The following is a 56,564-nucleotide window of genomic DNA, read 5'->3' on the forward strand; positions in this document are numbered from 1 at the left end:
CGCGAGGCCGGGCGCAGCGCGAGGCCGGGCGCAGCGCGAGGCCGGGCGGCCCTCAATCCCGCCGCGCCCCCGGCCCCCCGAACAGTTCGACCGCCCTCCGTACCTGCCTGAGCGCCGGTGACAGGGCGCTCATCGAGCCGATCGCGCCCGCGACCAGCAGCAGCGAACGACGCAGCCTCGGTACTTCGGGGCAGCCGGCGACCGCCATCGCGTCGAGCGCCGCCAGTTCGTCCTCGGCGATCCCCCGGTCCGGGAACTCGGCCGGGTGGGCGGCCAGTTCCCGGCGCAACCGGGACACGGCCGTACGCAGCTCCGCCACCCGCGGATCCTCGCCGCCGCCGGTCACCGGAGCCCGCATCTGGCTCTGTCTCTGCCCCTCGCTCCGCAACACAGGTCCCCCTTGCACATCATTGTGCGCCTGTCGTACGCCTCCGGTGCAGACCCGCGCCGGGCGCTGATTGTGCGCTCAACTCAGGTTAATGGGCGCCTAGTTAACGCCACCATCCCCCTTTCACGCCAGTATGTTGCGTCAGGCAACTTCATGCACGCGGGCGCCGTCCGGACCGGCGCGGCATCCGGTGCGGTATGCAGGGGTCATGACGACCAGAGATACGGGCGATGTGGCCGGGCTGCTCCTCGCGGCGGGTGGCGGGCGGCGGCTCGGCGGGCGCCCGAAGGCCCTGCTGACACACCGGGGACGGCCCCTCGTGGAACACGCGGTACGGATGTTGCGCGAGGGGGGATGCGGACCGCTGCACGTGGTACTCGGAGCGGCGGCGGACGACGTACGGGCGAGGGCCGGTCTCAGGGAGTGCGTGATCGTGGAGAACCCCGCGTGGGAGGAGGGCATGGGCTCCTCGCTGCGGGCGGGCCTGGACTCCCTCTCCGGCACCGGCGCGTCCGCGGCGCTCGTCCTGCTGGTGGACCAGCCGGGGATCGGCGCCGCCGCGGTGGCCCGGGTCAGAGCGGCGTACCGCTCACCCGCGTCCCTGGTGGCGGCCGCGTACGACGGGGAGCGCGGGCATCCGGTGCTCTTCGGCCGCGACCACTGGGCGGGGATCGCGGCGAGCGCGGCCGGGGACCGCGGCGCCCGGGACTACCTCAAGGCACACGCGGGCTCCGTGGAGCTGGTCGAGTGCGGCGAGGTGGCCGAGGCGTACGACATCGACACGGCGGCGGACCTCCGCCACCTTGAGTGAGAGCCGTGGCACCGAGCGCCACGTTCTGTCGACTCAGAGAATCTCGACATCAACAAACGATTGAACTTCCACGATAAGGAAACTAATATCCACTGACGAGAAGGGCCGGACCCCGGAAACCGGGGCCAGCAGCCGTACCCAGGCGCCCCGGCACTCCGTGCCGCCGCGCGCCGCCGCTCGCTGAAGGAAGTGACAGCCTCATGTCCGCACCAGCGCCGTCCCCGCTGGCCATCGTCGACGCCTCTCCCCTGCCGCGGCAGGACGAGGTGCTCACCGATGCGGCCCTCGCCTTCGTGGCCGAGCTGCACCGGCTGTTCACGCCCCGGCGTGACGAGCTCCTCGCCCGCCGCGCCGAGCGCCGCGCCGAGATCGCCCGCACCTCCACGCTCGACTTCCGCCCGGAGACCGCCGCGATCCGCGCGGACGACTCCTGGAAGGTCGCCCCCGCTCCCGCCGCGCTGAACGACCGCCGCGTCGAGATCACCGGCCCCACCGACCGCAAGATGACGATCAACGCGCTGAACTCGGGCGCGAAGGTCTGGCTCGCCGACTTCGAGGACGCCTCGGCGCCGACCTGGGAGAACGTCATCGGCGGTCAGCTCAACCTGACCTCCGCCTACAACCGCTCCCTCGACTTCACCGACGAGCGCACCGGCAAGTCGTACGCCCTCAAGGACGCCGACGAGCTCGCCACCGTCGTGATGCGCCCGCGCGGCTGGCACCTGAACGAGCGCCACCTGGTCGACGAGAACGGCACGCCCGTCCCCGGCGCCCTCGTCGACTTCGGCCTCTACTTCTTCCACAACGCCCAGCGCCTCATCGAGCTCGGCAAGGGCCCGTACTTCTACCTGCCGAAGACGGAGTCGTACCTGGAGGCCCGCCTCTGGAACGACATCTTCGTCTTCGCCCAGGACCACATCGGCATCCCGCAGGGCACCGTCCGCGCCACCGTCCTCATCGAGACGATCACGGCCGCGTACGAGATGGAGGAGATCCTCTACGAACTGCGCGACCACGCCAGCGGTCTCAACGCCGGGCGCTGGGACTACCTCTTCTCCATCGTCAAGAACTTCCGTGACGGCGGCCAGAAGTTCGTCCTGCCGGACCGCAACCTCGTCACGATGACCGCCCCGTTCATGCGGGCGTACACCGAACTCCTCGTCCGCACCTGCCACAAGCGCGGCGCCCACGCGATCGGCGGCATGGCCGCCTTCATCCCGTCGCGCAAGGACGCCGAGGTCAACAAGGTGGCCTTCGAGAAGGTGAAGAACGACAAGGACCGTGAGGCCGGCGACGGTTTCGACGGCTCCTGGGTCGCGCACCCCGACCTCGTGCCGATCGCGATGGCCTCCTTCGACGCGGTCCTCGGAGACAAGCCGAACCAGAAGGAACGGCTGCGCGAGGACGTGTCCGTCGCCGCCGGTGACCTGATCGCCATCGACTCGCTCGACGCGAAGCCCACGTACGACGGTCTCGTCAACGCCGTCCAGGTCGGCATCCGCTACATCGAGGCGTGGCTGCGCGGCCTCGGCGCCGTCGCCATCTTCAACCTCATGGAGGACGCGGCCACCGCCGAGATCTCGCGCTCGCAGATCTGGCAGTGGATCAACGCGGGCGTCGTCTTCGCGAACGGCGAGAGCGCGACGGCCGACCTGGCCCGCAAGGTCGCCGCCGAGGAGCTCGAGAACATCAAGTCCGAGATCGGCGAGGATGCCTTCGCGGCCGGCAAGTGGCAGCAGGCCCACGATCTGCTGCTCCAGGTCTCCCTGGACGCGGACTACGCGGACTTCCTGACGCTCCCGGCGTACGAGCAGCTCCGCTGACCGACCCGCACCCTGAGCCCCCGGCACCGCACGGCGCCGGGGGCTTTCGCGTGCACCGTGGCCGGGTGCGGCCCGTCCGCCGAAGGACAACCCGCTCAGCCGAGATGCACGGACCAGTCCTGCTCCGCCCCGGGCCGACCGTGCAGGTCGGGCACCTGCTTCAGCCACGCCGGGCGGCCCTTCCGGGTGACGGCCGCGCGGCGCGCGTCGGCGGCCGCCAGTTCGTCGCGGGAGGGAAAGTCCGTGGGCAGCCACGTCGCCGAGGAACGGGCCCGGGCCAGCAGGTACGTGACGTACGCGTCCCGCGCCTCGTCCGGCGTCGCGAAGTCCCTCAGCCAGGCGTCCGGCACGAGGGCGAGCACCTCGCGCAGCAACTCCTCCGTCACCCGCGGAGCCAGTGCGGCGTCGGCGGCGCGCGTGTCCGGGCCGTAGCCGCCGAGCGCGTGGTGCCGGAAGTCGTAGGCCTTGTCGGGGGCGGCCCCGTCCCAGCGGTGGTGGAAGACGAGCGCCGCACCGTGGTCGATCAGCCAGAGCCGCGGCGGCGCCGTGCCGAACGTGGGCCAGACCATGAGGTTCGAACTGTGCACCGTGCGGTCGACGTTGACGGTGAGCGCGTCGAGCCAGACGATCCGCCCGGCCTCCAGCGGGTCGACCGGGAAGACCTCGGCGACCTCGGGCGTGAAGTCGGCGGCGCCCGGCAGGAAGTCCATGCCGAGGTTCAGCCCGGCGCTCGCCCGCAGCAGGTCCTGGACCTCCTGGTGCGGTTCGTCGGCGGCGACCGCCGGATCGAAGTGGGCGAGGACCAGCTCCGGGAAGCGCAGGCCGAGCCGGCGCGCCAGCTCCCCGACGACGACCTCGGCGACCAGCGCCTTCACGCCCTGCGCGGAGCCGGTGAACTTCAGGACGTACGTCCCCAGGTCGTCCGCCTCCACCACACCGGGTACGGAGCCTCCGGTGTGCAGCGGGTTCACGTAGCGGGTGGCGGTGACTTCTCTCAGCACCTCGTCAGGCTATACGGCGAGATCGGCCGGAAAGGCGCCCGTGTCCTCTTCCCCCGGCCCCCGGGTCCTCGCCCGGCGGCCCGCGCCTGCGAGGATCGTTCGCGGCTTCCGTCACGGACCGTCCCCTATCACCGACCAGAACGGAACGGACAAACAGACATGGGCAGGACAACAGCATCCGTCGCGGTCGTCGGCGGCAGCATCGCGGGGTGCGCCGCGGCGCTCGCCGCGCACCGCGGCGGCCTGCGCGACATCACGGTCTTCGAGCGCGCGACGGGGCCGCTCGGCGAGCGGGGCGTGGGGGTGACGCTGCACGACGCGCGTTACGCGGAGCTGGAGGCGTCCGGCTACGTGGACGCCGAGATGCCCTGGGTGCAGATGACGACCCGGCGCTGGTACGTGCGGGACGAGCGGGCCCAGGCACCGACCGGGCGGCTGCTGTGGTCGACCCCGTTGCCGTTCCGCACCTACAACTGGGGTCCCCTGTGGCGTGAGTTGCGGAACCGGATCCCGTCGGACGTCGATTTCCGGACCGGTTCACGCGTCCAGAAGGTGACGACGGCGCCGGACGGCGCGGGCGCCGTCGTGGACTCCGGCTCCGGCTCCGGCTCCGGCTCCGGCTCCGGCTCCGGCTCGCCCGAACGCTTCGACCTGGTGATCGGTGCGGACGGCTACCGGTCCGTGGTGCGGGCCGCGGCCTGCGGCGACGTACTCCCCTCGTACGCGGGGTACCTGGCGTGGCGCGGCGCGTTCCCCGTGGAGCGGCTCGACGCGCCGGAGCAGTGGCTGCCCCAGGACGAGGCCGCGTATGTCGTCTTCCCCGGCGGCCATCTGGTCGTGTACCGCATCCCGGATCCGGAGACCGGCGGGCACCGCGCCAACTGGATCCTCTACACCACGCCGCCGCCCGGCCACGACGCGGCGCTCTCCTCCCCCACGAGCCTGCCTCCCGGCACCGCGTCGGACGCCCTGCGGGAGCATCTGGCGTACGTGGCTGAGGAGTTGCTGCCCCCGTACTGGTCGGACCTCATCCGGGCGACCACCGCGGACGAGCTGATCCTCCAGCCCCTCTACGACTTCACGGCCGCCCGGTACACGGCGCCCGGCATGCTGCTGGTGGGTGACGCGGCGACCGTGGCCCGGCCGCACACCGGAGCGGGCGCGGTGAAGGCGCTCCAGGACGCGACGGTCCTGGAATCCGCCCTGGCCTCGGCGTCCACCCTGTCCGGGGCCCTGAGCGCGTACGACGCGGACCGCGCCCCTGCGGGCCGCGCGATGGTCGCTCTCGGCCGCAGCATGGGGCGGGCGATGGTGACCCGGACCCCGGACTGGAGCGCGCTCGACGCCACCGGTCTCGAAGCCTGGTGGACGGGGATGGACAAGAGGGGTTCGTTCGGAGGCCGGGAGTTGGCGCGCGAGCCGAAGTAGAGGACCCAGGCGGGGAATCGGCCCGGGGAGACCGAGACGGGGGCCTCGTTTTGGCGTGTCCCCGTCTTGATCCATAAGATCCGCCGATGATCACTAGACAACGGCTGGCGGCGGGCGCGGGCGCCCTGCTCGCCGCCCTGGCCCTGGGCGGCCTCGCCCCGGCCGGTATCGCGGCGGCGGCCGACGAGCCCGCCGGGGACGCGCCCGCCCCCAAGGTCGAACTCGTCCTGGACGTCAGCGGGTCCATGCGCGCCCGCGACATCGACGGCGACTCCCGGATGGCCGCGGCCAAGCAGGCGTTCAACGAAGTGCTGGACGCGACGCCCGAGGAGGTCCAGCTCGGCATACGCACGCTGGGCGCCGACTACCCGGGCGAGGACCGCAAGACGGGCTGCAAGGACACCGCACAGCTCTACCCCGTCGGCCCGTTGGACCGCACCGACGCGAAGACCGCCGTCGCGACGCTGAGCCCCACCGGCTGGACCCCGATCGGCCCGGCCCTGCTGAAGGCCGCCGACGACCTGGACAAGGGCGAGGCCGGCGGCACCCGCCGCATCGTCCTCATCAGCGACGGCGAGGACACCTGCCAGCCGCTCGACCCGTGCGAGGTCGCGCGCGAGATCGCCGCCAAGGGCATCGGCCTCACCATCGACACGCTCGGCCTGGTGGCCGACGCCAAGACCCGCGCTCAGCTCTCCTGCATCGCCGACGCCACCGGGGGGACGTACACCTCGGTCCGGCACAAGGACGAACTGACCGACCGTGTGGGCCAGTTGGTGGACCGGGCGGCCGACCCCGTGGTCACGCCCGTCGCCGTCGAGGGCGCCGCGCAGTGCGCGGACGCGCCCGAGCTGAAGTCCGGCCTCTACACGGACCGCGAGAAGTTCGGTGAGCACCGCTACTACCGCGTGAACGTCGAGCCGGGCAAGGAGCTGCGCGCCTCGGTGAGCGTCGCGGCCGACCGGGCCGTCGACCGCGACTACGGCGTGCTGCTGCGCGCGGTCACGACGCACGGCCGGGAGATCGTACGCGGCCAGGAGTCCGGCGACGGACGCACCGATGTCATCTCTACAGGGCTGCGCTACCCGAAGTCCGAGCAGGACTCCTCCGACGACTCCGATGAGGCCGGGGCCCAGGCGGAGACGGTCTGCCTCCAGGTCTCGAACTCCTACTCCGCGCCCGACTCCGTGAAGACGACCCCGGGTCTGCCGGTCGAGCTGGCCGTCGACGTGGTGGACGGTCCCGACGAGGCGTCCGACGTGGCCGCGTTCGGTCTGGGCCACGGCTGGTGGCTGCTGGCCGCGCTCGTCGTGGTCGGATTCCTCGCGGGTGTGCTGTGGGGCTGGGTCTCGCGCTGGCGTGTCGCCGTATGGAGGACCAACTGATGCGACGTACAAGGCTGTTCTTCACGGGGCTGCTGCTGGCCTGCACGTCCCTGACGATGTTCACGGGGGCCGCGATCGCCGCCGGTGACGACGGCGACGGTGACGACGGGGCCAAGAAGGCGCCGACCGAGGCGGGCACGTCGTTCCGTACGGCCACCTCGATCACGCAGGAGCAGAAGGCCACGGCGAGCGCGTCCACCGGCGACTACCTGTACTGGTCGTTCCCGGCCGACTCGGGGCAGCGGCCGACGGTGAAGGCGACCGTCGACCTGCCCGACGCGCAGACCCGGCACAGCGGGCAGACCTGGCGGATCGACGTGTACGACGGGCTGCGCCGCCGCCAGGCCTGCACGTACGGGACGCAGGCCCGCACGGTGGCCGCCGATGCCGCGCGCGTCGACCTCGCGTGCACGCTGCGTACGGTGCGGGCCTGGTCCGAGCCGTGGGCGAACGATCCGCTGCCCGGCACGTACTACGTGCGTCTCACGGTGACCGGGCTCGCCGACAGCGATCTCGGGCTGCCCGTGTCGACGTCCGTCGAGGCCGTTTCGGAGGAGGTGGGCGGTGCGGCGGCGGTGGACGGTTCGCTGTCGACGCCGCTGGTGCCGGGGTCGACCGGTGCGGCCGACGACCATGACTGGGCCTCCGGCTGGTGGACCAGTCGGTGGCTGTGGACCGGTGCGGGTGCGGTGCTCGCGGCTCTCGCCGGTATCGGCGGCTACGCCCTGACCCGGGGCACGGGCCGCCCCACGCGGGTCCCGCCCGCCGTGTAGCGCCACCGGGTGCGCCCCGTCCCGCCAGGGGCGCGGGGAACTGCGCGACCGGCCACGACGGCGGCGCACCCGTGATCATGATCTCGACCCCTGCGGCGCGCGGGCCACGGGGCTCCGCCCCGGACCCCGCTCCTCAATCGCCGGAGGGGCTGAAATCAGCCGCGCCCGGCGCAGACGCGCGCAACGCTTTCGCCAGCGGGGCGACCCCGGTGACCTCGACCCGCCCCTGACCGACCGCCTCGGCCAACCCGACCTCCCCCCGCGCAACCTCCCCGCTCACCTCCGCACCAAGCACCACCCGCGCATCAGGCTCACCCCCCTCGTACCGGCCCTCGCCGTACCCGGAGCCGGGTTCCTCCCCCACGCGCACGTGGAACTCACCCTCGTCCACCCGGACTTCGACCACCCCGGACTCCCCGAGCCCGCCCAGTTCGCGCAGCAAGGGCAGGGCCAGCCAGTGCGCCCGCACCGCGTCCGTGGCCCGCCGCTCCCCCAGCTCGGCCGCACCCCACTCCCCGAGGGCCAGCAGTACGGGCAGCAACTGCCGTCCGCGCGGCGTGAGTTCGTAGACGTACACGGAAGCCGGGGCGGCGAGTCTGCGGCGCGTGGCGAGTCCGTCGCGCTCCATGTCCTTCAGGCGCGTGGCCAGCATGTCCGTGCTGACACCGGGCAGGTCGGCGTGCAGATCGGTGTAGCGGCGCGGCCCCGCGAGGAGCTCCCGGACGATCAGGAGCGTCCAGCGGTCGCCGACGGCGTCGAGGGCGCGGGCGGCGGCGCAGTACTGGTCGTAACTTCGGCGTGGCATGGCTCGCAGTCTATGCAACTTGTTGGACTTTCCAAGCTCGAGCTTGGTAAAACCAAGTAAGTCACGCACAGACACCTGGTCAACAGACACCTGGTCCACAGACACCTGGTCCGCCTGGAGGGCACGCGCATGGAGTTCCGGCAGTCGAGCAAGCTGAGCGAGGTCTGCTACGAGATCCGCGGCCCGGTGATCGAGCACGCGAACGCGCTGGAGGAGGCCGGCCACAGCGTGCTGCGCCTGAACACGGGCAACCCGGCTCTGTTCGGCTTCGAGGCGCCCGAGGAGATCGTCCAGGACATGATCCGGATGCTCCCGCAGGCGCACGGCTACACCGACTCGCGCGGCATCCTCTCGGCCCGGCGCGCGGTCGCCCAGCGCTACCAGGGTCTCGGCCTGGACGTCGGCGTCGACGACGTCTTCCTCGGCAACGGCGTCTCCGAACTGGTGACGATGGCCGTACAGGCGCTCCTGGAGGACGGCGACGAAGTCCTCATCCCCGCCCCCGACTTCCCCCTGTGGACAGCGGTCACCACGCTCTCCGGCGGCAAGGCCGTGCACTACCTCTGCGACGAGCAGTCGGACTGGTATCCGGACCTGGACGACATGGCCGCCAAGATCACGGACCGCACCAAGGCCGTCGTGATCATCAACCCGAACAATCCCACCGGCGCCGTCTATCCGAAGGAGATCGTCGAGGGCATCCTCGACCTCGCCCGCCGGCACGGCCTGATGGTGTTCGCCGACGAGATCTACGACCAGATCCTCTATGACGACGCGGTCCACCACAGCGCCGCCGCTCTCGCCCCCGACCTCGTGGTCCTCACGTTCTGCGGCCTCTCCAAGACGTACCGCGTCGCGGGCTTCCGCTCCGGCTGGCTGGTCGTGACGGGCCCGCAGCAGCACGCGAAGAGCTACCTGGAGGGCCTGACGATGCTCGCCTCCATGCGACTGTGCCCGAACGCGCCCGCGCAGTACGCCATCCAGGCCGCGCTCGGCGGCCGCCAGTCGATCCGTGAACTCACCGTGCCCGGCGGCCGGTTGCACGAGCAGCGCGACAAGGCGTGGGAGAAGCTGAACGAGATCCCCGGCGTCAGCTGCGTCAAACCGAAGGGCGCCCTGTACGCCTTCCCCCGGCTCGACCCCAAGGTCCACAAGATCGTCGACGACGAGAAGTTCGTCCTGGACCTGCTGCTGCGCGAGAAGATCCAGGTGGTCCAGGGCACCGGCTTCAACTGGCCCCGGCCCGACCACTTCCGCATCCTCACCCTCCCGTACGCTGACGATCTCGACGCCGCGATCAGCCGTATCGGCCGCTTCCTGAGCGGCTACCGCCAGTGATCCGGCGCTCGCCGGACCGACGGGAGAACCAGTGACACCCTGCACCTCGTGCGCGTATCCCGGTCACACCCAGTTCGCCTCGCCGGACCTCGTCGGCGCGATCGTCTCGGGCCGGTTCGACCGGGCGCAGGACCCCGCGTGGCGGGAGTCGGGGGCGACGACGGTGGAGGACTACGCGCGCTGGTGCGGGCACCTGTGCGGCGCGACGTGCCTGCGCATGGCGCTCGGCCCGGCGGCCCCCTCGCTCTTCGACCTCCGCGACGGAGCACTGAAGTTCGGCGCGTACACGGTGGACGCCGGCGGTGAGATCCACGGAATGATCTACGCGCCGGCCGCCGCGTACCTCCAGGCGGTGCACGGCGTCGAGGCGCGGGTGCACCGCGAGCTGACGCCGGACGGGATCGGTGAACTGCTCGACGCCGGGCGGCTCGTCATCGCCTCCGTCCACTACGCGATCCGCCGCCCCCATGAGCCCTCGCCCGGCCGCGGCGGCCACCTCGTCCTGATCACGGCCCGCACGCCGGACGGGACGGGCTTCCACTTCCACAACCCCTCGGGCACGGACCGGGCGACGCGTACGGCCGACCTGCCGGTGGAGCGGTTCGAGGAGTACTTCGCGGGCCGGGGCATGTCGCTGAACCCGAGGGCGTAATCTGCCCGTTCGGCCGACGCTCGTACGGCGCAGCGCGCATCTTGGGGAGTTCGGAACATTGGACGCGGCACTCATAGCGGTGCTCGGCACCCTGCTGGGCTCGGTCGTCACGCACTATTTCCAGGGCCGGGCGACGGTCCGCGGCGCCGAGCTGGCCCGGGCGGAGCAGCTCCGCCAGGAACGCATCGCGAGTTACAGCGGGTTCGCAAGCGCCCTCTTCGACTACCGGCGCAGTCAGAACGACCGCTGGTTCCGCGCTCAGGAGCAGCCAGGAGCCCCCGTCGCGGAGGCGGCGCGCTTCGCCTCCTACGAGGCCCGCATCGCGGCACGTCAGGCGCTGGCGCTGGTGCAACTGGTGTGTGACGTACCGAGGTTGCGGCAGCTCGCCGAGACGGCCTTCGAGCTGGCGAACTGCCTGCACGAGGCCACCGACGAGGAGGACCGCGACCGGCGCTCGCAGCGCTGCAAGGACGCGCTGACCGCGTTCGTGGAGGCCGCGGCACCGAGCGTCCAGTAGGGCCGGAACCTTCGGCGTGCGGGAGTCGCGCCGTGTTCGGCGCGTCCCGGCAGCCGGGCGTCAGACCCCGCCGAGCAGGGAGTCCAGGGCCGATACGGCGTCGGGACGCGGCTCGCCTCTGGGCCACCAGTCCTCGCGGCCCGGGTCCGACTCGTACCCGTACCACAACCCGTCGCGGCCGAGCCGGAGTTGGACGGACACCGTCGACAGGTGGTTGCGGCGGGGGCGGAACTCCGGGTGGCCCGTGGCGAGCAGAGCGGGGCGGGCGCGGTCGAAGGGGCCCGCGGGCGGGTCCCACTCCTCCTCCAGGACGGACAGTCCGGCGAGCCCGCCCTGGCGCCAGGCCGCGACCGCGCGGGCGAGATCGACCGGGGTGCGGCCGGTGCCGCGGGAGAGCGAGGCGTACAGCGCGCGGGTGGCGGCGGTGAGGCCCGACCCGGGATGGGCGGCGGCCAGGCGGACCGCGTCCTGCCAGGGGGTGAGACCCGCGAGGGGGTCCGCTCCCGTGGTCAGCAGGGCGTGCGCGCGGGCGCCGGCCTCCGAGGCCAGCAGATCGAGCGCGAGCGGGTCGGGGGCGCCGGGGGCCTGCGGGTAGGACGGCGGGCGCTCGGGGTGGGCCGGCGCGGGGAACTCCGGCGGCAGCTGCGGCAGTTGCTCCGCCCGGGCGAACGCGTCCCGCGCGGGGACCGAGTCGAGGGACGGAGCCTCGGCCGCGGAGCGCTCCTGCGCCGAGTGCGCGGCGTTGCGCCGCGTGAGGTCGGCGAGCAGCTCCTGCTCGCCGCGGCCGCGCAGCAGGAACAGGACGAACGGATCCTCGTCGACGAGCCGCGCCGTCTGGTAGCAGAGCGCCGCCGCGTGCTTGCAGGGCTCGGCGCGGTCCGGGCAGCTGCACCCGGGGATCAGGTCGTCGACGGCGGGCAGCAGGTCGACGGCGGCGGCGAGCGCGTGCGGCACGTCCTTGTCGAGCAGGGACGCCATGTGGTCGGGGCGGGCCGCGGCCGTCTCCACGAAGCGGGTCCACTCGTCGTCCGACAGGGTGCGCAGGCGCAGTTCGGCCCGGTACGGGCGGGGCCGTGAGCCGTGCACGTAGGCGATGACGCGGCCCGGGGTGACCGTGATCGCGTCGACATGACCGCGGTCGGCGTAGGCGCGGCCGCGCGCGAGACGGGCCGGGTCGAGGGCGGTGTCCGCCAGGGCGTCCACCCAGGCGTTCCCCCACCAGGTCAGGGCCGCGCCGTCACCAGGCTGGGCGCGCGGCGGCAGCGGCGGGAACGTGCGGCGCGTGTCCGTGTGCCGGGCCTGGGCCTGCTCGGCGGCGCCGGCCCGGCCGGGGATGTGGGCGGCGTGCCGTCCGGTACGGGCAGGGCTCATGCCGACTCCCTCCGCAGCGAGACCAGGTCCGTCAGCTCCCGGTCGGTCAGTTCGGTGAGGGCCGCCTCGCCGGAGCCGAGCACCGCGTCGGCCAGCGCCCGCTTGGCGGCGAGCAGTTCGGCGATCTTGTCCTCGACCGTCCCCTCGGTGATGAGGCGGTGCACCTGGACGGGCTGGGTCTGTCCGATGCGGTACGCGCGGTCCGTGGCCTGCTCCTCGACCGCCGGGTTCCACCAGCGGTCGAAGTGCACGACGTGGCCCGCGCGCGTGAGGTTGAGCCCGGTGCCCGCGGCCTTCAGCGACAGCAGGAACACGGGGGCCTCGCCGGCCTGGAAGCGGTCCACCATGCGCTCGCGCTCGGCGACCGGAGTGCCGCCGTGCAGCAGTTGCGTGGGGATCGAGCGGGTGGCCAGGTGGGTGGCGAGGAGCCTGGCCATGGACACGTACTGGGTGAAAACAAGGACCGATCCGCCGGAGCCGTCCTCGGCGACGATCGTGTCCAACAGCTCGTCGAGCAGCGCGAGTTTGCCCGAGCGGCCCGCGAGGCGGGCGCGGCCGCCGTCGCTCTCGCCCTCTTTCAGGTACTGCGCGGGGTGGTTGCAGATCTGCTTGAGGGAGGTGAGCAGCTTCATGATGAGGCCGCGGCGGCCGATGCCCTCGGCGGCCTCGATGTTCGCCATGGACTCGCGCACCACGGCCTCGTACAGCGACGCCTGCTCCCTGGTGAGGGGCGCCGGGTGGTCGGACTCGGTCTTCGGCGGCAGCTCGGGCACGATGCCCGGATCGGACTTCTTGCGACGCAGGATGAACGGGCGGACAAGGCGGGAGAGGCGCTCGATCGCCTCGGGGTTCTCCAGCGGGCCCTCGCCCTCCACCGCGCGCGCGTGCCGGGCGCGGAACGCCTTGAGCGGGCCCAGCAGGCCCGGTGTCGTCCAGTCGAGCAGGGCCCACAGCTCGGACAGGTTGTTCTCGACGGGGGTGCCGGTGAGCGCCACGCGCGCAGGGGCGTCGATCAGACGCAGGGCCTTCGCCGTCGCCGAGTTCGGGTTCTTCACGTGCTGCGCCTCGTCGGCGACGACCATGCCCCAGGTATGGCCCGCGAGTTCACCGGCGCGGCTGCGCAGGGTGCCGTACGTGGTGAGGACGAAACCGCCGCCCAGTCCGTCCAGGGTGCGGTCGGTGCCGTGGAAGCGGCGCACGGGGACGCCGGGGGCGAACCGGTTGATCTCCCGCTGCCAGTTGCCGAGCAGGGAGGCGGGGCAGACGACCAGGGTGGGCGCCGTCCGGTCCCTGCGCAGGTGCAGGGCGATGAGGGTGACCGTCTTGCCGAGGCCCATGTCGTCGGCGAGGCAGCCGCCGAGTCCGAGCGAGGTCATGAGGTCGAGCCAGGCCAGACCGCGCAGCTGGTAGTCGCGGAGCGTCGCGTGCAGGCCCGCCGGCTGCTCGACGGTGTCGATGCCGCGGGTGAGCCTGGACCGCAGCTCGGCGAGACGACCGGTGGGCACGGCCTCGACCCGCTCCCCGTCCACGTCGGCCTCGCCGGTGAGCGCGACGGCCAGCGCGTCGACGGGCTCGAGGAGTCCCAGCTCCCGCTTGCGTGCCTTGCGCACGAGGTCGGGGTCGACGACGACCCACTGGTCGCGCAGCCGGACCACCGCACGGTGCGACTCGGCCAGCTGGTCCATCTCGTGCTCGGTGAGCGGATCCCCGTCGAGCGCCAGCTGCCAGTTGAACGCGAGCAGTTCGTCGCTGTCGAAGAAGGTCGTGCCGTCGGTGGCCGAGCCGGGCGCGGCCTGCGCGCGCACCACGGCCGTCGCGGTGAGCGAGCGGGCCAGCTCGCGCGGCCAGTGCACGCTGACCCCGGCCTCGGCGAGCCGGGCCGCGCCCGGCCCGAGCAGATCGATCAGCTCGCTCTCGGCGAGGGGGAGCACGTCCGGCACGTCCTGCTCCAGGAGGCGGCCGAGGGGCGGCCAGGCGGCGACGGCGCGGCGCACGGCGAGGATCGCGTCGATCCGGGCGCGCGGCCCGAAGTGGTCCGCGGCCCCTTCGATGGAGCCTGCCCACAGGTGCCCGGCGTCCACCACGCGTGTGGGGTCGGCGAGGCTGTGCACCTGGACGACGGCGGCTCCGGCGCGGCGCGCCCCCGGGTCGTCCGGCGACTCGCTCTCCTCCGCCGCGTCGAACAGCAGGCCGTGGGAGAGATCGAGGCGCAGCGACACCCGCACGCCCGTGTCGAGCCCGGCCGCCGCCTCGACGGCCCAGGGCCGCGCGTGCGGAATGTGCTGGGGAGCGACGGCCGCGAAGGGGGCGCCCGCCGCGTGCGCCGCCGCCGGGGTGCGGGGCAGCGCGTCCGCGACCGCGTCGAGGAAGGCGCGGACCAGGGCCTCCGGCTCGGGCAGCTGGACGGGCCTGCGGCCGGGCACCGGTGTCGCGTACCCCTGTACGGGCATGGCCGCGGCGATGGCCTGGAGCTGCGCCACGTCGTCCGCGTCCAACGGGCCTGCCCGCCACGCGTCGTGGTCGGAGGCGGTGAGCCCGGGCAGCAGCCGGCCGCGCGCGAGGAGATGCAGGGCGTGCGCGGCAGCCGCTCCCCAGGCGGCCGCCGCGGGGTGGGCGCCCCGGGTGCGGCGGGCCCGCACGAGCAGCGGCAGCGCGTCGACGACCGGCAGCACGAGCGCGGGCACCTCGCGGCTGCGCACCCCCGAGCCGTGCGGCCGCACGACCGTGATCTCCTCGTCGGCGCCCGGGAAACCCGCTCCGTCCGGGGACCAGAACGCGACTTTCCCCTCGCGCGGCAGGGCGGCGGGCAGGAAGACGGCGGCAGCGCCGAGGGCGACACCGGGCAACTCCGGCACGGCCACGCCACCTCCCCTCCGCGCTCATCCAGCTCGTACGTTGTCGGACCTCTAGACCTTACGGGCCGGGTCCGACAATCCATGGTCCGCGGGCTGCCGCACGGGCCCGTGGCCTGCTCCGGCGCAGGTCGGCGGGGCCGCGATCCGGGTCCCCGTGTACCGTTCGTTCAACAATGTCCGCGTCCCGAACCGACCCCAGAACAGGCGTGAACCGTGGGTGATCTGAACCGTGGGTGATCTGCTCCTCGTCCGGCACGGTGAGACCGAGTGGGCGCTGACCGGTCAGCACACCGGCCTCACCGACATCCCGCTGACCGAGAACGGCCGCGAAGAGGCCCGCCGGGTCGCGCCGCTCGTCGGCAGCTACCACGTCGGGGCCGTCTTCGTGAGCCCTCTGGGCCGGGCCCGCGAGACCGCCGAGCTGGCCGGCCTGCACCGCTACACCGTCGACCCCGACCTGCGGGAATGGGATTACGGCGCCTACGAAGGCGTGACCACGCGGGACATCCAGCGCACCCGTCCCGACTGGTACCTCTTCGACGACGGGGTGCCGCCGGGGCCGCCCGAGCACCCGGGCGAGACCCCGGAAGAGGTGGGGACGCGCGCCGACCGCATGCTCTCCAAGGTGGACGCGGCGCTCGCCAACAACGAGGGCAGCGTGGTGCTGGTCTCGCACAGTCACTTCCTGCGGGTCCTGACCGCGCGGCGCCTGGGTCTGCCCCCGTCGGGCGGCTCGCACTTCCTGCTGGCGACCGGCACGGTGAGCCGGCTGAGCACGGAACACGGCCGCCCGGTGGTCTCCGGCTGGAACCTGCGCCCGCCGAGCGACTGACCCGACCGGTCCGGCCGTCCGCCCAACCCCCGCCCGGGTCTCGTTCCCGCCGGTCAGGGCGCGCTGTCAGTGGCGTCGTGCACCATCGTCGGCAGGAGGTGCGCCATGACCCGACCACCGACCGCCGCGCAGCGGCGCATCATCGACGCCGCCGATCCGCGGACGGGCCGGATCAGCGGCAGCGCGGCACAGCTGACTCGGCTCGTCGTGCTGAAGCTGGCGTTCCGCCATCCGCGGCCGCCGCACGACCACTTCCTCACCCCGGCCGGGCACCGGCTCCGCGAGGCCGGACCGGAACCCGACGGGCCCGCCACCCCGCCCGCGGAGTCCCCCGCCGCCACGCCCCCGCAGGCCGCGTCCGACGGTGTGTTCACGGCGCGGCTCGGCGGCGAGCCGGGCACCGTGGCGTCACCGGCCCGCGCGCGGGAGGTGCGCACGGCCTGGCAGGGGCTCCTGGAGATACGCCGCATGACCTCCCCGGGCGGCGCCACCGACCGGCCCTGCGCCTGGGAGCGCAGCCGCCTCACACACGCGGCGGCGCTCGCCCTGGAGGCGGCGGGCTGCCTGCCCGCGAGCGGCGACACGACCCCCGGCTACCGCGTGAGCGACACCCCGCAGCCCGAGGCCGTCGCCGTGCACCACCCGGACCCGGCCGGCCTCGCGGCCTGCGCGGCGGCGCTCCAGCAGGCCGGATGGCAGGTCAGCGAGCATGCGGCGGCACGCGGCGGCGGCCGGTACCTGCTGGCTTCGCCGAGACGGGCGTAACACCGGCACAGCACGGCAAGGCACGGGCGCAGACACGCGCAGCACCACCGTGCACGGGCCCCACACCTCCGTAGGGGAACCATCCGATCGAGCACCGAGAGGAACGTCGTGACAGAGCCCTTTTCCGTCCGGATCGAGGTCCGTGGGTACGAGACCGACTCGCAGGGGCACCTCAACCAGGCGGTGTATCTGCAGTACGCCGAGCACGCGCGCTGGTCGATCCTGCGCCACAGCGGCATAGAGCAGAGCGGGCTGCTGGACCGCGGGGTCGGCCCGGTGGCCCTGGAGACGAACATCCGCTACCTGCGGGAGCTGCGCGCGGGCGACCAGGTGGACGTGGACTGTGTCTTCGAGTGGGGCGAGGGCAAGACGTTCCGCATCTTGCAGACGGTGAAGAAGGCCGACGGCACCGTGTCGGCCGAAGTGGCCTCGGTGGGCGGCCTGTTGGACCTCGCCGAGCGCAGACTCGTCAGAGACCCCGGCGAGGTCTTCAAGGCGCTGGCGACGGACCCGGGCGCCCTCGGCCTGTAGGGACCGGGCATCCGGGCCCGACGCGGGGTGCGGGTTCCGTGCGCTGTCGGAGTGGCGCCGAAGCGTTCGTGGACGGCCGGCGCCCGAAGCCCCGAAGCCCCGAAGCCCCCGGATGGAGGCCGATGCCCCGCCACCCGACCCCACGCACCCCCACCCCACCGCACCCGCCGTTCATGTGGGCCACCCCGCTCCGTCCGCGCGGCGTCATGCACGGCGCCGCGCGGACGGGTATGCACTCACCATGCCCCTGGCCCGTCGTACGTTCCTGACCGCGCTCACCGGATCGGCCCTGGTGTCGTGCGCGGACGCCTCCGCCGACCGGGAGGATGCCATGCCCTACGCTCCGCACGCCGCGGCGGCCGCCGCGCACCGCCTGCTCGGCCGCCACGCGGATCAGCTCGCCTTCCACCCGCTGCCGGGTGCCCGCGACAGCTTCCGCGTGGACGGGCAGCCCGGCCGCATCCGGATCGCGGGCACCTCTCCCGCGGTCCAGCTCGCCGGACTGCGCCAGTACTTGAAGCAGGTCGTGCACGCCAACATCTCCTGGGCGGGTGAACAGCTGAACCTCCCCGACCGGCTGCCCGCGCCGCCGCACCCGCTGACCGGCCGTGCGAACGTGCCGCACCGCTTCGTCCTCAACGACACCAACGACGGCTACACGGGCGCGTACCACGACTGGTCGTACTGGGAGCGGGAGCTGGACGTGCTCGCCCTGCACGGCTTCAACGAGGTGCTCGTGTACGCCGGCGCGGACGCGCTGTACCACCGGGTGCTGACCCGGTTCGGTTACGGGGAGGCGGAGCTGCGGGAGTGGATCCCCTCCCCCGCCCACCAGCCGTGGTGGCTGCTGCAGAACATGGCGGGTCCGGCCGGCGGCCCCGTGTCGCGGGGGCTGCTCGCGCAGCGGGCCCGCCTCGGCCGGCGGATCGCCACGCGGGTACGGGAGCTGGGGATGAAGCCGGTGCTGCCCGGCTACTACGGCACGGTGCCGCCCGGGTTCGCCGACCGCAATCCCGGGGCGCACGTGGTGACGCAGGGCGACTGGTACGGGTACCGGCGGCCGGACTGGCTGGATCCGCGCGGCCCGCACTTCGCGCGGGTGGCGGCCGAGTTCTACCGCACTCAGAAGGCGATGTTCGGCCCGGCGGAGCTGTTCAAGATGGATCTGCTGCACGAGGGCGGCAAGCCCGGTGACGTGCCGGTCCCCGACGCGGCGCGCGGCGTCGAGAAGGCCCTGCGCACGGCGCACCCGGAGGCCCTCTGGGTGATCCTGGGCTGGCGCCGCAATCCGCCGAAGGCGATCGTGGACGCCGTCGACAAGAGCCGCATGCTCGTCGTCGACGGCATCTCCGACCACTACCCGACGGTGACGGACCGTGACGCGGACTGGGACGGCACCCCGTACGCGTTCGGCTCCATCTGGAACTTCGGCGGCCATACGACGCTCGGCGCCAACACCCGCGACTGGGCGGAGCTGTACGAGCGGTGGCGTACGCGGGCGGGGGGCGCCCTGCGCGGCACGGCCCTGCTGCCCGAGGCCGCCGACAACAACCCGGCGGCGTTCGGCCTGTTCTCCGAACTGGCATGGCGCGAGGGCGAGTTGGACCTGCCGGGCTGGTTCGAGCAGTGGTCCGTGGCCCGGTACGGCGCGCGTGACTCCGAGGCCGTCGCGGCCTGGGACGTACTGCGTCGCACCGCGTACGGCACGACCCGCGCCGACGGCTGGGGCGAGGGCGCCGACGGCCTGTTCGGGGCGCGGCCCTCCCTCACGGCGCGGTCCGCCGCGACCTGGTCACCGAAGCAACTGCGCTACGACCCGGCCGAGTTCGAGAAGGCGCTCGGCCATCTGCTGGCCGTACGCCCGGAGCTGCGGGACTCCTCCGCGTACCGCCGGGATCTCCTCGACGTGGCACGCCAGGCGCTCTCGAACCGAAGCCGTACTCTGCTGCCCCGGATCAAGGATGTGTACGAGTCCGGGGACGCGGCCGGCCTGGAGCGGCTCAGCGGCGACTGGCTCGGCCTGATGGACCTTCTGGAGCGGCTGCTCGCCACGGACGCCCGGCATCTGCTGGGGAAGTGGGTCGCGGACGCACGCGCCTGGGGTGCGAGCGACGAGGAGCGCGACCGCCTCGCGTACGACCAGTTGTCGCTGGTGACGTCGTGGGGGACGCGGGCGGGCGCCGAGGCGGGGCTGCACGACTACGCCAACCGGGAGTGGGCCGGGCTCGTCGGCGGCCTCTATCGCAAGCGCTGGGTAGCGTACTTCGCGGAGTTGCGCACCGCCCTCGACGAGGGGCGCCCGCCGCATGCGACCGACTGGTTCGCCCTCGAGGACGCCTGGGTGCGCGATCCGGGCGAGCTGCGGACCCGGCCGAGCGGGGACACGTACGAAGTCGCCGTTCAGGTGCACGAACGTCTGCGCGGAGCCTGAGCCGCCCGGGAAGCGAGCGCCCAATGCTGGCTTGACGGGTATACGTCATCCGCAATCTCTGGTAGGAAACCTTCCTAACAGTCGACTGTGCGACCTCACCGTCGACAGAATGACGAACTCCCCTCAGGAGGAACCGTGTTCACCCCCCACAAGCACACCTCCCGTCGCACCCTCCTCACCTTCCTCGGCGCGACCGTCGTGGCTGCGCCCTTGCTGACCACCCAGCTCGCCGGCGCCGCTCCGATAGCGGCGGCCGCGAGCGGCCTCGACGACCCGGCGAAGAAGGAGATCGCCATGAAGCTGGTGTCGAGCGCGGAGAACTCCTCGCTCGACTGGAAGGCCCAGTACAAGTACATCGAGGACATCGGCGACGGCCGCGGCTACACCGCCGGCATCATCGGCTTCTGCTCCGGCACCCACGACATGCTCGACCTGGTCGAGCTCTATACCGAGCGCAAGCCCGGCAACGTCCTCGCGAAGTACCTGCCCGCGCTGCGCGAGGTCGACGGCAGCGACTCGCACGAAGGGCTCGACCCGGACTACCCCCGGGACTGGGCGAAGGCGGCCGAGGACTCCGCCTTCCAGCAGGCGCAGAACGACGAGCGCGACCGCGTCTACTTCAATCCGTCGGTCGGCCAGGGCAAGGCCGACGGCGTCGGCACGCTCGGCCAGTTCACGTACTACGACGCGATCGTGATGCACGGCGACGGCTCCGACCCCACCAGCTTCCGCAGCATCCGCAAGCGTGCGCTGGGCCAGGCGAAGCCACCCGCGCAGGGCGGCGATGAGGTGGCGTGGCTGCACGCCTTCCTCGACGCGCGGGTGTGGGCCATGCGGCAGGAGGAGGCGCACAGCGACACCAGCCGCGTCGACACGGCGCAGCGCGTCTTCCTGGACAAGGGCAACCTGAACCTGGACCCGCCGCTGGACTGGAAGGTCTACGGGGACAGCTTCCACATCGGGTGACAACTCCCGCCCCATGATGGCCCGTTCGGAGTCTCCGACTCCGAACGGGCCCGGCGTCAGTGCACCCCGGCCGCGGACGCCCCCGTCCGCTGTTCGACGATGGCCCCGCCCGACTCCATCGGCGCGGTGACCTCGTCCGCGTCGCCGCGCCGGCCGATGTGGTTGAAGACGAGGTTGAGCAGCACGGCCGCGACGCAGCCCGTGGAGATGCCCGAGTCCAGGATGATCTTCGCGGTGTCCGGGAACGCGTGGTAGAACTCCGGCGCCGCGATGGGGATCAGGCCGACGGCGAGCGAGACCGCGACGATGAGGACGTTGTTGTCCTTCTCCAGGTTCGCCTTGACCAGGGTCTGGATGCCGCTGGCCGCGACCGAGCCGAACAGGACGACGCCCGCGCCGCCGAGCACCGGGCGCGGCACGACCGCGATCAGCGAGGCCGCGACCGGGCACAGCCCCATCAGCACCAGGAACGCGCCGCCGGTCGCCACCACGTAGCGGCTGCGGATCTTCGTCATCGCCACCAGGCCGATGTTCTGGGCGAACGCGCTGCACATGAAGCCGTTGAAGAGCGGGCTGACGGCCGTGCCGAGGGTGTCGGCGCGCAGGCCCGCCGCGATGGTCTTCTCGTCGGCCGGCCGGTCGACGATCTCGCCGAGCGCGAGCATGTCGGCGGTCGACTCCGTCATCGACACCACCATCACCACGCACAGCGACACGATGGCCGCTCCCGCGAACTGCGGCGCGCCGAAGTGGAACGGGGTCGGGAAGCCGATGATGTCCGCGTCGCCGACGGGCGAGAAGTCCGTGACGCCGAACGGGATCGCGACGACCGTGCCGATGACCAGGCCGAGGAGGACCGCGATCTGTTTGACGAACCCGGTCGTGAACCGGCGCAGCAGCAGGACGATCACGAGGGTGATCCCGGCCAGGGCCAGGTTCTTCATCGAACCGTAGTCGGCGGCCTTGGTGTCGGGGCCCTGCGCCCAGCCGAACGCGACCGGCATCAGGGAGATGCCGATGAGCGTGATGACCGTGCCGGTGACGACCGGCGGGAAGAAACGTATCGCCTTGGAGAAGAAGGGCGCCGCGATGAATCCCAGCACACCCGCGACGATCACCGCCCCGAAGATGATCGGCAGTGCGTCGTCCTTGTCCTTCGTCGAGTCGACGACGGCGAGCATCGGGGCGACGCCCGCGAACGTCACCCCGTTCACGAAGGGCAGCCGGGCGCCGATCTTCCAGATGCCGAGCGTCTGGAGGAACGTGGCGAGACCGGCCGTGAACAGACAGGCCCCGGTGAGAAAGGTGAGTTCCTTCGCCGAGAGGCCTATGTAGGCGCCGACTATCAGCGGGGGCGCGACGACACCCGCGTACATCGCCGCCACGTGCTGCAAGCCCGTCGTCGCCATCTTCAGGGCGGGCAGCGTCTCGTCTACCGGATGTTTGGTATGCCCCGCGTCCGGCTCTGCGTCCTGGTGCGCGGGGGTGGTGCCTTGCTTGGTGAACCTGGGCTTCGACGCCACTGAGGCTCCTCCGGTTGTTTTCCAGTACCGGCGGATTACCGGCACTTTTCGCTTCTGGGAGGTGGTGCAAGGTCGTGCAGGGTCGTGCTCGGTGTTCGGTTGTCATGCGCCCAGGTACCGCTGACCGCCCCAGGAACGTGAAGCTTCGGGCCACGTTCCGGGGCGGCACCCGAGCAGCCCGCTCGGCTGCTCGGGTCCGGCCGGGGACCGTCCTCCCCGGCCGGAGTTTCGGGGTGTGGTGCGGTTACGCCTGCGCCGCGATCCGCGCGAGGCGCTGGGCCTCGTCGCGCGTGGAGCGGGCGATGGCGTCCTCGTCGACGTGCAGGAGGCGGCTGTCCTCCACCACCGGTGCGCCGTTGACGAGGGAGAGGGTGACCGGGGCGGCCGCGCCGAAGACGAGCGCGGTCACCGGGTCGGCGATGGACGAGTGGGCCAGGGTGTCCAGCTTCCACAGGACCAGGTCGGCGAGCTTCCCGGCTTCGAGCGAGCCGATCTGGCTTGCGCGGCCGAGGACCTGGGCGCCTCCGTACGTGCCCAGGCGCAGCGCCTGACGGGCATTCAGAGCGGCTTCGCGGTGGGCGCCGAGGCGGTTGATGAGGAGGGCGTTGCGCAGTTCGGTGTGGAGTTCACCGGACTCGTTCGAGGCGGTGCCGTCGACGCCCAGGCCGACCGGGACGCCGGCCGCGAGCATGTCGGGGACGCGGGCGATTCCCGCTGCGAGGCGGGCATTGGACGACGGGCAGTGCGCCACACCCGTCTTCGTGCGGCCGAAGGCGGCGATGTCGGAGTCGTTCATGTGGACGCTGTGCGCCATCCACACGTCCTCACCGAGCCAGCCCGTCGACTCGAAGTAGTCGGTCGGGCCCATGCCGAACAGCTCGTGGCAGAACTTCTCCTCCTCGACCGTCTCGCTGCCGTGGGTGTGCAGCCGCACACCGAGGCGGCGGGCCAACTCGGCGCCCTGCTTGAGGAGTTCGGTCGATACGGAGAACGGCGAACAGGGGGCGACCGCCACCTGCGTCATCGCGTCGAAGGAGGAGTCGTGGTGCTTCTTGACCGTCTCCTCGGTCGCGGCGAGCGCGCCCTCCAGGGTCTCGACGGCGAAGTCCGGCGGCAGGCCGCCGTCCTTCTCGCTGCGGTCCATGGAGCCGCGGGCCAGGGTGAAGCGCACGCCCATCTCGGAGGCGGCGCGGATGATCGACCCGGAGAGGTCGCCCGAGCCCTGCGGGAACACGTAGTGATGGTCCATGGCGGTGGTGACGCCGCCGCGGACCATCATCGCGAGGGAGCCCTGCGCCGCCGCGTACGTCATCTGCTCGTCGATGCGCGCCCAGGTCGGGTAGAGCGTCTTCAGCCAGTTGAACAGGTTGTGGTCCGTGGCGAGGCCGCGGGTGATCCACTGGTAGAAGTGGTGGTGGGTGTTGACCAGGCCGGGCGTGGCGAGGTGGCCGGTGCCGTCGATGCGGCGGACCACGTTCTCCAGGCCCTCCGGGGCTTCGCCCGCCCCGATGGACTCGATCCTGTTGCCCGCCACGACGATGTGGCCCGAGGCGTACTCGGTGTCCTGGGCGTCGACCGTCGCGATGGCGACGTTCTCGATGACGATGCGGTCGGTGACGATGCGGTCGGTAATGCTGTCTGCCGTAGAAGCTGCCATGGTGCTTCCTTCATTCATGAGTGGCGATTGCTGTGGGCACGGCAGGACCCTAGGTGGATTTGAGTGCCGCGGCGGCGCTGGCGCTGCCGCGGGTGCCGAGATGGTGGAAGAAGAGGTTCAGCGATACGGCGACGAGCGCGCCGGCGCTGATGCCCGAGCCGAGCACGGTCTGCGCCCAGGCCGGGAAGTCGGCGTAGAAGGTGGGCGCGGCGAGCGGGATGATGCCCGCGCCGAGCGAGACGGCCACCAGGATGATGTTGGAGCTGTCGTCGAGGCCCGCCTCGGAGAGCGTGCGGATGCCGCTGACGGCGATGGAGCCGAAGAGGACGATGCCCGCGCCGCCGAGGACCGGCATGGGGACCAGGGAGACGACCGCGCCGAGCATCGGGAAGATGCCGAGGATCAGCAGGGCGCCGCCCGCCACCGCGACGACGTAGCGGCTGCGTACCTTGGTCAGGGAGACGACGCCGACGTTCTGGGCGAACGCTGAGGTCGGGAAGCCGCCGAAGATCGGGCCTACGAAGGTGGCGATGCCGTCGGTGCGCAGGCCGCGGGTGATGGTGCGGCCCGAGGTCTCGCGCTCGCAGATCTCGCCGATGGCGAGCATGCCGGCCGAGGACTCGGTCATCAGGACGAGCATGACGAGGCAGAGCGAGACGATCGCGGCGGGCTGGAACTCCGGCGCGCCGAAGGCGAACGGTGTCGGGAGGGCGGCGACCGGTGCGGAGCCCAGCGCCTCGAAGTCCGCCATGCCGAACGGGATCGCGGCCAGCGTGCCGATCAACAGGCCGAAGAGGAGAGCGACTTGCTTGACGAAGCCCTTGCCGAAGCGCTGGATCAGCAGGATGACGACGAGCGTGAAGCCGGCGAGGGCGAGGAAGCGCATGTCGCCGTAGTCGGCGGCGGTCGCGTCGCCGCCCTGGGCCCAGCCGACGGGTACGGGCATCAGCGTCACCCCGATGAGGGTGATGACGACGCCGGTGACGAGCGGCGGGAAGAAGCGCAGAAGTCTGCCGAAGAACGGGCCGATCGCGAGGCAGAAGACACCCGCGACCATCACCGCCCCGTATATCGCGGGGAGTTGGTCGCCCTTGGCGTTGGTTTCGGCGATCGCGAGCATCGGTGCGATACCGGCCGAGGAGGCGGCGTTGACGAAGGGCAGCCGGTTGCCGACGAAGCCCTTGACGCCGAGGGTCTGGAGCAGGGTGGCGATGCCCGCGATGAGCAGGGACGCGGCGATCAGCCGGGTCCGGCCCGCGGTGTCGAGGCCGACGGCCTGCCCGATGATGAGCGGAGGGGTGACGACGCCCGCGTACATGGCGGCGATGTGCTGGAGAGCGGCGGGGACGAGCCGCGAGACGTGGAGCTTCTCGTCCACCGGATGCACCGTGTCGGCGCTGTCCGGCGGGGTGGAGATTTCAGAACACGGGCCCTCGGCTTCCGCCGGCCCCTTTGCTGGCACTGCCATTGCGATGTTCCCTCCGGTGCGGCGCACCCCCGCCGACCGGGGTGGACGGGGGTGCGCTGACGCGTCCGAGTACGCCTGAGGCGTCAGAGGTTGGTCATGTCGACCGGGATGCGCTGCTCGGCGCCGTCCCGCAGGATGGTGGCCTCGATCAGGCCGTAGGGGCGGTCGGCGGCGAGGTACACGGCGCCGTCCTTCGCCTCGTTCTCCAGGCCGAAGGACGACAGGTCCTGGCGGAAGTGGTGCTTGTTCGGCGCGGAGAAGCGGATCTCGTCGATCTCGCTGCGGTTGTTGATGACGCGCGAACCCATCTGGTACAGCGTCTGCTGGAGCGAGAGCGAGTACGTCTCGACGAAGGCCTGGAGGATGTGCTTCTTGGCCTGGGCGTAGGACTTCTCCCACTGCGGCATGCGCTGCTCGTCGCTGGTCCAGTTGTGCCGCCACCAGGTGGACAGCGACGTCGCGAGAATGCGGTCGTAGTCCTCCTTGAGCGTCGTGTACTTGTCCTTGATGTAGCCCCAGAACTCGGAGTTCGTGGAGTTCATCACGGTCAAGTCCTTGAGCCCGGACAGGACTTCGAACTTCGCTCCCCCGTCACCTTCGGCGGAGTACGTGATCTGCGCGAGACGCGTCTCCTGGCCCTTGCGGACGAAGGAGTGCTGGACCTCGTCGGCACCGATGAAGTTCGAGCCCGCGTCGGAGCCGGCTATGCGCTCCCAGGCGTACTCCTCGATGCGGATGCGCGCCCGGTGGATGGACGGCTGGCTGTCGACGAAGTGCCGGGCGAGGTGGATCCCGTACTGCTCCGCCGAGTCGATGCCGTGTTCCTTGGCGAAGGCGAAGCAGGTGTTCTTCGTGGTGTCGGTCGGCAGGCAGTTGGCGTTCGAGCCGTTGTAGTGGACGTCGTCGAGGTCACCGCTGAGCGCGACCGAGACGTTCAGGTCCTTGATGTGGTGGGTGTCGCCGTCCCGCGTGATCTTGACTACGCGGTTCTCTGCTTTGCCGTACTGGTTCTGGCCGAGAATCGTGGGCATGTCTGCTAGCTCCCTCGGTAAACGGAGTAGCCGAACGGGTTGAGCAGCAGCGGCACGTGGTAGTGCTCGCCCGGCGTGACGGCGAACGTGATCGCCACCTCCGGGAAGAACGCTCCGGTCGTGCCGCTGTCCCGATTCGCGGGGGCGTCCTGCTGCGCATCGGCTTGCTTCTTGTCGAAATACGCTTCCGTCTCGAAGTCGAGACGGACGTGGGTGGTTCCCTCCGGCAGCGCCGGCAGGTCCTTGCAGCGCCCGTCCGCGTCGGTGGCCGAACCGCCGAGCGCCACCCAGGCGGCGCCCGAACCGGCGCGCGCCGCAAGGGAGATGGCGACGCCCCCGGCGGGGCGTCCGATGCTGGTGTCCAGGATGTGCGTGGACACCGAGGCGGTGGTCGCGGTTCTCATCAGGCGTTGTCCCCTTGTTCTGCGAGGCTTTGTGCTTCGAGGCCGCGTTCTACGAGGCCGGCGAGGCGGATGCGGTTGATCTTGCCCAGTTCGGTGCGGACGATCTCCCGCTCCTGCTCGGGCGTGTTGCCGATACGCGTCTTGAGCGCGCCGAGCATCTGCTCCGCGCTCGCCCCGGTGGCGCAGATGAGGAAGACGTGCCCGAACCGGTCCTGGTAGGCCAGGTTCCGTTCGAGCATCTCCGCCTTGAGCTCCTCGGAGGCTCCCGCCATGCCGCGCTGTTCGCGCGACGAGGTCGGGTCGCCGGGCTTCGGGCGGCCGATCGGCGGGTGCCCCGCCATCGCCTCGGCGAGATCCTCCTCGGTCAGTTCGGCCATCGCGGCGTCACTGGCCTGGAAGAGGGACTCCGCGGTGGCGAAGGGGCGCTGGGCGACGAGCTTGCTCCCCCACGCCGATGAAGCACACACCTCGTGGAGCTCGGCCTGGGCCGTGCTCTCGTCCGAGGCGTTGAACCGGGCGAGCCCCGGTGTCGTTCCTGAAGTCACGGGGTGCCTCCGTGGCCTTGTGCTGGACGGGCTGCGGATAGCTAACGCCCTCGGAAACACCGCGTCAACACTTTGTTGAAAACTTGGAGTTACAAAAACCGCCGTCCGGTATCCGGACGGCGGTTCGGTGATCGGGCCATCACTGCAGGTCAGGCGGGTCGGGTCGGTTCAGGTGGCCTTCTCGCGATTGAGGTAGTTGTACACAGTGAATCGCGAGACCCCCAGCGCACCGGCCACGGTCTCGACTCCGTGCCGTACGGAGAACGCGCCCCGCGCCTCCAGGAGCCGGACGGCCTCCTGCTTCTCCTTGCGGTCGAGCTCGGCGAGGGGTTTGCCCGCCTTGCGCTCCATGGCCACCAGCAGATGATCGAGGGAGTCGGCCAGCTGGGGCAAGCGCACGGCGATGACCTCCGCGCCCTCCCAGCTCAGCACGATGTCGTCCTTCTCCGCCTCGCTCGGCGGCAGCATCTCGGCCCCCATGGCGTCGACGAGCGGCTTGACCGCCCGGACGAAGGGCTCGTCCCCGAGACCGGTCACTTATCGCCCTCCCCAGCCGCCCCATCGACCACGCTGTCCGCGTTCACCACGTTGACCTGGAGCGAGACCCTGGTGGCGCCCGCTTCGAGAGCCTGGCGCAGCATGGCGTCGACCGCGGTGAGCACCTGGCCGGCCTCCCCCTCCGCGGTGTTGCCGAACGGCCCGACATCGACCGCGTCCAGGTCCGCCCCCTGGAGGACGTCACGGGCGACGACCGCATGCGGCGGCGCCTCGTCGAGGTCGAAGGGCTCGGTCGTGAACTCCACTCTCAATCGCACGGGCCCAACCTAATGCCGTTCGGCGTTTTTCCGGCAGCCCCTCTTGACAGCCCGCCGGGACCGCAGGCAATCTTCCGTTAAGCAGAAACGAACTTCCGCAATACGGAACTACATACGGAAGGGAGCGCCGCCCTCGTGCCAGGTTTCGGGACAAGCACCGCCGCAGACCAGCGCTTCAACGTCAACCTGTCGATCCTCTTCACGGAACTCCCGCTCCTGGAGCGCCCCGCGGCCGCCGCCGCGGCGGGCTTCACCGCGGTCGAGCTGTGGTGGCCCTGGGTCGACGCCCCCGTCCCCGAGCAGTCCGAGCTCGACGCCCTGCGGGACGCGCTCAAGGACGCCGGGACCCAGCTCACCGGCCTGAACTTCTACGCGGGACAGCTGCCCGGCCCCGACCGCGGCGCCCTGTCGATCCCCGGCGAGGAGAGCGAGAAGTTCCGCGCGAACATCGACGTCGCCGCCGACTTCGCCGCCTCGCTCGGCTGCAAGGCGCTCAACGCGCTGTACGGCAACCGCGTCGAGGGCGTGGACCCGGCCGCCCAGGACGAACTCGCCCTGGAGAACCTGGTCCTGGCGGCCCGCGCGGCCGACCGGATCGGCGCCGTACTGCTGATCGAGGCGCTGAACGCGCCGGAGTCGCCGGCCTGCCCGATCGTCAGCGCCCCCAAGGCCATCGAGATCGTCGACAAGGTGAACGCGGCGACCGGCCTCGGCAACGCCAAGTTCCTCATGGACCTGTACCACCTGTCCATGAACGGCGAGGACCTGCCGGCCGTGATCGACGCCTACGCCGACAAGACGGCCCATGTGCAGATCGCCGACAACCCGGGCCGCGGCGCGCCGGGCACCGGTTCGCTGCCGCTGGCCGAGCTGCTCGGCCGGCTCAAGAAGGCCGGCTACGAGGGCTACGTGGGCCTGGAGTACAAGCCGGGTGACGCCCCGAGCGCCGAGTCCTTCGGCTGGTTGCCGCACGAGGCCCGCGCCGCGCGCGACTGAAGCGCGCCACCTCATCGACGCATCACGCCTTCCTCAGCTTTTGGAGTCACCCTCATGAGCAACACCAACCTTCCCAAGGTCGCGTGGATCGGTCTCGGCATCATGGGCTCCCCCATGGCGGAGAACCTGATCAAGGCCGGTTACGACGTCACGGGCTTCACCCTGGAGCAGGACAAGCTGGACCGCCTGGCCGCGGCCGGCGGCACGGCCGTCAAGTCGATCGCCGACGCGGTCAAGGACGCCGACGTCGTCGTCACCATGGTCCCCGCCTCCCCGCAGGTCGAGGCGATCGCCTACGGCGCCGACGGCATCCTGGAGAACGCGAAGTCGGGCGCACTGCTCGTCGACATGTCGTCGATCACGCCGCAGACCTCGGTCGACCTGGCAAAGGCCGCCAAGGACAAGGGAGTTCGCGTCCTGGACGCCCCCGTCTCCGGTGGCGAGGCCGGCGCCGTCGAGGCCGTCCTGTCCATCATGGTCGGCGGTGAGCAGGCCGACTTCGACGAGGCGAAGCCGCTGCTCGAGGCGCTCGGCAAGACCATCGTGCTGTGCGGTCCGCACGGCTCGGGGCAGACCGTGAAGGCCGCCAACCAGCTGATCGTCGCCGTCAACATCCAGGCGTGCGCCGAGGCCGTGGTCTTCCTGGAGAAGTCCGGCGTGGACCTGAAGGCCGCGCTCGACGTCCTCAACGGCGGCCTGGCCGGCTCGACCGTGCTGACGCGGAAGAAGGACAACTTCCTCGACCGGGACTTCAAGCCCGGCTTCCGCATCGACCTGCACCACAAGGACATGGGCATCGTCACCGACGCCGCCCGCAACGTCGGCGCGGCCCTGCCCGTCGGCGCCGTGGTCGCCCAGCTGGTCGCCTCGCTGCGCGCCCAGGGCGACGGCGGCCTCGACCACTCCGCGCTGCTGCGCTCGGTCGAGCGCCTCTCGGGCGAGCAGGTCGCGTAACACCCCCAGACTTCCGGGCCGTGGCGGCGCTGACACCTGTCCTGTCGCGCCCAGGCGCCGCCGCGGTCCGGAACCGTTCTTTTGCAACAAAAAGTTGAACCACGTACGCCCATAACTTCAACAAACTGTTGACGCAGCAGTTCAGGGATGTTTACGCTCCCCGGCATCGTCAGCAGCCACTGCACGGAAGGTCGCCTCGAATAATGCCGAAGCGTGTGCTCACGACCGAGTCCGGCGCCCCAGTCGCCGACAACCAGAACTCCGCCACCGCAGGCGTCGGCGGCCCGATCCTGCTCCAGGACCAGCACCTCCTGGAGAAGCTCGCCCGTTTCAACCGTGAGCGCATCCCGGAGCGCGTCGTGCACGCCCGCGGCTCCGGCGCGTACGGCTACTTCGAGGTGACCGACGACGTCACCGGCTTCACCCACGCCGACTTCCTGAACACCGTCGGCAAGCGCACCGAGCTGTTCGCGCGCTTCTCGACCGTGGCCGACAACCTCGGTGGCGCGGACGCCGTGCGTGACCCGCGCGGTTTCGCCGTGAAGTTCTACACCGAAGAGGGCAACTACGACCTCGTCGGCAACAACACCCCGGTGTTCTTCATCAAGGACCCGCTGAAGTTCCCCGACTTCATCCACTCGCAGAAGCGCGACCCGTTCACGGGCAAGCAGGAGCCGGAGAACGTCTGGGACTTCTGGGCGCACTCTCCCGAGGTCACGCACCAGGTGACCTGGCTGATGGGTGACCGCGGTATCCCGGCCTCGTACCGGCACATGAACGGCTTCGGCTCGCACACCTACCAGTGGACGAACGAGGCGGGCGAGGCCTTCTTCGTGAAGTACCACTTCAAGACCAACCAGGGCATCCGCTGCCTCTCCGCCGAGCAGGGCGCGGAGCTCGCCGGCAAGGACCCCAACTCCCACCAGACGGACCTGCTCCAGGCCATCGAGCGCGGCGTGAACCCGTCCTGGACGCTGTACGTGCAGATCATGCCGGCGGCCGAGGCGGCGGAGTACCGCTTCAACCCGTTCGACCTCACCAAGGTGTGGCCGCACGCGGACTACCCGCTCCAGCGCGTGGGCCGCATGGTCCTCGACCGCAACCCGGACAACGTGTTCGCGGAGGTGGAGCAGGCCGCCTTCTCCCCGAACAACTTCGTTCCCGGCATCGGCCCCTCCCCCGACAAGATGCTCCAGGGCCGCCTGTTCGCCTACGCGGACGCGCACCGCTACCGCCTGGGCGTCAACCACACGCAGCTCGCGGTGAACGCGCCCAAGGGTGTCGTCGGCGGCGCGGACAACTACGGCCGCGACGGTCTCATGGCCACCAACGCCTACGGCCGCGCCCGCAAGAACTACGAGCCGAACTCCTACGACGGGCCCGCCGAGACCGGCCGCCCGCTCGCCGCGCCGCTCGCGGTCACCGGGTACACGGGGACGCACGAGACCCCGGCCCACACCAAGGACGACGACTTCTTCCAGGCGGGTGAGCTGTACCGCCTGATGTCGCAGGACGAGCGGGAGCGCCTCGTCGCCAACATCGCCGGCGGCCTCTCCCAGGTCTCCCGCGACGACATCGTGGAGAAGAACCTCGCCCACTTCCACGCCGCCGACCCGGACTACGGCAAGCGCGTCGAGGAAGCGGTCCGCGCCCTCCGCGAGGACTAGCCCCTCCTATCAACCCCCAGACCGCGTACAGGACCTGATGGGGGATCAGGCCTAGACGCACAAGCCCGCACCACCTGCGCGACCCGGATGAGGGGTGGCCGCGCGGGAGGCGCGGGAGGACGAGGATCGCGGTGGCCGGTGCGAGCCAGTGCGGTGGTGAAGGTCCCCGGACCCCCCTTTCGACCTGAGGAAGGGCGGCCCGGCGGACTGTCGCCCGGCCACCGCGATCCCAGCCACTCCCCTCCGGGGGACACCGGGTTCCGTCCGGCGGCACGTATGCATGTCTCGCCAGTCGCGCGCCGTCGGACGGCCAGCAGTTGCTTTGCACCAGCCTGAGCCCCGGGTACGAATCCGTACCCGGGGTTTCGGCGTGTCCGCCTACTGAGGTGGGGGCCTTCGCTGTGCATGGCGGCCGCGGGTCCGTCGTGGCTGGTCGCGCAGTTCCCCGCGCCCCTGAAATGCGCACTCCGTGCGCCATCTCCCCTAGGGGGCTGCGGCGAAGCCGCATGCTCCGGGGGCGCGGGGAACTGCGCGACCAGCCACGACGGGCGGACGGCCGGCGACACCACGGCAACCCGGCAGACGTGAACCGATACGAAGCGACGCAGACCCGCACCCCGCCGCACACACCACAAAAAGGGGGCGGGCCCACCCGGTGTGCAACCGGATGGGCCCGCCCCTACGGATGGCGCCGGGTCAGACCTTCAACGGCCGGATCGACGTGGGCGCGTGGCCCGGTTCCGTCGCGAGTTCCTCGAATTCCTTGACCGCGCTGATGTCGGCCGTCGGGCTCATCGAGATGTTCGTGATGCGCTCCAGGATCGCCTCGACGACGACCGGGACCTGGTGGTCCTGGGCGAGCTTCTTGGCGCGCTCCAGGGCCTCGCCCAGCTCGCTGGGGTCGGTGACGCGGATCGCCTTGCAGCCCAGGCCCTCGGCGACCTTGACGTGGTCGACGCCGTAGACGCCGAGTTCGGGGCTGTTCTGGTTCTCGAATTCCAGGTTGACCTGGAAGTTGATGTCCAGGCCGATCTGGGCCTGGCGGATCAGGCCCAGGTAGGCGTTGTTGACGAGGACGTGGACGTACGGGATGCGGTGCTGCGCGCCGACCGCCAGCTCCTCGATCATGAACTGGAAGTCGTAGTCGCCGGACAGGGCCACGACCTGCGTGTCCGGGTCGGCCTTCGCGACGCCGAGCGCGGCCGGGATCGTCCAGCCGAGCGGGCCCGCCTGGCCGCAGTTGATCCAGTGGCGCGGCTTGTAGACGTGCAGCATCTGGGCGCCGGCGATCTGGGAGAGCCCGATCGTGGTGACGTAGCGCGTGTCCTTGCCGAACGCCTTGTTCATCTCCTCGTAGACGCGCTGCGGCTTCATGGGGATGTCGTCGAAGTGCGTACGGCGCAGGAGGGTCTCCTTGCGCTCCAGGTGCGAGGCGACCCACGCGGAGCGGTCGGGGAGCTTGCCCGCGGCCTTGAGTTCCTTCGCGACCTCGACGAACAGTTCGAGCGCGGCCTTGGCGTCCGACGTGATGCCGTAGTCCGGGGCGAAGATCTTGCCGATCTGGGTCGGCTCGATGTCGACGTGCACGAACGTGCGGCCCTGCGTGTAGACGTCGAGCTTGTAGCCGGTGTGCCGGTTGGCCCAGCGGTTGCCGAGGCCGAGGACGAAGTCCGACTCCAGGAACGTCGCGTTGCCGTAGCGGTGGCCCGTCTGCTGACCGACCATGCCCGCGTTCAGCTCGTGGTCGTCGGGGATCGTGCCCCAGCCCATCAGCGTAGGCACGACAGGGGTGTTGGTGATCTCGGCGAACTCGACGAGCAGGTCGCTCGCGTCCGCGTTGATGATGCCGCCGCCCGCGACGATCAGCGGCCGCTCGGACTCCAGGAGGAGGCCGATCGCCTTCTCGATCTGGGCGCGGGTCGCGGCCGGCTTGTAGACCGGCAGCGGCTCGTACGTCTCCGGGTCGAACTCGATCTCCGTCTGCTGCACGTCGATCGGCAGGTCGATGAGGACCGGCCCCGGCCGCCCGGAGCGCATCAGGTGGAACGCCTGCTGGAACACGCCGGGGACCTGCGCGGCCTCCAGGACGGTCACGGCCATCTTGGCGACCGACTTGGCGATCGTGGCGATGTCGACGGCCTGGAAGTCCTCCTTGTGCAGCAGGTGGCTCGGAGCCTGCCCGGTGATGCACAGGATCGGGATCGAGTCGCCGATCGCGGAGTACAGGCCGGTGATCATGTCGGTGCCGGCCGGGCCCGACGTGCCGATGCAGACACCGATGTTGCCCGGGTTCGCCCGGGTGTAGCCCTCGGCCATGTGCGAGGCGCCCTCGACGTGGCGGGCGAGCGTGTGGTCGATGCCACCGCTCTCCTTGAGCTCCTTGTAGAAGGGGTTGATGGCGGCACCGGGCACGCCGAACGCGTTGCTGACGCCTTCGCGCTTGAGGATCTCAACGGCCGCGCGGGCGGCGGTCATTCGAGCCATGAGGTGCTCCCGACTTCTGCTGTGGCTGAGTACGTCTGTCTCCGGCCCACGTCCGTGGCCGGGTCTGTGGCGCACATCTGTGTCCGGCTGTCGGATTCGCGCTCCCGTCGCGCCCCGCGGCGAGCCCTGAAGTCCGTACTTCCATAATGCGGAAACTATGTTCTGCTATATGGAAGCAATGTAGAGGGGGGTCTCGGAGGCCGTCAAGGTGGATGATGAGACAGACGTCGAAGCGGAACCCGCGGAGCCCGAGGGGGGTGCGCCATCGCCGAGCCAGTGCGCGTACGGTGTCCGGCCTGTCTGCGCGAGCACGTCTACACACCCGCGGTCCTGCCCTGCGCGTGCGGCGCCCCCGTCGCTCCCCCGCTGCTGCGCGGCGTCGAGGCCGAGCCGGTCAGTGACCGCACCTGGGCCGAGGACTGGGTCACCCTGCGCTGCCCCATGTGCGGCCGCCGCGACCGCTGGCCGCGCCCGGAGCTGGGCTGCGACTGCGGCACCCTGCTGCGTGTCCCGGTCCAGAGCGATCAGGCTCCCGCGCCCTCCCACATTCCGCTGCCCCGGACGGCGCCCGCGCCGCGGCCCGCGTTCCAGCCCGTCGCCATCCGCACCGCGCGCGACGCGGTGACCGCCGCCGCGCTCTATCTGCGCTGGCTCGGCTACCGGGACGTGCGCCGCGCCGACCAGCGCCCGGTGTCCGGCATCGGCCTCGCGGCGCAGGGTGTCGTCGCCCAGATCGAGCCGTCGGTCCGGCCCGCGACCGTCCGCGATGTGGAGTGCCTGTGGCTCCAGTCCATGACGGAGTCGGCGGCCTCCGTCTTCTTCTCCCTCGCCGGGTACGCGGACGCGGCCCGCACCCGCGCGGACGAACTGGGCGTGCCCCTGTTCGTCCTCGACCTGGCCGGCGTGCCGCAGCCGGTGAACAGCCCCGCCGACGAACTGATAGCGAGCGGCGCCTGACCCGCCGCCTCCGCGATACTGCCCTGATGATCGTGCGCACCGCCACAGCGGCCGAACTGCCCCGCCTCCAGGCCATCGAGGTCGCGGCGGGCGCCGCCTTCCGTGCGCTCGGCATGGACGCCGTCGCCGACGACGAGCCGCCCGCGCTCGAGGAGCTGGAGCGCTTCCGGCGCGCCGGGCACGCCTGGGTCGCCGAGGGGGACGAGGGGACCGTCATCGCGTATCTCGTCGGCCTCGTGGTGGACGACGCCTTCCACATCGAGCAGGTCACCGTGGACCCGGACGCCGCCCGCCGCGGAATCGGCCGGGCCCTGATCGCGTACGCCGAGCGGTTCGCACGCGACCGGGGACTGACCGGCCTCACCCTGACCACCTTCACCGACGTGCCGTGGAACGCCCCTTACTACGAGCGGCTCGGCTTCCGCCGGCTCTCCGCGGACGCCCTCACGCCCGGGCTGCGTGACATCCGGGCGGCGGAGGCTGCGAACGGACTCGACCGGTGGCCGCGCGTCTGCATGCGCCGGGAGCTGTGAGCACCGCTCCCGGCCCACACGGCGCCTACAACTCCCCGTATCCTTCGCGCAGTTCGACCTTGCGGACCTTTCCGCTCACCGTCATCGGGAACGCGTCGAGGATCCGCAGCCGGGTCGGCACCTTGTAGTGCGCGAGCCGGTCGCGGCAGTAGGCGCGCAGTTCGTCGAGGGTGAGACCGTCGGCCGCGTCCCGCAGGATCACGCAGGCCAGGACCTCTTCGCCGTACTTCTCGTGCGGTACGCCCACCACCTGTACATCGGCGATGGCCGGATGCCCGTACAGGAACTCCTCGATCTCGCGCGGGTAGATGTTCTCACCGCCGCGGATGATCATGTCCTTGATGCGGCCGACGATCTGCGCGTAACCGTCCTCGCGCAGCACCGCGAGGTCCCCGGTGTGCATCCAGCGTCCGGCGTCGACGACCTCGGCGGTCCGCTCGGGCTCGCCCCAGTAGCCGAGCATCACGCTGTAGCCGCGGGTGCACAGTTCGCCGGGTTCGCCGCGCGGCAGCGTGACGCCGGTGACCGGGTCGATGACCTTGACCTCGATGTGCGGCAGGACGCGGCCGACGGTGCCGGTGCGGCGCTCCAGGTCGTCGTCGCGGCGGGTCTGGAGGGAGACCGGGGACGTCTCGGTCATGCCGTAGCAGATGGACACCTCGGCCATGTGCATCTCGGCGACGACCCGCTTCATGACCTCGGCGGGGCACGGGGATCCCGCCATGATGCCGGTGCGCAGGGAGGAGAGGTCGTAGGAGGCGAAGTCCGGCAGGTTCAGCTCGGCGATGAACATCGTCGGTACGCCGTACAGCGAGGTGCACCGCTCCTCCTGCACGGCGCGCAGGGTCGCGGCCGGTTCGAAGGACGGGGCGGGGATGACGATGCAGGCACCATGGGACGTGGCGCCCAGATTCCCCATGACCATGCCGAAACAGTGGTAGAAGGGCACGGGCAGACAGACCCGGTCCTGTTCGGTGTAGCCGACCGTCTCGCCCACCCAGTAGCCGTTGTTGAGGATGTTGTGGTGGGAGAGCGTGGCTCCTTTCGGGAAGCCGGTGGTGCCGGAGGTGTACTGGATGTTGACCGGGTCGTCGCACGACAACTCCGCCTCGCGCGCGGCGAGTTGTTCATACCGGACACCGGACCCGCCCGCGACCAGCGCATCCCAACTGGGCTCACCGATGAAGACGCGTTCACGCAACTGCGGGCACTCGGACGCCACTTGCCGGACCATCTCGCGATAGTCGGTGCCCTTGTGGCCCGACGACGAGATCAGCACAGAGATCCCGGACTGCTTCAGTACGTACGCCAACTCGTGTGTCCGGTACGCCGGGTTGATATTGACCATGATCGCGCCGATGCGGGCGGTCGCGTACTGGACGAGGACCCACTCGGGACAGTTGACCGCCCAGATCCCGACGCGATCCCCTTTGGCGACCCCGGAGGCGAGCAACCCGAGCGCCAACTCCTGTACTGCCGCCCCGAAATGGGCGTAGGTCCAGCGCCGTCCGCTCGGTACGTCGACCAGGGCGTCCCGGTCCGGCCACGCCTCGACGGCCCGCTGGAGGTTGCCGCCGATGGTGTCACCGAGGAGCGGCGTGGTGCCCGTGCCGTGCGCGTAGGAAAGCTCTGCGCTCATCGGAAGTCCTCCTCGCGGTACTCGGCGGTCGACCCCTGCGCCGTGCGCTCGCGCAGCTCGATGCGGCGGATCTTGCCGGAGACGGTCTTGGGCAGCTCGGCGAACTCGATGCGGCGCAGCCGCTTGTACGGGGCGAGGACCGCGCGGGAGTGCTCGAAGAGCAGCTTGGCGGCGTCCGGGCCGGGTTCGAAGCCCTCGGCGAGCACGACGTACGCCTTCGGGACGGAGAGCCTCAGCGTGTCGGGGGCGGGCACGACCGCGGCCTCGGCGACGGCCTCGTGTTCGAGGAGGGCGCTCTCCAGCTCGAAGGGGCTGATCTTGTAGTCGCTGGCCTTGAAGACGTCGTCGGACCGGCCCACGTACGTCAGGTAGCCGTCGGCGTCCCGTGACCCGATGTCTCCGGTGCGGTAGTAGCCGCCCGCCATCGCCTCGGCCGTGCGCTCCGGATCGCCGTGGTAGCCGACCATCAGGCCGACGGGATGCGCGGCCAGGTCGAGGCTGATCTCGCCCTCCTCCGCACCCGGTTCACCGGTGACGGGATCGAGGAGCTCGACCTTGAAACCGGGGCTCGGGCGGCCCATGGAGCCCGGCTTGAGGAGCTGGCCGGGGCTGTTGGAGACCTGCACGGACGTCTCGGTCTGCCCGAAACCGTCCCGGATGGTGATGCCCCAGGCCCGCTTGACCTGCTCGATGACCTCGGGGTTGAGCGGCTCCCCCGCGGCGACGACCTCACGGGGCGGAGTGGCCAGCTGGGTGAGGTCGGCCTGGATGAGCATGCGCCACACGGTGGGCGGCGCGCAGAACGACGTGACGCCCGCGCGGTCCATCACGTCCATCAGCCGGCCCGCGTCGAAGCGCGTGTAGTTGTAGAGGAAGACGGTCGCCTCCGCGTTCCACGGCGCGAAGAAGTTCGACCAGGCGTGCTTGGCCCAGCCGGGCGAGGAGATGTTCAGATGGACGTCGCCGGGGCGCAGCCCGATCCAGAACATCGTCGCCAAGTGGCCGACGGGGTACGACACATGGGTGTGCTCGACGAGCTTGGGCCGGGCCGTCGTGCCGGACGTGAAGTACAGCAGCAGCGGGTCGTCGGCGAAGGTGACACCGTCGGCCTCGAAGGTGTCCGGGGCGCCCGCGGCATCCTCGTACGACAGCCATCCCTCGGCCGGTGCCTGCGCGCCGACGACGATCCGGGTGTACTCCCCCGGCACCTCGGCGAACTTCCCGGTGTCCTCGGGACGGACGACGACATGCCGGGCGCGGCCGCGCTCGACCCGGTCGGTGAGGTCGGCCGGGCCGAGCAGCGGCGTGGTGGGGATAACGACGGCGCGCAGCTTCATCGCGGCGAGCATCACCTCCCACAGCTCGACCTGGTTGCCGAGCATCAGCAGGACCCGGTCGCCCGGCCCCACCCCCCGGGCGCGCAGCCAGTTGGCGACCTGGTTCGAGCGGCGGCGCAGCGTGTCGAAGGAGAAGCGGCCCCCGCCGCCGTCCTCCGCGACGATGTGCAGCGCGGTCTTCTCGTTGCCGTCGGCGATCGCGTCGAACCAGTCGAGGGCCCAGTTGAACCGGTCGGGCCGGGGCCAGGCGAAGCCCTCGTACGCCGTCTCGTAGTCCTGGGCGTGCCGCAGCAGGAAGTCACGGGCGGTACGGAACTGCTGGGTGGGGCCGTGCGGCGTCGTCATGTGCGCTCCTTGCACTCCTGGTCCGGGGGAACCGTGTCTGCCATCGTGTAGTGCGTGACGCAGGTCTCACCACCCCCGAACGGGGGTGAACGGAGCACGGCGAGGAGATCGAGGGTGACCGCAGAAGCCGCCGAGGCGGTCGAGATGCGCGCGGCGCTGGTGCGGCTGCGCCGGGGCACCGGGCTGCCGGTGGCGTTCGGCGGGCTCGTCGCGTCCGGCGGGCTCGCCCCGGACGTGGGCCAGGTCCGGATCGCGGAGCTGAGCGGCGCGGCGACGCGCGCGCTGCGCGGCCTCGCGGTGTCGGCCGGCACCGGCCTGGGCGGCAAGGCCCTCAGCCTCGCCAGGGCCTGCGCGGTCACCGACTACCAGGGCTCCCGGCACATCAGCCACGAGTACGACGCCGCCGTCGGGGCCGAGGGACTGCGCTCGGTCCTCGCCGTTCCCGTCGTCGTACGCCGCCGGGTGCGCGGCGTGCTCTACGGGGCGCTGCGCTCGGCCCAGCCGCTGGGCGACCGGGTGCTGAACGCGGCGGTGATGGCGGCCCGTGACGTGGAGCACGCGCTGGTGGTACGGGACGAGGCCAGGACGCTGCTGGCGGCGGCGAGCACCCCGGTGGCCGGGAGCGCCCGGGCGTGGGAGGAGGTCCGCGAGGCGCACGGGGCGCTGCGCGCGCTCGCCCCGAAGATCGTCGACCCGGCGCTGCGGGCCGAACTCCTCGCGGTGTGCGGCCGGCTGGCGTCGGCCGCGGCTCCGCCGCCACGGGAGGCGCCGGTGCTGCTCGCGCCGCGCGAGGTGGACGTCCTCGTGTGCGTGGCGGCGGGGGCGACGAACGCGGGGGCGGCCGAGCGGCTCGGGCTGCGACCGGAGACGGTCAAGGGCTATCTGCGTGCCGCCATGCGCAAGCTCGGCGCGCATACGCGGGGCGAGGCGGTGGTGGCGGCGCGGCGGGCGGGGCTGCTGCCGTAGGCCTTGGGCGCGGGGTGACTGTCAGTGGGAGGGTCTTCAATGAGGTGCGGGACTTCACTGCTGTGCGGGTCTTCAACGGAGTGCGGGGGTGTGGCACATGGTGTCGACGGACCGGTATCTGGCGTTCGCGGCGATGTCGTTGCTGGTGATCGTGATTCCGGGACCGAGCGTGTTGTTCGTGATCGGCCGGGCGCTCACGCACGGGCGCCGCACGGCGGTGGCGACGGCGCTCGGCAATGTGGTCGGCTCGTATCTGCTGGTGGTGGCCGTGGCGCTCGGCATCGGCGCTCTGGTGGAGCGCTCCGCGGAGCTGTTCGTCGCGGTGAAACTGGCGGGCGCCGCGTACCTCGTCTACTTGGGCGTGCAGGCGTTCCGGCACCGGCACGCGATGAAGGCGGCGGACATCAGCGGCCCGGCGGGCCCGGCCCGCGGTGATCTGCGCACCGTGCTCGACGGGGCGCTGGTGGGCGTCACGAACCCGAAGGGCATCGTGTTCTTCGCCGCGGTGCTCCCGCAGTTCGTGAACCACGACGCGGGCCGGTTGCCCGCGCAGATGCTGCTCCTCGGGCTCGTACCGATCTCGATCGGCCTGGTCACGGACACGCTGTGGGGCCTGACGGCATCGGCGGCGCGCACCTGGTTCGCGCGCTCGGACCGGCGGCTCTCGATGATCGGCGGGACGGGTGGCTTCGCGCTGATAGGCCTGGGCGTGACGGTGGCGGCGACGGGGCGCGCGGACTGACGTCGCGGTGCGGAGCCCGGCCCGGGGGCAGGTGCGTCAGGTTCATACAGTGACTAAGGTTCGTACAGCGACTCAAGTTCGTACAGCGACTCAAGTTCGTACGGTGACTCAGGTGCGTACGGTGACTCAGGTTCGTACGGTGAGTCAGGTGCGTACGGTGCCGAAGTCCACGGTGACGGCGCCGGGCGCCTCCAGGACAGCAGCCATGCGCTCCGCCTCGGCGACGAGTTCGTCGCGCTGGTTGCGGGTGAGCTCGCGGAAGGGCTCCAACAGGAGAGAGCTGCCCTCCCCTTTGCTCTCCTTCCCTTCCCTGAGGGACCACAGTCCGGCGAGCATGCCGTCGACGAGGAAGGTCGCGTGGGCCACGTTGCCCTGCCAGGTGCGTCCGCGGTCGGACTTACGCACCACGCGGGTGCGGTCGGCGTGCGAGAGCAGCAGGTTGTCGAACTCGGCGAGGAGCCGCGGCGGTGCGGGTACGTCCTCGCCGGGGCGGGGCGCGTCGGGCAGGTCGAACAGCTCGACGCCGTGCTCGTCGCGGAGCGTCACCAGCCGGGGCCGCAGCCGCTCGAAGACCTCCTTGGTGCGGGTGAGCCCCGCCCACTGCTGGAAGTCCTTCACGGAGGCGGGGCCGAAGGCGCCGAGATAACGCAGGACGGTGGCGTCGGCGGTCTGTGTCCCTTCGGGGGCTTGTGTACCTTCGGGGGCCGGTGGCCCTTCGGGGGCCGGGGTTTCTCCACGGGCCGCTTCGGGTTCCGCCCCTCCCAGCCAGTGCTCGGCCGTGGTCAGCCGCACGCCGCCGCTGCGCCGCCACAGGCCGCGCGGGGTGACCTGGACGAGGGGCAGCAAGCAGCGGGCGGCGGTCGAAAGGGACTGGGGGTCGGCGTCGGGCCACTCCTTCAGGAGCAGCTCGCGCAGCTCTTTCGGGGTACGCGGCTCAGCCTCGACGTACTGCCGTGTCAGGGCGCCCAGCCGCGCCAGATCCACGCCGACGAGCCCCTTGCGGAACATGTGCAGTTCCCGTTCCCGCGCGGGCTGCACGAGCGGACGCAGCGTCATGCAGTCCTCGGCGGTGTGCAGATGGATCGTGGAGCGCATCGTGACGAGGCGGGCCACACTCCGCTCCTCCAGGGCCGCCGAGAGCGCGGCGGGGGTGAACCCGTCGAGCCGGGCGGCGAGCGTGACGTACGGCGGCCGGACCTCCTGCGCCTGGAGCCCGACGAGATGGGTGACGGCTCCGGTCACGCCCATCGGGTCGCGCCGCAGCAGCAGTTGACGCTCCAGGGTGGCCCGGCCGAGGGCCCGGGCGGTGATCGGCTTCGTCATCATGAGGGGACGGTAGCGGTCATCGAGGCCAGCATGTGTCCTAGTTGCGCCAGGACGTGTCCTGGTTGCTGCCGTACGCCGCTGCCGGGGCGGTACACCTTCGCTGGTTACGCTGCCTGCTCAGGACCCGACGGCGGAAGGAGGCGGCGATGCCGCGACGGCAGGAGCGACCCGGCCGGGACCGGCGCGGCGGCGGGCGCCGCTATTCCTGGCGCCGGGGCGCGGCCCCGGCCCCGGCGGCCGAACCGGCCGCGTCGCCCGCCTCCGACGCGGCGCCCCCGCAGGAGCCGGCGGACAGCGTCGTGCACACGGCGTTGTACCGGGACGGGCTGCGGGTGGCGAGCCCCGAGACCCTCACGGACACGTACCGGCAGCTGCACGAGCGGCCGCGGACGATGGCGTGGATCGGTCTGGCCCGTCCGACGGAGGCCGAACTGAAGTCGCTGGCGGCCGAGTTCGACCTGCACCAGCTCGCGGTGGAGGACGCGCTGGAGGCCCATCAGCGCCCGAAGCTGGAGCGCTACGGCGAGACCCTCTTCGTCGTCCTGCGCGCGGCCCGCTATCTGGACGCGCCCGAGGAGGTCGACTTCGGCGAGCTGCATGTGTTCGTCGGCGCGGACTTCGTCATCACGGTCCGGCACGGCGCCGCGCCCGACCTCTCGACCGTGCGTCACCGCATGGAGGCGAGCCCCGATCTGCTCAGACTCGGCCCCGAGGCCATCCTCTACGCGATCCTCGACGCGGTCGTGGACGGGTACGCCCCGGTCGTCGACGGCGTCCAGAACGACATCGACGAGATCGAGACGGAGGTCTTCTCCGGCGCCCCCGAGGTCTCCCGCCGCATCTACGAACTCTCGCGCGAGATGGTCGAGTTCCAGCGTGCGACCCGCCCCCTGGTCGGCATGCTGCACGCCCTGATGGCGGGCTTCGCGAAGTACGGCACGGACGAGGAGTTGCAGCGCTACCTGCGTGACGTGGCCGACCACGTCACGCACACCAGCGAACGCGTCGACGGCTTCCGCCAGGCCCTCGCCGACATTCTCACGGTGAACGCGACGCTGGTGACACAGCAGCAGAACGCGGAGATGCGGGCCCTGGCGGAGGCGGGCTTCGAACAGAACGAGGAGATCAAGAAGATCTCGTCGTGGGCGGCGATCCTCTTCGCCCCCACCCTGGTCGGCACCATCTACGGCATGAACTTCGAGAACATGCCGGAGCTGGGCTGGGGCTTCGGCTACCCCTTCGCGGTCGGCCTGATGGGCGTGGTCTGCGCCAGCCTGTACATGATCTTCAAACGACGGGACTGGCTCTGACCCAGCCCCGAACCGGCCCCGACCCGGCCCCGATCCGACTCCGGCCCGTGCCAATTGTTATTGACTATCGTTTTCATATAGCCTCCGGCGGACGACGACCCAGGAGGCCCCCATGGCAGTCCCGAAGCGGAAGATGTCCCGCAGCAACACCCGCCACCGCCGCGCCCAGTGGAAGGCGGCGACGCCCCAACTCGTACCCGTCACGGTGGACGGCTCCGTGTACCAGGTGCCGCAGCGGCTGGTGAAGGCCTACGAGCGCGGCCTTCTGCACCCCGAGGACTGAACCTCCGCGGCGCAGGATCCGCCGCCCACCCGCGACGGACGAACACGAACCCCGGCGACCGGGCCATCGGTCGCCGGGGTTCACCCGTCGCACGCGCCGCCGCACACACCTCACACCCGCCGCGGCAGCCCCCACACCTCGTCGATCGCGTCGCCCGTGAGCACCTTCCGGGGATCCCCCTCTCCCCACAGCCGTCCCTCCCGGAGCAGCAGGAGATGGCCCGCCGACGCGGCCGCGTCGAGGTCATGGGTCGCCTGGAGGACCGTCACCCCCTCCCCCGTCACCTCGGCCAGCACCTCGGTGATGATCCGCTGAGCCGTCGCGTCGAGGCCGGTGGTGGGCTCGTCGAGGAGGAGCAGCTCCGCCTGCTGTGCCAAACCCTGTGCGACGAGGGCGCGTTGACGCTGGCCCCCTGACAGCTCCCCCAGCTGACGATGGGCGAGGGAGGTGATCCCGAGCCGTTCCATGCTCGCCTCCACCACGGCCCAGTCCTGTCGTGTCAGCCGCCACCAGCCACGCCGCCGCCCCCACCGGCCCATCGCCACGGCGTCCCGCACAGTCAGGGGCAGCACGTCGTCCACCCTGCTCCGCTGCGTCACGAGCGCCACCGATCCCTCGCTCCGGCGCTCCACCCGGCCCGCTGTCGTGCGGATCACTCCGGCGATCACGCCGAGCAGCGTGGACTTGCCCGAGCCGTTCGGACCGACCACGGCAGTGGTGGTGAACGCCGGTATCTGCAGGGTGAGTTGATCCAGTACCGCACGGTTCGCATAACCGGCCGACACACCGTCGAACCTCACCTGCCACTGCCTGTCGCGCATGGTCCGAGCCTCTTCCCGCATCGCCCTCGTTGTAGTGATAATCATTTTCATTGTAGTGTCCGGCCGCATGGAATGGTTGACGGGCCCCTTCGAGGTGACCTTCGTCCAGCGGGCCCTGTGGGGCGGCATTCTCGTGTCGCTGATCTGCGCCCTCGCCGGGACCTGGGTCGTGCTGCGCGGTATGGCGTTCTTCGGGGACGCGATGTCGCACGGCATGCTTCCCGGTATCGCGTTCGCCTCGCTGCTGGGGGGCAACCTGCTCATCGGCGCCGCCGTGAGCGCGGCCGTCATGGCGCTCGGCGTCAGCGTCGTCGGCCGCTCGCCCCGCCTGTCCCAGGACACCAGCATCGGCCTGCTGTTCGTCGGGATGCTGTCGCTGGGCGTGATCGTCATCTCGCGGTCGCAGTCGTTCGCGGTGGACCTGACCGGCTTCCTCTTCGGCGACGTGCTCGCCGTACGCTCCTCCGACCTGATCTCGCTCGGGGGCGCGCTGGTCCTCGCGCTGGTGATCTCGGTCCTCGGCTACCGGCCGTTCGTGGCCCTCGCCTTCGACGAGCGCAAGGCCCACACGCTGGGCCTGCGGCCACGCCTCGCGCACGCGGTGCTGCTGGCCCTGCTCACCCTGGCCGTCGTCGCGTCGTTCCACGTGGTGGGAACGCTGCTGGTGTTCGGCCTGCTGATCGCGCCGCCCGCGGCCATGCTGCCGTGGGCGCGGCGCATCCCCGTGATCATGGCCGGCGCCGCCTTCCTGGGGACGAGCGCGACGTTCATCGGCCTGCTCCTCTCCTGGCACCTCCACACGGCAGCCGGGGCGAGCATCGCGGCGACCGCGGTCCTCCAGTTCCTGCTCTCCACCACCGCTTCCGGACTTCACCGCCGGTGGGGGCGGTCCACTCCCCCCGCCACCCCGACCGATCTCCCGCACAGGGAACCGCACACGGAACCGCATAGGGAACCGCACATGGAATACGGACACCCGTCATGACATTCAGAAGGACTTCCCCGAGGACACCCCCGAGGGCTTCCCGGAAGGCAGCCAGAAGGACCCGAACCGCCCTCCCCTGCTCGGTACTTGCCGGCTGCGCGCTGCTCGTCGGCTGCCAGGGCGGCACCGACGCGACGGGATCCTCGAAGTCCGCGGCCTCCGCCACCACATCGCCCTCGGCCTCGGCGCAACCCCACGGGTATGTCGAAGGAGCCGAGGAGGCCTCCGAGCAGCAGTCACGGCTCGTACTCGCCGACGCGGGCACGGGGACGGTCAAGGTCCTGGACCTGATCACCGAGGACGTCACCTCGCTCCGGGACAGCGACGACGTACAAGGTCTGCGCACCGACGGCCGCTTCGCCTACCTGAACGCCTCCGGCGGCACCCGCGTCGTCGACACCGGCGCCTGGACGGTGGACCACGGTGACCACGTCCACTACTACCGCGCCGCGATCCGCGACGTGGGCACCGTCGCCGGGACGGACGCCTCCCGTGTCCACAGCGATCAGGCCGTCACCGCGCTCTCCTCGGCGCAGGGCGACGCTCGCCTGCTCGACCGCAAGAAGCTGGAGGACGGCACCGTGCCCCGCGGCCGGACGCTGACCGGCACGGACGGCGGACCGGTCGTCCCCTACGCCGAGCATCTGCTGGTCACCGCGACGGGCGCCGGAAAGGACACCGTCGAGGTCCGCGACCGCAAGGGCGCACGCGTCACCACGCTGAAGGAGACGTGTGCGCAGGTACGCGGCGAGGCCGTCACCCGGCGGGGTGTGGTCTTCGGATGTGCCGACGGCGCGCTGCTGGTCAGCGAGGACAAGGGCACGTTCGAGGCGGAGAAGATCCCGTACGGCACGGCGGTGAAGGCATCGGACCGGGCCGTCGACTTCCGCCACCGGGCAGGCAGCACCACGCTCGCGGCGCGGTCCGGCGATGACGCGGTCTGGGTCCTGGACGTCACCGACCGTTCCTGGACGCGCATCGCGACCGGCCCGGTCGTGGCCGCCAACACCGCGGGGGAAGGCGCCCCGTTGCTCGCGCTCGGCAGGGACGGTGTGCTCACCGCCTACGACATCGACACCGAGAAGAGCGTCGCCCGTAAGGAACTCCTCGCGAAGGGGACCGGGTCCGCGTCCGTCGAGGTCGACAGCACCCGTGCGTACGTCAATGACGCGGCGGCACGGAAGGTCTACGAGATCGACTACAACGACCGGCTCCGGCTCGCCCGGACCTTCCCGCTCGGCTTCGCCCCGACGTACATGGTGGAGACCGGCCGATGAGGAGCAACAGCCGTGCATGGCACGGACGTTGGGCCGCCGGCCGTCTGCTGCTCGCCTCCTTCGCCGGTCTCCTGCTCCTGGGGGCGAGCGGATGCGCGGCGGGTGAGGAGCACCGCCCCACGGTGGTCGTCACCACGAACATCCTCGGGGACATCACCCGCAACGTCGTCGGCGACGAGGCCGAGGTGACCGTACTGATGCAGGCCGGCGCCGATCCGCACTCCTTCGGCGTCTCGGCCCCGCAGGCGGCCTCCATCGAACAGGCCGATCTGGTCGTCTACAACGGCCTCGGCCTGGAGGAGAACGTCCTGCGCCATGTGGAGGCCGCCGAAGAGGCCGGCACCTCCACCCTGGCGGTCGGGGACGCCGTCGACCCGATCACCTATACGGCGGGCGCGTCGGCCGACGAACCCGACCCGCACTTCTGGACCGATCCCGAGCGTGTCCGCAAGGCCGTCGGCCTCATAGCCGACCGGATCACCGAGCACGTAGAGGGCGTCGACAAGTCCGTCATCGAGAAGAACGCCTCCGCCTACGGAGCACAGATCACCGCACTCACCACATGGATGCGGGACCAGTTCGATGAAATCCCGGCCGATCAACGCCAGTTGGTGACGAATCACCACGTCTTCGGCTATCTGGCCCGGCGTTTCGACTTCCGGATCGTCGGCGCGGTGATCCCGAGCGGGACCACTCTCGCGTCGCCGAGCGCCTCGGACCTCACCTCCCTCGCGAACGCCGTCGAGAAGGCGGGCGTGAAGGCGATCTTCGCGGACTCCTCGCAGCCCGACCGCCTCGCCCAGGTGCTGAAGCGCGAGATCGACCTGGACATCGACGTCGTACCGCTGTTCTCGGAATCCCTCACCGAGAAGGGCGCAGGAGCCGCCACCTACTTGCAGATGATGCGCGCCAACACCACCTCCATCACCACCGGCCTGAGCCCCGCATAACCACGCTGTCGCCGGTCATGGGCGACAGCCGGAAAAAGGAAAGACACACGTGAAGAAGCATGTAGTACGCCCCAGGAACGCGGCTGCCGTCGCCGCGCTGCTCGCGGCTTCCGTCGCACTCACCGCCTGCGGGAGCGACGACGACAAGTCCACCGCGCAGACGGCGGACAAGGCTTCCGGTTCACCGGCCGCCGCGGTCACGGACCCGATCGTCGCCTCGTACGACGGGGGTCTGTACGTCCTGGACGGCAAGACGCTGAAGCTCACCGAGGACATACCGCTGGAGGGGTTCAACCGGGTCAACCCGGCGGGCGACGACCGCCATGTGATGGTCTCCACCGCGACCGGTTTCCGGGTGCTCGACGCGGCGGGCCGCAAGCTCACCGACGTCGAGTTCGAGGGCAGCAAGCCGGGACACGTCGTGCGCCACGCGGGCCGGACCATCCTCTTCGCCGACGGCACCGGCGAGGTCACGATCTTCGACCCGAAGGACCTCGGCGACACGAAGCCGAAGGCGGAGACCTACAAGTCAGCCGCTCCGCACCACGGCGTCGCCATCCAGCTGGCCGACGGGAATCTGGTGACGACCCTCGGTACGGAGGAGAAGCGCGTCGGCATCGCCGTGCTGGACAAGGACCGCAAGGAGATCACCCGGAGCGAGCAGTGCCCCGGTGTGCACGGGGAGGCGACCGCGCAGGGCGAGGCGGTCGTCATCGGCTGCGAGGACGGCGTCCTGATCTACAAGGACGGCGCCATCAAGAAGGTGAAGAGCCCCACGGCGTACGGCCGGATCGGCAACCAGGCGGGGTCGGACGAGTCGTCCGTCGTCCTCGGTGACTACAAGAAGGACAAGGACGCCGAGCTGGAGCGCCCGGAACAGGTCTCGCTCATCGACACCACGACGGGCAAGATGCGGCTCGTCGACCTCGGGACGAGCTACACCTTCCGGTCCCTTGCCCGCGGCCCGCACGGCGAGGCGCTCGTCCTGGGCACGGACGGCAAGATCCATGTCATCGACCCCGCCACGGGCAAGGTGACCAGGAAGATCTCCGTCCTCGGCTCGTGGAAGGAGCCGCTGGACTGGCAGCAGCCGCGCCCGGCCCTGTTCGTGCGCGACCACACGGCGTACGTCTCGGACCCGTCGGGCAAGAAGCTGCTGGCCATCGACATCGAGTCGGGCAAGCAGCTGGCTACGACACAACTCCCGGCGATCCCGAATGAGTTGAGCGGCGTCGTCGCCGCGCACTGACGTAAGACGAAGAGCGCGCCCCCTGACCCAGGGAGCGCGCTCTTCGCATGTTCCGGTGAAGTGCCGCCGTCAACGCCGAGGCGTCACCAGGAGGACTTGGTCACTCCGGGAAGGTGGCCGGCGTGCGCCTGTTCCCGCATCCGGACCCGGGAGAGCCCGAACTTGCGCAGGTGACCGCGGGGTCGGCCGTCCACGCTGTCCCGGTTGCGGACCCGGGTCGCACTGGCGTCGCGCGGCTGGCGGCGCAGCTCCTCGGCCGCGGCGGCCCGCTCGGCCGGCGCGGTGCCGGGGCGGCGGATGATCTCCTTCAGCTCCGCGCGGCGCGCGGCGTACCGCTCGACGGTCACCTTGCGCTTCTCGTTCTGCGCGATCTTGCTCTTCTTGGCCATCAGACCTTCACCCCTCGCGCCCGGATGCGGGCGACCGCCGCCTCGATGCCGATGCTGTCGACCGTCTTGATCGCCCTGGCGCTCAGCACCAGGCGTACGTGCCGTCCCTCGCTGGGCAGCCAGTAGCGCTTGCGCTGGATGTTCGGGTCGAACCGGCGCGACGTGCGCCGGTGCGAGTGGGAGATGTTGTTGCCGAAGCCCGGCTGTGCGCCGGTCAGTTGGCAGTGGGCGGACACGAAGGTTCCTGCCTCTCGTAGAGCGGGGCCCCCATATTGAAAATGGAAACCATTGCCATATAGTAGCCGCATGGCACGCAACGAACTAGGCCCGGACCGCCCCCTCCCTGTCGTCATCGTCAACGGGCTGCACGCGGAAGCACGCCACGAGGTCGTGGAAGGACTGCTGAAAGCGGTGCCCCACAGCGTCGCGCTGCACCACGACCTCGCGGCCGCGCGGCAGGGGACGGTGCACCGGACCGTACGAGAGAGCTCCGGGGTGCTCTCCAGCGGTGAGGCGCCCCTGGTGAACGACTGCGCCTGCTGCGCCCTGCGCGAGGACCTGATGCCGGAGCTGGAGCGGCTGGCGGACGACGGAGTCACCAGGATGGCCGTCCTGGAACTCTGGGACTCCGTCGAGCCCAGGGCGATGGCCGAGGTCATCGCCGCACACGGCGAGGGCCGGGTCGAGGTGAGCGGGGTGGTCACCGCCGTCGACCCCGCCCTCGTACTGCCCTGCCTCGGCAACGGCGACGACCTCGCCGAGGCCGGGCTCGCGGCCGCGGCCACGGATCAGCGGACCGTCGGGGACACCTGGGCCCGGCAGCTGGAGTACGCGTCCGTGGTCGCTCTCGTGGACAGCGACGGGGCCGACGAGGAGGATCACGCGCTGCTCCGTCAGCTGCACCCGACGGCGCCACGGGCCGCGGCCGGCTCACCGGAGCTGACGCGCCTTGCCCTCGCGGGGTTCGACGTGGAAGCGGCCGCGGCCGGCCAGCATCCGGCCTGCGCGCTCCTGCCCCAGGAGGCCGAGGAGGCAGGCGTCGGCACGCTCGTGTGGCGGGCGCGCCGCCCGTTCCATCCCGAGCGCCTCTACGACGCGCTGGAGGACCTGACCTGTGCGGCGGCCCGCAGCCGGGGCCGGTTCTGGCTCGCCGACCGGCCCGACACCCTCCTGTCCTGGGAGGCGGCGGGCGGCGCGCTCTGCGTCGAGGACAGCGGCCCCTGGCTCGCGTCCCTGCCCGACGCCGCCTGGGAGTTGGTCCCGCCGGTCAGGCGAGCGGCCGCCGCCCTCGACTGGCACCCCGAGCACGGCGACTGCTGCCAGCACCTGGTCTTCGTCTCCCCCGGCCTCGACCGCGACGGACTGACCTCACTGCTCGATTCGTGCCTGCTGTCCGACGAGGAGTACGGAGCGGGCCGCGCGGCGTGGAAGAACCTGCCGGCCGCGTTCGACGCGCTCCTCGACTCGGTCCACTGACCGACCCGCCGCCCCCACGCCCCCACGCCCCAGAACCCGTACACCCGAACCCGAGAGGAAAACCCGTGTCGCAACGCCAGGAATCCCGTAAGCCCCGCAAGCCCGTCAAGAACCGTCCGAATCCGCTCGACATGGCGAAGATCGACTACATCGACTACAAGGACACCGATCTGCTGCGCAAGTTCATCTCCGACCGGGGCAAGATCCGTAGCCGCCGGGTCACCCGGGTCAGCGCCCAGCAGCAGCGGAAGATCGCCGCGGCGATCAAGAACGCGCGCGAGATGGCGCTGCTGCCCTACTCCGGCTCCGGCAGGTGACCGCGGCACAGGGGCTGCTTCAGAAGGCGTACCGGATCCGTAGCCACGGCGCGTGCTCGGCGATGAGCTGGCGCAGGCGGCTCAGGGACTGTGCCTTGATCTCGTGGTCGTAGCGGACATTGAGCGCGCCGTTCTGGGAGCGCTTGGTCTCCTGGACCGTGGGCTGCCAGAGCAGTTCTTCGGCCCGCGGGTGCCAGCCCAGGTTGACCTCGTGGAGCGACTGGTTGTGGGTCAGCATGATGACCTCGGCCGCCGCCTGTTCCTTCACCCGGGCGGGCAGGACGTCGTCGAGGTGGTCGAGGAGGCCGGCCCAGTCCCGCTGCCAGCCGGGGCGCAGGACGACGGGCGAGAGGTTGAAGTGGACCTCGTAGCCCGCGTCGAGGAAGTCGGCGGCCGCGGCGATCCGGTCGGGGACCGGGCTGGTGCGGATGTCCAGGAGCCGGGCGTCGTCGGGCGGCATGACGGAGAAGCGCACCCGGGTCCGGCCCTGCGGGTCGAGGGCGAGCAGGTCGGGGTTGACGAACTTGGTCGCGAAGGACGCCTTGGCCGTCGGCAGCGTGCGGAACGCGGCGACCAGATCCGCGGTGTTGTCGCTGACCAGGGCGTCGACGGAGCAGTCACCGTTCTCGCCGATGTCGTAGACCCAGGCCGACGGGTCGCACTGGTTCGGTTCCGGCTTCGGGCCCTGGGCCCGTATGTGGCGCCGGATGTGCGCCACGATCGCCTCGATGTTCGTGAAGAGCGTGATGGGGTTCGCGAATCCCTTGCGGCGTGGGACGTAGCAGTAGGCGCAGGCCATCGCGCAGCCGTTGGAGGGGCCCGGGGCGATCCAGTCGGCCGACCTGCCGTTGGGGCGCGTCGCGAGCGTGCGTTTGACGCCGAGGACGAGCGTCTCGGTCTTGATGCGGACCCAGCGGCCGATGTTGCCGTCGTTGCCGTGCAGGGACGGGATGCGCCAGTGACTGTCGACCTCGGTCACGCGTACGCCGGGCAGCCGGGCCATGATCTGGCGGCCGCGCGGGGATTCGAGGGCCGCCGGTTCCGCGTACACCTCGCGCACGTCGAGCATGCGGCGTGCCTCGGGGCTGTCCCGGAACGATCCGTGTGCGGGTTCCGCCCGGTCCGGGCCGAGGTCCTGCCAGCCGAACAGGGTCTGCTGCTCGGGCTCCGCCGGCTTGTCGCGCGGGGCTGAATCCCTGTGGGGCTCGTCCTCGTCCACGTGCTTGGGCTGCCTTTCCGCGCCGCCGGTCCGTTCACCGGCCTTCCCACTGATCAAAGCGCACATCCGCGTGCGGCGTTCCCGTACACGCGGGCGCCCCGCCGTCCGGGTCGCCGTATCGGGCCTCCGCCCGGGAACACCTGTGCGATCATGCTGGGCGGCGACCGCCCAGGGGAGGTGCGGCCGCCGGCCGAAGGCGTACGAAGTCATGGGAGCACACAGTGAATTCGGGTGGGGACCAGAACGGTTCGTCCGTGTCGGACGAGGAGTGGGAGCGCTTCCTCCGGGAGTCCGAGGAGGGGGTGCCCGACGCGCCGAAGGAGCCGTCGGCGCGCGCCCGGATCGTGACGCGGCGGCTCCAGGAGGAGGCCCGCCCTCCGGAGGGGTGGCGGACCCATACGCCGCCCCGCCGGCGCAATCGGCTCTGGTACGTGGTCGGGCTGCTCATCGCGCTGGCGCTCCTGGTCGTGGCGCTCGACCGGAACCTGATACCGGGCTGGTCCGACGGTGATGGCGACGGTGACGGCGACGACACGAGCCAGGGCGAACAGGCCACTGTGTCCCAGCCGTTCAGGGGTTCGCCCGCGGTGCACTGGGCCGACGGGGTGGCCGGGATCGAGGTGCCCGCGGCGCAGGCCACCGGATGGATGAACAAGACCGAGGTCGCCCGGGCGCTGGCGAAGACCCGGGACTTCCTCGTGGCGTCCAGCCTCGACCCGGAGGTGCTGCGGGGCGGGCGGCCCGACAAGGCCCTCGCCTACATCAACCCGGACCAGCCGGACGAGCTGAAGAACCTGGACACGGCGCTGTCGACGCCGAGCGAGAAGCACAACCCGCTGACGATGTTCAGCCGGTTCGACACGTCGCAGGTGCGGCTGGTGGGCGACGTCGTGAAGACCAGGGGCCTGTTGTCGTACCGGGAGAGCGACAAGGGCGCGGTGGAGGTGACCGCCGACGTGACCTACGTGTACGCGGTGACGCCCGCGGAGTCCGGCAGCGATGACGTGGCCCGCACGATCGTGCGCCGCGAGACGGTGGTGAACTGGGACGACCCGGCGAAGATCGTCACCAAGGCGGGCACGTTCTCCGTCGTGCGCAACAGCCTGGACACCACCAACGCCGGCTGCGACGACTCCTACACCGGTTTCTTCCGGCCCAAGTTCGAGGCCGGGCAGCGGGCGGACGGCCCGGCGGTCGACCCGTACGACCGGGACACCCCGATGGAGGAGCGGATGCGCGAGAGCGAGGGGCAGGAGTGCGGGGTCGCCACGCGGTCCTGAGAGCCTGTCTTTGAATCCCCGTCTGCGCCCCTCCTGATCAGGCGCTCCCCAGGCCTGTTCAGGCGCTCCCCAGGAACGCCTGGGCCAGCGCCGCCCCGGTGAACGCCGCGCCGAGGCCGGCGGCGACGCTGCCCACGACGTTGGCCGCCGCGTAGAAGCGGGCCCCCGTCCCGGCCAGGCGCAGCGTCTCGTAGGAGAACGTGGAGTACGTGGTCAGGGCGCCGCACAGGCCGGTCCCGAGCAGGAGCTGGAGCTGGGACGAGGCGGCGCCCGCGGCGACCGCGCCCGTGATCAGGCCGAGGACGAGGGAGCCCGCGACGTTCACGGCGAACGTGCCCCAGGGGAAGACCGTGTCGTGCCGGGACTGCACGAGCCGGTCGGTGGCGTAGCGCAGGGGCGCGCCGATCATGGCGCCCGCGATCACCAGGAGCCAGTTCACGCGGGCCTCCGTACGACGACGCGGCGCGTGAGATGCGCCCCGGCCCACACCGCCGCGAGGGCGACGCAGACGGTCAGGGCCAGATATCCGAGCGCGGTGCGCGCCTCGCCGAGGTCGGTCAGCAGCCGGATGTCCACCGCGTACGTGGAGAACGTGGTGAAGCCGCCGAGGACGCCCGTGCCGAAGAACGGGCGGACCAGGCGAGGAGCCGTCCATACGTCGCTGATCACGACCATGAAGACACCGATGACGGCGCAGCCGACCGCGTTCACCAGCAATGTCGTCCAGGGGAAGGCACCGGTCGCCGTCGGCCAGAGCAGCGACGCCCCGTAGCGGGCCGAGGCGCCGACTGCGCCGCCGACCGCGACGACGGCGAACACGGGACCCTGCCCCTGCCAGAGCCCGGGGCGCTCCGCGGGGGCGGGCAGCCCCACGTCGGGGTCGACGGGTTCGTCTCGCTCGGGTGCGTGCGCCATTTCCGCGGGTTCCACAGGTGCCTCTCCTACTCGCCGGACACCCGCGCCGTCAGCACGGCGCGGGTGCACATCGTCGCAAGTAGGGACCGTTGGCGGCGTGCATGCCGCGGTTGGGTGCGGCGGGCCCCACCGCCGCGCGCCGGCCACCGGCCGGAGCACCGTCCAGCTTACGTGTACCCGCACCCTTTCTTGCGCGGGCCGTCCCCGGTGGGTGGTGTACCGCGGCGGCCGCCCTCAGAGATCCGCACCGAGGCCGCTGCTCACCACGTAGCTGCATTGCGTGTAGGTGTATCCGGGCTGGATGCTGCTGCCCGCGGCGCGGCTGCGGGCCGTGGCCTGCGCGCCGCCCGGCTTGTGCAGGAAGTGGTACGTCCCCGCGGGCAGCCGGAGCGTCTCCTTCGGGTAGCTCTTGCCGCTCGCGTTGCAGGCCTTGCTGCTCCCCGCGGCCTCGCTGCCGTACGTCGAGCACGAGCCGCACCCGCCGATGGTGACGCGGCCGGTGACGGGACCGGTGTAGAGGATCTCCACCGGGCCGGGCCCGTCGTTGCTGATCACCATCTGCATACGGGCACCGCCGGGCGAGCCGGCGGGCGGCAACTGGGCTCCTGCGGACGGCCGTTGCTCGGCGATCTCGGCGGCGATGGCCACCTGCCGGGCGCGGGCGCCGCGCTTGTCGCTCTTGTACGTGCTCGCGAAGTCGGCCAGTGTCGTGCGGGCGGCCGCGAACTTGCTGTCCTCGAACTGGTCCATGCCGCAGGCGTAGACGCCGTTCCGCACGGCCTTGTTCACGTCTCCGCCCAGTCGGCCGGGGGCGGGTTCGGGCAGGGCCTTCGCCGTGTCGCCGATGCGGCGCAGTTCGTCGGTGGCGCGGCACGGTTCGGCGCCGGCCAGGTCGGCAGTGCGCTTGTCGACGGCGGCGCGCACGGCCGGGGTCACCTCGGCCGCCTGGGCCGACTTCGGGAACGTACGCAGGAGTTGGCCGAGTTCACCGCCGCGGCCGTCGCTCTCTGCGATGCCGAGTTTGCCGGTGCCGCACTTCAGGAGGGAGACGGCGAGGGGCTTGTCGGGCCAGGTCGCGAGGGAGCCGAGCACGTCGCGGTCGATCGACTTCGGCACGTCCCGAAGGTACTCGAGCGGCGCGACGGCCCCGCAGTGGTCGGCCTCGGCGTACGGTGCGGCGATCGCCTTGTAGTAGGTGTCGAGGCTGTCGTGGACGCGGTGCGCCGCGCGGGAGCCGGGGTGGTCCTCGGTGAGAGCGCGGTAGCGGGTCAGGGCCGTGCGGTAGTCGGGGCGGGCCTGGGGGAAGTCCTCGGCCGCGGCCTTCTTCACGAGGGCGTCGGTCGCGGCGAGCCGGCCGAGCAGCCTCTCCTCGACGGCGTCGTCCCGCAGCCCCCCCGTACGCGATCGCTCCCCCGGCGGGCACCGCGAGCAGGGCGATCGCGAGGACGATGACCACAACGGGGCGCGCTTGTAAGGCAGTTGCTTGTGCGCGCAGGCCCTGACGTGCGCCGTCCGCCGCCGCGATCAGCAGCAGGGCCAGATATCCGGCCAGGGCCCAGGACGGCACCCCGTCCGGGTCGGCGGGCAGGGCGATGAACAGCAGCGCGGCCGTCGCGGCGAGACAGAGCGCGGCGAGCAGCCGGCGGCGCAGGAACAGATAGCCCAGGCCGAGCCCGGAGAGGTTGAGCAGCCCGGCCGCGAGGGCCCGGGCCGGTTCGGCCGGCCCCGGCAGCGGCTTCGGCGCCCACGCGGGCATGGGCGGCGGGAAAACCGGCATGACGGGCGGCGCCCCTCCGGCCTGCGACATCCCGGGCGCCGTCCCTCCCGCCTGCGGCATCCCGGGCGGCGTTCCCGCGCCCGGCCCCGTAGCAGCGGGCGGCATCGGAGGCGGAGGCCCGAACGCGCCGGCCCCGGCCCCGGCCCCGGAGGACCCCGTACTCCCCGATGCGTCCCCCGGTATCCCTGTCCCGTCGTCCGCCGCGTCCCCCGGTCCACCCGCCCCGAAGTCCGCCGTACCCCCGGGTCTCCCCGC

The 56,564-nt window shown here is 71.3% G+C and carries 53 protein-coding genes; 29 read left to right on the forward strand and 24 right to left on the reverse strand.

Annotation, left to right across the window (positions count from 1 at the left end; all coding sequences use genetic code 11):
• Positions 1 to 52: 52 nt before the first annotated feature.
• Positions 53 to 358: a DUF5955 family protein gene (locus ABD366_RS28375; protein ID WP_324768141.1), complete on the reverse strand. Its 306-nt coding sequence runs from the start codon at positions 356 to 358 to the stop codon at positions 53 to 55.
• Positions 359 to 596: 238 nt separating this feature from the next.
• Between ABD366_RS28375 and ABD366_RS28380 the strand changes: the two genes are divergently transcribed.
• A complete protein-coding gene (locus ABD366_RS28380; protein WP_324768142.1) occupies positions 597 to 1,199 on the forward strand; it encodes a nucleotidyltransferase family protein in 603 nt (200 codons plus the stop codon).
• Positions 1,200 to 1,399: 200 nt separating this feature from the next.
• Entirely contained in the window at positions 1,400 to 3,022 is a 1,623-nt protein-coding gene (aceB, locus tag ABD366_RS28385; RefSeq protein WP_324768143.1) for a malate synthase A, read from the forward strand.
• A gap of 95 nt (positions 3,023 to 3,117) precedes the next feature.
• Here aceB and ABD366_RS28390 read toward each other — a convergent pair whose 3' ends face one another.
• Positions 3,118 to 4,023 carry a HipA family kinase gene (locus tag ABD366_RS28390; RefSeq protein WP_324768144.1) on the reverse strand — a complete coding sequence of 302 codons (906 nt, stop codon included), beginning with the start codon at positions 4,021 to 4,023 and terminating at the stop codon, positions 3,118 to 3,120.
• A gap of 159 nt (positions 4,024 to 4,182) precedes the next feature.
• Here ABD366_RS28390 and ABD366_RS28395 point away from each other — a divergent pair, with 159 nt between their 5' ends.
• The 3 genes from ABD366_RS28395 (at position 4,183) to ABD366_RS28405 (ending at position 7,609) form a co-directional block, all read left to right on the forward strand.
• Entirely contained in the window at positions 4,183 to 5,451 is a 1,269-nt protein-coding gene (locus ABD366_RS28395; protein ID WP_324768145.1) for an FAD-dependent monooxygenase, read from the forward strand.
• Positions 5,452 to 5,537: 86 nt separating this feature from the next.
• The gene (locus tag ABD366_RS28400) at positions 5,538 to 6,836 is read left to right on the forward strand and encodes a VWA domain-containing protein (RefSeq protein WP_324768146.1); all 1,299 of its coding nucleotides are present in this window, start codon (positions 5,538 to 5,540) and stop codon (positions 6,834 to 6,836) included.
• Positions 6,836 to 7,609 (forward strand): hypothetical protein, encoded by a 774-nt coding sequence (locus ABD366_RS28405; RefSeq protein ID WP_324768147.1) that lies wholly within the window; start codon positions 6,836 to 6,838, stop codon positions 7,607 to 7,609. Before ABD366_RS28400 ends, ABD366_RS28405 begins: the two co-directional genes overlap by 1 nt.
• A 133-nt stretch (positions 7,610 to 7,742) precedes the next feature.
• On the opposite strand, the gene ABD366_RS28410 is transcribed toward ABD366_RS28405, so the two are convergent.
• The gene (locus ABD366_RS28410) at positions 7,743 to 8,414 is read right to left on the reverse strand and encodes a helix-turn-helix domain-containing protein (protein ID WP_324768149.1); all 672 of its coding nucleotides are present in this window, start codon (positions 8,412 to 8,414) and stop codon (positions 7,743 to 7,745) included.
• A gap of 129 nt (positions 8,415 to 8,543) precedes the next feature.
• Here ABD366_RS28410 and ABD366_RS28415 point away from each other — a divergent pair, with 129 nt between their 5' ends.
• The 3 genes from ABD366_RS28415 to ABD366_RS28425 are packed head-to-tail and all read left to right on the forward strand — an operon-like array spanning position 8,544 to position 10,921.
• Positions 8,544 to 9,752, forward strand: coding sequence for a pyridoxal phosphate-dependent aminotransferase (locus tag ABD366_RS28415; RefSeq protein WP_324768150.1), 1,209 nt, complete (start codon positions 8,544 to 8,546; stop codon positions 9,750 to 9,752).
• Positions 9,753 to 9,783: 31 nt separating this feature from the next.
• A complete protein-coding gene (locus tag ABD366_RS28420) occupies positions 9,784 to 10,404 on the forward strand; it encodes a cysteine peptidase family C39 domain-containing protein (protein WP_324768152.1) in 621 nt (206 codons plus the stop codon).
• A 58-nt stretch (positions 10,405 to 10,462) separates the two neighbouring features.
• A complete protein-coding gene (locus ABD366_RS28425; protein ID WP_324768153.1) occupies positions 10,463 to 10,921 on the forward strand; it encodes a hypothetical protein in 459 nt (152 codons plus the stop codon).
• A 60-nt stretch (positions 10,922 to 10,981) separates the two neighbouring features.
• Here the strand turns inward: ABD366_RS28425 and ABD366_RS28430 are convergent, their stop codons facing one another.
• A complete protein-coding gene (locus tag ABD366_RS28430; RefSeq protein WP_324768154.1) occupies positions 10,982 to 12,292 on the reverse strand; it encodes a hypothetical protein in 1,311 nt (436 codons plus the stop codon).
• On the reverse strand, positions 12,289 to 15,153 hold the full coding sequence (locus ABD366_RS28435) for a DEAD/DEAH box helicase (protein WP_324768156.1): 2,865 nt from the start codon (positions 15,151 to 15,153) through the stop codon (positions 12,289 to 12,291). Before ABD366_RS28435 ends, ABD366_RS28430 begins: the two co-directional genes overlap by 4 nt.
• A 223-nt stretch (positions 15,154 to 15,376) precedes the next feature.
• Between ABD366_RS28435 and ABD366_RS28440 the strand changes: the two genes are divergently transcribed.
• The 5 genes from ABD366_RS28440 (at position 15,377) to ABD366_RS28460 (ending at position 20,672) form a co-directional block, all read left to right on the forward strand.
• Positions 15,377 to 15,979: a histidine phosphatase family protein gene (locus ABD366_RS28440; protein WP_324768157.1), complete on the forward strand. Its 603-nt coding sequence runs from the start codon at positions 15,377 to 15,379 to the stop codon at positions 15,977 to 15,979.
• A gap of 105 nt (positions 15,980 to 16,084) precedes the next feature.
• On the forward strand, positions 16,085 to 16,744 hold the full coding sequence (locus tag ABD366_RS28445; RefSeq protein ID WP_324768158.1) for a hypothetical protein: 660 nt from the start codon (positions 16,085 to 16,087) through the stop codon (positions 16,742 to 16,744).
• 108 nt (positions 16,745 to 16,852) lie between these two features.
• Positions 16,853 to 17,275, forward strand: coding sequence for an acyl-CoA thioesterase (locus tag ABD366_RS28450; RefSeq protein ID WP_324768159.1), 423 nt, complete (start codon positions 16,853 to 16,855; stop codon positions 17,273 to 17,275).
• Between the two features lie 241 nt (positions 17,276 to 17,516).
• Positions 17,517 to 19,706, forward strand: coding sequence for an alpha-N-acetylglucosaminidase (locus tag ABD366_RS28455; RefSeq protein WP_324767006.1), 2,190 nt, complete (start codon positions 17,517 to 17,519; stop codon positions 19,704 to 19,706).
• Between the two features lie 135 nt (positions 19,707 to 19,841).
• A complete protein-coding gene (locus ABD366_RS28460; protein WP_324766987.1) occupies positions 19,842 to 20,672 on the forward strand; it encodes a chitosanase in 831 nt (276 codons plus the stop codon).
• Between the two features lie 56 nt (positions 20,673 to 20,728).
• On the opposite strand, the gene ABD366_RS28465 is transcribed toward ABD366_RS28460, so the two are convergent.
• The 8 genes from ABD366_RS28465 to ABD366_RS28500 form a co-directional block, all read right to left on the reverse strand.
• Positions 20,729 to 22,195, reverse strand: coding sequence for a nucleobase:cation symporter-2 family protein (locus ABD366_RS28465; RefSeq protein ID WP_411293643.1), 1,467 nt, complete (start codon positions 22,193 to 22,195; stop codon positions 20,729 to 20,731).
• Between the two features lie 244 nt (positions 22,196 to 22,439).
• Positions 22,440 to 23,852, reverse strand: coding sequence for an 8-oxoguanine deaminase (locus ABD366_RS28470; RefSeq protein WP_324766988.1), 1,413 nt, complete (start codon positions 23,850 to 23,852; stop codon positions 22,440 to 22,442).
• Between the two features lie 49 nt (positions 23,853 to 23,901).
• Positions 23,902 to 25,320: a nucleobase:cation symporter-2 family protein gene (locus ABD366_RS28475; RefSeq protein WP_324766989.1), complete on the reverse strand. Its 1,419-nt coding sequence runs from the start codon at positions 25,318 to 25,320 to the stop codon at positions 23,902 to 23,904.
• Between the two features lie 83 nt (positions 25,321 to 25,403).
• Positions 25,404 to 26,351 (reverse strand): factor-independent urate hydroxylase, encoded by a 948-nt coding sequence (gene pucL, locus ABD366_RS28480; RefSeq protein WP_324766990.1) that lies wholly within the window; start codon positions 26,349 to 26,351, stop codon positions 25,404 to 25,406.
• 5 nt (positions 26,352 to 26,356) lie between these two features.
• Positions 26,357 to 26,755, reverse strand: a complete 399-nt coding sequence (gene uraH, locus ABD366_RS28485) for a hydroxyisourate hydrolase (RefSeq protein ID WP_324766991.1) — start codon at positions 26,753 to 26,755, stop codon at positions 26,357 to 26,359.
• The gene (gene uraD, locus ABD366_RS28490; protein WP_324766992.1) at positions 26,755 to 27,300 is read right to left on the reverse strand and encodes a 2-oxo-4-hydroxy-4-carboxy-5-ureidoimidazoline decarboxylase; all 546 of its coding nucleotides are present in this window, start codon (positions 27,298 to 27,300) and stop codon (positions 26,755 to 26,757) included. Before uraD ends, uraH begins: the two co-directional genes overlap by 1 nt.
• A 168-nt stretch (positions 27,301 to 27,468) precedes the next feature.
• Complete coding sequence (locus tag ABD366_RS28495) at positions 27,469 to 27,837, reverse strand: helix-turn-helix domain-containing protein (RefSeq protein WP_324766993.1); 369 nt, start codon at positions 27,835 to 27,837, stop codon at positions 27,469 to 27,471.
• Positions 27,834 to 28,115, reverse strand: a complete 282-nt coding sequence (locus ABD366_RS28500) for a YkoF family thiamine-binding protein (protein WP_324766994.1) — start codon at positions 28,113 to 28,115, stop codon at positions 27,834 to 27,836. Before ABD366_RS28500 ends, ABD366_RS28495 begins: the two co-directional genes overlap by 4 nt.
• 135 nt (positions 28,116 to 28,250) lie before the next feature.
• Here ABD366_RS28500 and ABD366_RS28505 point away from each other — a divergent pair, with 135 nt between their 5' ends.
• From ABD366_RS28505 to ABD366_RS28515, 3 genes are all read left to right on the forward strand, one after another.
• Positions 28,251 to 29,111, forward strand: a complete 861-nt coding sequence (locus tag ABD366_RS28505) for a TIM barrel protein (protein ID WP_324766995.1) — start codon at positions 28,251 to 28,253, stop codon at positions 29,109 to 29,111.
• Between the two features lie 54 nt (positions 29,112 to 29,165).
• A complete protein-coding gene (locus ABD366_RS28510; protein WP_324766996.1) occupies positions 29,166 to 30,065 on the forward strand; it encodes a 2-hydroxy-3-oxopropionate reductase in 900 nt (299 codons plus the stop codon).
• A 203-nt stretch (positions 30,066 to 30,268) separates the two neighbouring features.
• Positions 30,269 to 31,732: a catalase gene (locus ABD366_RS28515; protein WP_324766997.1), complete on the forward strand. Its 1,464-nt coding sequence runs from the start codon at positions 30,269 to 30,271 to the stop codon at positions 31,730 to 31,732.
• A gap of 696 nt (positions 31,733 to 32,428) precedes the next feature.
• On the opposite strand, the gene gcl is transcribed toward ABD366_RS28515, so the two are convergent.
• Complete coding sequence (gcl, locus tag ABD366_RS28520) at positions 32,429 to 34,207, reverse strand: glyoxylate carboligase (RefSeq protein WP_324767008.1); 1,779 nt, start codon at positions 34,205 to 34,207, stop codon at positions 32,429 to 32,431.
• A gap of 273 nt (positions 34,208 to 34,480) precedes the next feature.
• Here gcl and ABD366_RS28525 point away from each other — a divergent pair, with 273 nt between their 5' ends.
• Positions 34,481 to 35,173 (forward strand): hypothetical protein, encoded by a 693-nt coding sequence (locus ABD366_RS28525; protein WP_324767009.1) that lies wholly within the window; start codon positions 34,481 to 34,483, stop codon positions 35,171 to 35,173.
• A 26-nt stretch (positions 35,174 to 35,199) separates the two neighbouring features.
• Positions 35,200 to 35,706: a GNAT family N-acetyltransferase gene (locus ABD366_RS28530; protein ID WP_324766998.1), complete on the forward strand. Its 507-nt coding sequence runs from the start codon at positions 35,200 to 35,202 to the stop codon at positions 35,704 to 35,706.
• Positions 35,707 to 35,731: 25 nt separating this feature from the next.
• On the opposite strand, the gene ABD366_RS28535 is transcribed toward ABD366_RS28530, so the two are convergent.
• Positions 35,732 to 37,345, reverse strand: coding sequence for an AMP-binding protein (locus ABD366_RS28535; RefSeq protein ID WP_324767000.1), 1,614 nt, complete (start codon positions 37,343 to 37,345; stop codon positions 35,732 to 35,734).
• The gene (locus ABD366_RS28540; RefSeq protein WP_324767001.1) at positions 37,342 to 39,027 is read right to left on the reverse strand and encodes an AMP-binding protein; all 1,686 of its coding nucleotides are present in this window, start codon (positions 39,025 to 39,027) and stop codon (positions 37,342 to 37,344) included. Before ABD366_RS28540 ends, ABD366_RS28535 begins: the two co-directional genes overlap by 4 nt.
• Before the next feature lie 114 nt (positions 39,028 to 39,141).
• Here ABD366_RS28540 and ABD366_RS28545 point away from each other — a divergent pair, with 114 nt between their 5' ends.
• Positions 39,142 to 39,993 (forward strand): helix-turn-helix transcriptional regulator, encoded by an 852-nt coding sequence (locus tag ABD366_RS28545; protein ID WP_324767002.1) that lies wholly within the window; start codon positions 39,142 to 39,144, stop codon positions 39,991 to 39,993.
• Between the two features lie 97 nt (positions 39,994 to 40,090).
• The gene (locus ABD366_RS28550; protein ID WP_324767003.1) at positions 40,091 to 40,735 is read left to right on the forward strand and encodes a LysE family translocator; all 645 of its coding nucleotides are present in this window, start codon (positions 40,091 to 40,093) and stop codon (positions 40,733 to 40,735) included.
• Between the two features lie 144 nt (positions 40,736 to 40,879).
• Here ABD366_RS28550 and ABD366_RS28555 read toward each other — a convergent pair whose 3' ends face one another.
• A complete protein-coding gene (locus ABD366_RS28555) occupies positions 40,880 to 42,061 on the reverse strand; it encodes a winged helix DNA-binding domain-containing protein (protein ID WP_324767005.1) in 1,182 nt (393 codons plus the stop codon).
• Positions 42,062 to 42,207: 146 nt separating this feature from the next.
• Here ABD366_RS28555 and ABD366_RS28560 point away from each other — a divergent pair, with 146 nt between their 5' ends.
• Positions 42,208 to 43,371 carry a magnesium and cobalt transport protein CorA gene (locus ABD366_RS28560; protein ID WP_344442723.1) on the forward strand — a complete coding sequence of 388 codons (1,164 nt, stop codon included), beginning with the start codon at positions 42,208 to 42,210 and terminating at the stop codon, positions 43,369 to 43,371.
• Between the two features lie 112 nt (positions 43,372 to 43,483).
• Positions 43,484 to 43,654 carry a 50S ribosomal protein L32 gene (rpmF, locus tag ABD366_RS28565; RefSeq protein WP_324766848.1) on the forward strand — a complete coding sequence of 57 codons (171 nt, stop codon included), beginning with the start codon at positions 43,484 to 43,486 and terminating at the stop codon, positions 43,652 to 43,654.
• Positions 43,655 to 43,764: 110 nt separating this feature from the next.
• On the opposite strand, the gene aztA is transcribed toward rpmF, so the two are convergent.
• Entirely contained in the window at positions 43,765 to 44,475 is a 711-nt protein-coding gene (aztA, locus tag ABD366_RS28570; protein WP_324766847.1) for a zinc ABC transporter ATP-binding protein AztA, read from the reverse strand.
• 67 nt (positions 44,476 to 44,542) lie between these two features.
• Here aztA and aztB point away from each other — a divergent pair, with 67 nt between their 5' ends.
• Genes aztB through aztD form a run of 4 tightly spaced genes read left to right on the forward strand, consistent with a single transcriptional unit; the run spans position 44,543 to position 48,936 of the window.
• Complete coding sequence (aztB, locus tag ABD366_RS28575) at positions 44,543 to 45,460, forward strand: zinc ABC transporter permease AztB (RefSeq protein ID WP_324766846.1); 918 nt, start codon at positions 44,543 to 44,545, stop codon at positions 45,458 to 45,460.
• A complete protein-coding gene (locus ABD366_RS28580; protein ID WP_324766845.1) occupies positions 45,457 to 46,737 on the forward strand; it encodes a hypothetical protein in 1,281 nt (426 codons plus the stop codon). The genes aztB and ABD366_RS28580 overlap by 4 nt, the downstream gene beginning before the upstream one ends.
• Positions 46,734 to 47,687, forward strand: coding sequence for a zinc ABC transporter substrate-binding protein AztC (gene aztC / locus ABD366_RS28585; RefSeq protein WP_324766844.1), 954 nt, complete (start codon positions 46,734 to 46,736; stop codon positions 47,685 to 47,687). The genes ABD366_RS28580 and aztC overlap by 4 nt, the downstream gene beginning before the upstream one ends.
• Positions 47,688 to 47,736: 49 nt before the next feature.
• The gene (gene aztD, locus ABD366_RS28590; protein WP_324766843.1) at positions 47,737 to 48,936 is read left to right on the forward strand and encodes a zinc metallochaperone AztD; all 1,200 of its coding nucleotides are present in this window, start codon (positions 47,737 to 47,739) and stop codon (positions 48,934 to 48,936) included.
• Positions 48,937 to 49,019: 83 nt separating this feature from the next.
• Here the strand turns inward: aztD and rpsN are convergent, their stop codons facing one another.
• Positions 49,020 to 49,325 carry a 30S ribosomal protein S14 gene (gene rpsN, locus ABD366_RS28595; RefSeq protein WP_324766842.1) on the reverse strand — a complete coding sequence of 102 codons (306 nt, stop codon included), beginning with the start codon at positions 49,323 to 49,325 and terminating at the stop codon, positions 49,020 to 49,022.
• Positions 49,325 to 49,561 (reverse strand): 50S ribosomal protein L28, encoded by a 237-nt coding sequence (gene rpmB, locus ABD366_RS28600; RefSeq protein ID WP_324766841.1) that lies wholly within the window; start codon positions 49,559 to 49,561, stop codon positions 49,325 to 49,327. The genes rpsN and rpmB overlap by 1 nt, the downstream gene beginning before the upstream one ends.
• Positions 49,562 to 49,631: 70 nt before the next feature.
• Here rpmB and ABD366_RS28605 point away from each other — a divergent pair, with 70 nt between their 5' ends.
• Positions 49,632 to 50,801 carry a CobW family GTP-binding protein gene (locus tag ABD366_RS28605; protein WP_324766840.1) on the forward strand — a complete coding sequence of 390 codons (1,170 nt, stop codon included), beginning with the start codon at positions 49,632 to 49,634 and terminating at the stop codon, positions 50,799 to 50,801.
• Between the two features lie 131 nt (positions 50,802 to 50,932).
• Entirely contained in the window at positions 50,933 to 51,118 is a 186-nt protein-coding gene (gene rpsR, locus ABD366_RS28610; RefSeq protein ID WP_411293640.1) for a 30S ribosomal protein S18, read from the forward strand.
• A gap of 19 nt (positions 51,119 to 51,137) precedes the next feature.
• Here rpsR and ABD366_RS28615 read toward each other — a convergent pair whose 3' ends face one another.
• Complete coding sequence (locus ABD366_RS28615; RefSeq protein ID WP_344442862.1) at positions 51,138 to 52,268, reverse strand: spore photoproduct lyase family protein; 1,131 nt, start codon at positions 52,266 to 52,268, stop codon at positions 51,138 to 51,140.
• A gap of 323 nt (positions 52,269 to 52,591) precedes the next feature.
• Between ABD366_RS28615 and ABD366_RS28620 the strand changes: the two genes are divergently transcribed.
• Positions 52,592 to 53,617, forward strand: a complete 1,026-nt coding sequence (locus tag ABD366_RS28620; RefSeq protein ID WP_324766838.1) for a hypothetical protein — start codon at positions 52,592 to 52,594, stop codon at positions 53,615 to 53,617.
• A 58-nt stretch (positions 53,618 to 53,675) separates the two neighbouring features.
• On the opposite strand, the gene crcB (ABD366_RS28625) is transcribed toward ABD366_RS28620, so the two are convergent.
• From crcB (ABD366_RS28625) to ABD366_RS28635, 3 genes are all read right to left on the reverse strand, one after another.
• Positions 53,676 to 54,056, reverse strand: a complete 381-nt coding sequence (crcB, locus tag ABD366_RS28625; RefSeq protein ID WP_324766837.1) for a fluoride efflux transporter CrcB — start codon at positions 54,054 to 54,056, stop codon at positions 53,676 to 53,678.
• Complete coding sequence (gene crcB / locus ABD366_RS28630; protein WP_324766850.1) at positions 54,053 to 54,532, reverse strand: fluoride efflux transporter CrcB; 480 nt, start codon at positions 54,530 to 54,532, stop codon at positions 54,053 to 54,055. The genes crcB (ABD366_RS28625) and crcB (ABD366_RS28630) overlap by 4 nt, the downstream gene beginning before the upstream one ends.
• A gap of 234 nt (positions 54,533 to 54,766) precedes the next feature.
• Positions 54,767 to 55,861, reverse strand: coding sequence for a hypothetical protein (locus ABD366_RS28635; protein WP_324766836.1), 1,095 nt, complete (start codon positions 55,859 to 55,861; stop codon positions 54,767 to 54,769).
• Positions 55,862 to 56,564 lie beyond the last annotated feature (703 nt).

The sequence above is a fragment of the Streptomyces kunmingensis genome (assembly GCF_039533535.1).
Classification (GTDB): domain Bacteria; phylum Actinomycetota; class Actinomycetes; order Streptomycetales; family Streptomycetaceae; genus Streptomyces; species Streptomyces kunmingensis.

What these genes read in the sequence shown, in the direction of transcription:
- ABD366_RS28375 (WP_324768141.1), bottom strand. Translation starts at nt 358, where the DNA reads ATGCGGGCTCCGGTGACCGGCGGCGGCGAGGATCCGCGGGTGGCGGAG.
- ABD366_RS28380 (WP_324768142.1), top strand. Translation starts at nt 597, where the DNA reads ATGACGACCAGAGATACGGGCGATGTGGCCGGGCTGCTCCTCGCGGCG.
- aceB (WP_324768143.1), top strand. Translation starts at nt 1,400, where the DNA reads ATGTCCGCACCAGCGCCGTCCCCGCTGGCCATCGTCGACGCCTCTCCC.
- ABD366_RS28395 (WP_324768145.1), top strand. Translation starts at nt 4,183, where the DNA reads ATGGGCAGGACAACAGCATCCGTCGCGGTCGTCGGCGGCAGCATCGCG.
- ABD366_RS28400 (WP_324768146.1), top strand. Translation starts at nt 5,538, where the DNA reads ATGATCACTAGACAACGGCTGGCGGCGGGCGCGGGCGCCCTGCTCGCC.
- ABD366_RS28405 (WP_324768147.1), top strand. Translation starts at nt 6,836, where the DNA reads ATGCGACGTACAAGGCTGTTCTTCACGGGGCTGCTGCTGGCCTGCACG.
- ABD366_RS28410 (WP_324768149.1), bottom strand. Translation starts at nt 8,414, where the DNA reads ATGCCACGCCGAAGTTACGACCAGTACTGCGCCGCCGCCCGCGCCCTC.
- ABD366_RS28415 (WP_324768150.1), top strand. Translation starts at nt 8,544, where the DNA reads ATGGAGTTCCGGCAGTCGAGCAAGCTGAGCGAGGTCTGCTACGAGATC.
- ABD366_RS28430 (WP_324768154.1), bottom strand. Translation starts at nt 12,292, where the DNA reads ATGAGCCCTGCCCGTACCGGACGGCACGCCGCCCACATCCCCGGCCGG.
- ABD366_RS28445 (WP_324768158.1), top strand. Translation starts at nt 16,085, where the DNA reads ATGACCCGACCACCGACCGCCGCGCAGCGGCGCATCATCGACGCCGCC.
- ABD366_RS28455 (WP_324767006.1), top strand. Translation starts at nt 17,517, where the DNA reads ATGCCCCTGGCCCGTCGTACGTTCCTGACCGCGCTCACCGGATCGGCC.
- ABD366_RS28470 (WP_324766988.1), bottom strand. Translation starts at nt 23,852, where the DNA reads ATGGCAGCTTCTACGGCAGACAGCATTACCGACCGCATCGTCACCGAC.
- ABD366_RS28475 (WP_324766989.1), bottom strand. Translation starts at nt 25,320, where the DNA reads ATGGCAGTGCCAGCAAAGGGGCCGGCGGAAGCCGAGGGCCCGTGTTCT.
- pucL (WP_324766990.1), bottom strand. Translation starts at nt 26,351, where the DNA reads ATGCCCACGATTCTCGGCCAGAACCAGTACGGCAAAGCAGAGAACCGC.
- uraH (WP_324766991.1), bottom strand. Translation starts at nt 26,755, where the DNA reads ATGAGAACCGCGACCACCGCCTCGGTGTCCACGCACATCCTGGACACC.
- ABD366_RS28510 (WP_324766996.1), top strand. Translation starts at nt 29,166, where the DNA reads ATGAGCAACACCAACCTTCCCAAGGTCGCGTGGATCGGTCTCGGCATC.
- ABD366_RS28515 (WP_324766997.1), top strand. Translation starts at nt 30,269, where the DNA reads ATGCCGAAGCGTGTGCTCACGACCGAGTCCGGCGCCCCAGTCGCCGAC.
- gcl (WP_324767008.1), bottom strand. Translation starts at nt 34,207, where the DNA reads ATGACCGCCGCCCGCGCGGCCGTTGAGATCCTCAAGCGCGAAGGCGTC.
- ABD366_RS28530 (WP_324766998.1), top strand. Translation starts at nt 35,200, where the DNA reads ATGATCGTGCGCACCGCCACAGCGGCCGAACTGCCCCGCCTCCAGGCC.
- ABD366_RS28535 (WP_324767000.1), bottom strand. Translation starts at nt 37,345, where the DNA reads ATGAGCGCAGAGCTTTCCTACGCGCACGGCACGGGCACCACGCCGCTC.
- ABD366_RS28540 (WP_324767001.1), bottom strand. Translation starts at nt 39,027, where the DNA reads ATGACGACGCCGCACGGCCCCACCCAGCAGTTCCGTACCGCCCGTGAC.
- ABD366_RS28550 (WP_324767003.1), top strand. Translation starts at nt 40,091, where the DNA reads ATGGTGTCGACGGACCGGTATCTGGCGTTCGCGGCGATGTCGTTGCTG.
- ABD366_RS28555 (WP_324767005.1), bottom strand. Translation starts at nt 42,061, where the DNA reads ATGATGACGAAGCCGATCACCGCCCGGGCCCTCGGCCGGGCCACCCTG.
- ABD366_RS28560 (WP_344442723.1), top strand. Translation starts at nt 42,208, where the DNA reads ATGCCGCGACGGCAGGAGCGACCCGGCCGGGACCGGCGCGGCGGCGGG.
- rpmF (WP_324766848.1), top strand. Translation starts at nt 43,484, where the DNA reads ATGGCAGTCCCGAAGCGGAAGATGTCCCGCAGCAACACCCGCCACCGC.
- aztA (WP_324766847.1), bottom strand. Translation starts at nt 44,475, where the DNA reads ATGCGCGACAGGCAGTGGCAGGTGAGGTTCGACGGTGTGTCGGCCGGT.
- aztB (WP_324766846.1), top strand. Translation starts at nt 44,543, where the DNA reads ATGGAATGGTTGACGGGCCCCTTCGAGGTGACCTTCGTCCAGCGGGCC.
- ABD366_RS28580 (WP_324766845.1), top strand. Translation starts at nt 45,457, where the DNA reads ATGACATTCAGAAGGACTTCCCCGAGGACACCCCCGAGGGCTTCCCGG.
- aztC (WP_324766844.1), top strand. Translation starts at nt 46,734, where the DNA reads ATGAGGAGCAACAGCCGTGCATGGCACGGACGTTGGGCCGCCGGCCGT.
- rpsN (WP_324766842.1), bottom strand. Translation starts at nt 49,325, where the DNA reads ATGGCCAAGAAGAGCAAGATCGCGCAGAACGAGAAGCGCAAGGTGACC.
- ABD366_RS28605 (WP_324766840.1), top strand. Translation starts at nt 49,632, where the DNA reads ATGGCACGCAACGAACTAGGCCCGGACCGCCCCCTCCCTGTCGTCATC.
- rpsR (WP_411293640.1), top strand. Translation starts at nt 50,933, where the DNA reads ATGGCGAAGATCGACTACATCGACTACAAGGACACCGATCTGCTGCGC.
- crcB (WP_324766850.1), bottom strand. Translation starts at nt 54,532, where the DNA reads ATGGCGCACGCACCCGAGCGAGACGAACCCGTCGACCCCGACGTGGGG.